Source organism: Methyloglobulus morosus KoM1, from assembly GCF_000496735.2.
In the GTDB taxonomy this organism is placed as follows: Bacteria; Pseudomonadota; Gammaproteobacteria; order Methylococcales; family Methylomonadaceae; genus Methyloglobulus; species Methyloglobulus morosus.
The window spans coordinates 1-57,671 of sequence record NZ_AYLO01000009.1 but is presented as its reverse complement, the minus strand read 5'-3'; the positions used below and the strand labels follow the sequence as shown (position 1 = coordinate 57,671).

Genomic DNA, 57,671 nt, shown 5'->3' with positions numbered 1-57,671 from the left:
TAGTCCAGGATTAACTGAAATCGGCCTAAATATGAACTACCAACCCTTAGACAGGCTACGTTTTGCCGCGCAAGGCCTGTATCGGCGGGCCGGTGATGTCGACACAGGCAGCGTAAGGTTGGATTATGGGTTGGCCGACCTGACACTATTTGACTATGACAGCGGCAAAATAGGGCTACGTGGTGGACGAATCAAAATCCCGTTCGGTCTTTACAACGAGACGCGGGATGTCGCTTTTACGCACCCTACCATATTGCTTCCCCAAGGCATTTATTTTGACCGGTCACGATCGCTGCTCCTGTCTGCCGATGGCGGTTCGTTTTATGCGGAGCAACGCACTGATTTTGGAGATTTTAATTTCAAATTCAATGTCGGGATGCCGCCGCACGATTTCGATGAAATCAAAACCGTCGTATTGGGTACGCGAGACGCGCATGGCCGATTCAAAACGACACCAGCCATTGCTACCCAGCTCAAATATGAGCTAAACGGCGGTGAAGTTGTGTTTGCCGTCAGTTACATGAATTTGGACTTTAGCTATGACCCCGCACGGGGGGAAAGGCTGCGGCAAAGCGAATCCAATATTCAACCGTTATTATTTTCTGCACAATACAACGGAGAAAAATTTACCCTGACAGGTGAATATGAGTACAGTTGGAACACGTTTGGGAACTTTGCGCCCCGAGGGAAATTCGTTACCGAAAGTTGGTATGTTGAGGGCAGTTACCGTATTTTACCCAAGCTGCAAGCGACAGTCCGTTATGACACCATTTCAATGGATAAAGACGACAAGAATGGCGATGGGGCGGTAGCCTTAGGTTTCCCAAGGCATGTAGCCTTTGCACAGGACTGGGTGTTTGGCTTGCGTTGGGATATCACGCCCGCCTGGATGGTCAGGGCAGATTATTCGCGTGTCCATGGCACGGCTTGGTTGCCGCAGGCCGATAATCCCGACCCCAACAAAACCAAACAGGATTGGGATCTGTATGGTTTGCAATTGTCCTTTAAGTTTTAGGCGAACATGGGAAGCAATAGCTTATTTTTCAGCTTAAGATGGAAACTAGCCATCCTGTTTGGCATTATTTTCCTGATATTGCAAAGTGTGTTTGCTTTTGTTGCGTATTTTAACGCCCAGGATAATTTTGAAAAAGACCGAAAAAATATCCAGGCAAACCATTACAACATTGCAAATACCTTAACAAAAGACTCATTTTTGGTGCTGGAACAATTCGCCGAACTGGTTTCGGTGGTCAATGATACGTCGCAGCAGTCCTCAAAAGTGCAGCAACACACGGTTTCATCGCTCAATGAAAACTGGTCACGCTGGCAGCTAATCTGGGATATTGAAAATATTGCTTTCTTTGATAAACAAAGTGTATTGGTCAAGTCATGGGGAACCCGATTGATTGATCCAGATGAAAAGGTACGCCAAGTCTTGCTCAAAGAATTACCGGAACATCAAGTATTTTGCCCGGACAACTGTTACCAGCAAGCGATTATCCCGGTGATGGGGAAGTCCGATATTACTGGCGTGTTCAGCGTGATCCGTTCCTTTTCTGATGTCATCATCAAGTATCGTGACGCGACAACTTCCGATATTGGCATTTTGATTGTCGATAATACGGCGATTGATAAGGCAGGGAAGCCATCCAATAGCCGTTGGAAATACAAGTTGTCGGGTATGACCAAGCCTGAGAAAAATTCACCTGTTTTCGAATTTATTTCCCAGCACTACACAATTGATGAGTTTTTCAATACCAGTAAAAGGATCGGGTTTAATAATGCGCTTTATGAAATACGGGTGCTGCCCATTCAAGAATCAAAGGGTAACGATAAGCCGCCGTTTTTCTTTTTCATCGATGATATTACCAAGGATATCGACCATCTTAACGATGACCTTAAGCATATTTGGATATACAGCTTTTTGGGCTTATTGGCTTCCTTATTGTTAATCCTACTGGCGCTGCATGTTTCCTTGCGGCCCATTACCCGGCTGTCAAAGGCGTTACCGTTGCTCTCCAAAAATGATTTTGGCCAGTTCAGGGAACAAATAACCGTAAAAGATAGCACTAGCCTGGGTTATGACGAGATGGACAAGTTGAGTTTTACCGCCTTAAATCTGGCTGACCAGCTTGAACACCTTGAACAGGAAATGCGTGGACAAACGTTCAGTTTGATGGAAAAAAGCCAGGAGTTGGCTAAGGAACGTGACTTTATCAAACAATTGGTCGAATTGGCCCCTATCATCGTTATTATCCAAAAGCTGAACGGAATTATTTTAACGATCAATCATGCGGGTGTTGAAGGTTTGGGGACAGACAGCGGTAGCATCATCGGTAAAGTCTTTGATGTGTTCCTGTCGGACGCCGATCAAGAGCACCTCAAAAAATTAAATCGCTTAAGGTCCGGCCAATTCGGCGATCAAATCCAACTCGATGGCGTACTGAAGACAGAGAGCGGTAAGCTTCACGACGTTTCCTGGCTGCATAAGCTATTGCCCTCCAAGCAACAGGGTGATGATCCGGTGATATTAACATTGGGACTGGACATTAGTGAACGTAAGATTGCGGAAGCCCGGAATATCCGAATGGCGTATTACGATTACCTGACCGGATTGGGTAACCGTCGGAAATTTCAAGAAGAATTCACCCAGAAATTGGCATCAGCCGAGCGTTATGGCTATCAGCTTGCGTTGTTTTATCTTGACCTGGATCGGTTTAAGGAAATTAATGACAGCAGTGGCCATGATGCGGGCGATAACTTCCTTAAGCTGGTTGCCAGCGCCTTGAAGGAAGCTATACGCTCAACGGATTTGTTATGCCGCTTAGGCGGGGATGAGTTTACCTTGTTGATGCCGCATGCCGACATGACGGGTGTAGACCATATCGCAAAAAAAATAAACAATGTGCTTAAAGAGTTGGTGTTTGTGTGTGATGACAGAAATTACACCGCCAGCACCAGCATAGGCGTTGCGATTTTTCCATTGCACGGATCTACAGTCAACGAATTGATGGCTCATGCCGACCTAGCAATGTATAAGGCTAAGGAACTGGGTCGTGGGCAGCACCATCTGTTCAATCCGGATTATGATTACCGTAGCAAGTTAAACCAAACGGTACAGTGGCGCAATATTCTTGAAGACGCGATTGCCAACGATAGGTTTGTCTTGTTTTATCAACCTATCCTTACCATCAAGTCGAACAATATCAGCCATTTTGAATGCTTAGTCCGTCTTCAACAGGAAGACGGCAAAATGTTGATGCCTAGCGATTTTGTGTTTCGGGCGGAAGAGCTAGGTTTGATCGGCAAAATTGACAGGATCGTTTTACAAAAAGCGGTGGAACAGCATCTTGAATTTAACCGCCAGGGCAAAATGCACAAGCTCAGTGTGAATGTTTCCAAGCGGTCGTTTGAAGATCCGGCCATTTTTGACTATTTCGCCCAGTTATTTAGCAACCCCGATGTTGACCAGAAACGGATCATTTTTGAAATAACAGATACCGCAGCCGTGTCCAATTACCAATCAACCAATGTGTTGATTAATAAAATCAGTAGTTTGGGTTGTGTGTTGGCACTGAACGATTTCGGGGTTGAATACCCATCGCTGCATTATTTAAAGAATGCACCGGTCGATTATGTGAAAATCGATGGTTCGCTTATCAGGCAACTTGACAAAAATGATGACGACAGGGTTTTTGTCAAGGCTTTAATCGATCTAGCGCAAGCTTTCGGCAAAAAGACGGTGGCTGAATTTGTTGAAAGTGAAGATACGCTGACGATCCTAAAAGGATTTGGTATCGACTACGTACAGGGGTATCACATTGGGAAACCTAAGGCAATGGAATAATAATCCCAGTCGTTTCCTTAAAATGCAAGCGTCACTAGTGGATTGATAGCCCCAACCTACTGTGCCAAGAAGTTATGGGCTGTATTTACTTGAATTTCAGGCCTGGACAAGCCATTTTTAGGATCAGATAGAGGTATGCCAGAAAGGGTTAATGCGGTTAGTATCTCGTCGACTGTCGCACTTGGTTTTTGCGCTTTTAGTGTTGCCCAGGCGCCGCTGACAAACGCCGCAGACAAGGAAGTGCCCGACGCCACAATTTGAAAGCCGGCAGGCACGACCCCGGGCATGATTATTCCAATATCTTTTCCCGGGGCAAGCAAAGAGAGCAGGGGGGAACTGTTGGAGAAGGGCAAGACTGCATCGTTTAGGTCTGAAGCGCCGACACTTATCACGCCAGGCACGCAGGCGGGTGAGTCCAATTCGTTATTGTGTCCCTCATTCCCGCTCGCCGCTACGGTCGCAATTTTTGCGGCCCTAAGTTTTGCGATGCTGGAACCCATCGGGCTGGTTACGCATTCATGGGTTGAGGCCTGTCCGCCTATGCTGACATTTATGGCGGCGATGCGGAAGGAACGGCGCTTCCGGTAGACAAAGTCCAGGCCTCGAAGCAGGTCGCTGTCGAAAAAAACGCTGCAACTTTTGGCAGGGGCGCAAATACGCCTGTTTCTGATAATTGAATCTGCCTTCACGGCAATAATAGAGGCATTGGGTGCAACACCGGAACTCGCAAAGCCAGGGGCTAAACTATTTCCCGCTGCAAGTGCGGCTATGAAAGTGCCGTGAGTACAAGAAAAATCTAGGAATTTGCACTTTACGTTGGCGGCTCCTGATCCAAAATCACTCGTTTGGCCGTTGCGGCAAGTGGGGGTTATTTTCCGCCGTGGATTACGTGTGGAGAAACACGATTCCGCCAATACTTTCCCTCGAAGGTAAGGGTGTCGCTTGTTCACGCCATTATCGAGGACGGCAATCGTTTGGCCAGCCCCCGTGAAGCCTAGTCCCCAAGCCACATCTGCACCAATCTTGTTGATGCTAAGTTCATGAGAAAGGGGAAGATTTATTTTATCCCGTAATATCTGTGCGACATGTGGGGAAGCATGCAAGCGCTGCAATTCGTTTTCATCGGCAGTCATGGCGAGAAACGGTAGGTGTTGATAGCGCTTGATTGATTTAGTTCGGTGGATTGGTATATCTTTCAACAATGCGTTTTGTTGATTTTCGATCAGTCTTTGTTGGCCGTCTTCTTGAGTTTCGCCTTGATGCAAAGCCTCGGTATCAGGGATTCCTTTTAGCACGACCAGGACTTGGGCACTGCCTTCCGCGATTGCCTTGTCGACCAGACGGTTATAGTCGTTATGGCTGTTTATCGTGAAAAATTGTGGGGCCATAGCTGTAATCTCTTCCCGGCTAGGCGGGGTTGCCCAAAGTACAGTCGGCCACAGCAAGAGGGCTACAACTAAGCTGCTATCGCAGGGGCGCAGTTTCATGGCAAATACAGTCGCATAACCACACGGTGTCACTTGACAAATGAACAGCAATAGTCCGTTGGTGCATTTATTTTCACCGTAAATTTGGCATTGGCCGGCACGTTAAACGTTTCACCGCCCTTGATAGCTTGCCATTGGTCGGAATCGGGCAGCAGGACTTCCAGGTCGCCATCGAGTATTTCCATGATTTCCTTATCGGCTGTGTTGAAGGTGTATTCGCCCGGCAGCATAAATCCCAGTGTTTTCATGGAGCCATCGGTAAACTTGAGGGTACGGCTGGTGACGTTGCCGCCAAAATAGACATTGGCTTTTTTGACGACGGATACATTAATGAATTCAGGCATGAGTTTCCTTGGTACGGTAACGGGGCAATAAACATCATACCAGATTCTTATTGCCCGTTCTTTGGCTTATTTTACGAATAACTAAGAGCTTGGGTGCTGATCGGATTAGGATTTATTATAAACAGCAAGTGCAAAGCACTGTCACTGCAACCCATAAAAACATGACCCATTAGCAAAAGGCAACACATTGACTGACCGTATCGATAAGGAAACCCGTTCACGGATTATGTCGGCTGTCCGTAGTTATGGGACACGCCCCGAAAAACTGGTGCGTTCTGCGTTGCATCGGCAAGGATTTCGTTTTAGGTTACACATCAAGCAACTGCCCGGCACACCCGATTTGGCGTTACGTAAGTACAAAGCGGTTGTTTTCATTAACGGTTGCTTCTGGCATCAACACCAAAACTGCAAGCATTCCCATATACCGCAAACCCGCAGCGAATTTTGGCAAAAAAAATTTACCCGTAATATGTTACGCGACCAGAAAGTCATCTATCAACTAAAAATGTTGGGTTGGCGCACTGCGATTATTTGGGAGTGCGGCCTCAATAAAATACAGTATGAAGATACGGTCAAACGATTGGTGCTGTGGCTTAGATGGCGAGGGGAATACTTAGAGATCCCGGTTTATGATGAATTTAACGAGCAGTGACCATCCGACATCTTGTGGAAATGACAGGCTGGCGTTTTGGGATATACTGTCAACTTCCTGAGTTATTTAACCGAGGTCGCAGGCGATGAATGCATTAAGCGCAAAAACCATTGAATTTATTGGCCACCCTAAAAAAATGTTGATAAATGGCCGATGGGAGCCTTCAGTGTCAGGTAAGACTTTTCCTGTGACAAATCCCGCAACGGGTGAAATCATAGCCCATGCCGCTGAAGGTGACAAAGCGGATATTGATAAGGCCGTGAAGGCTGCGCGAGCTGCGTTGGAGGGCAAGGGTTGGTCGACGATGACACCTTCGGAAAGGGGCAAGCTGGTGTGGCGAATCGGCGACCTGATCCTGAAGTATGCGGATGAATTGGCGGAACTGGAAGCCTTGGATAACGGTAAGCCCTTCACGGTTGCCCGTGCCGCCGATGTTGCGCTGGCGGCGGATATTTTTCATTACATGGCGGGCTGGGCGACTAAATTGCACGGCTTGACCATCCCTATCTCGGTGTCAGGCGGTGACTTTCACTCCTACACGCGACTTGAACCCGTTGGCGTAGTCGGGCAAATCATTCCATGGAATTTCCCCTTGTTAATGGCGGCCTGGAAACTGTCCCCCGCTTTGACGACGGGTTGTACGGTTGTGTTGAAAGTGGCCGAAGAAACACCCTTGTCTGCAATACGGTTGGGTGAGATTTTGCAGGAAGCGGGTTTGCCGGACGGCGTAGTCAATATTATCACCGGTTTTGGCGAAACCGCAGGTGCGGCTTTGGCGGCGCATCCGATGGTCGACAAGATCGCGTTTACGGGATCGACCGAGGTCGGCAGGTTGATTGTCAATGCGGCATCGGGCAACCTTAAGAAGGTGACGCTGGAATTGGGCGGCAAATCGCCCAATATTGTCCTAAAAGATGCGGATTTGGATGTTGCCATCCCTGGCGCAGCTAACGCTATCTTTTTTAATCACGGTCAATGTTGTGTGGCAGGTTCGCGGCTTTACGTAGAGCACGAAATTTTCGATGAAGTTGCGGAAGGCATTGCCGACTTGGCTAATCAAATAAAATTAGGCAATGGCTTAGATTCACAAACCGAAATGGGGCCTTTGGTTTCAAGTGCCCAACTTAATCGTGTGTGCGGCTATTTGGATTCGGGTTATCAGGAAGGCGCAAAAGCGTTATGCGGCGGCAAAAAACGGGAGGGGGCAGGTTATTTTGTTGAACCGACCGTGCTGGTCGATGCCTCGCAGCAGATGAAAATTGTGCGGGAGGAAATCTTCGGCCCCGTTGTCGTCGCCATGCCGTTTAAGGAAGTCGATGATCAGCTGATCCAACAAGCGAACGATTCAATTTACGGCTTAGCGGCAGGGGTGTGGACGCGCGACGTCAGCAAAGCCCATAAAATGGCCCATCAATTAAAAGCCGGGACGGTGTGGGTCAATTGTTATAATGTGTTTGACGCTGCGCTTCCTTTCGGCGGTTACAAACAATCAGGCTGGGGGCGCGAGATGGGTGCTGCGGTGCTGGCGCATTATACGGAAAGCAAGGCAATAACTATTAACATTGGTTAATACGGCCTATTTTCAACTCCACCCAACCAACGAGTTAAGGCTCAATATTGACTGAGTGCCAATCCGCAAATGAGTGACCCCATTATATACGTACTAGATTTTGACGGTGTTATCTGCGAAAGCGTGAAAGAAACGGCGATTACAGGATGGAACGCGGCAAGTAGTATCTGGGGTGATATGCCCCGTACCGTGCCTCAAGAAAAGATCGAGCAGTTTAGGTTGGTACGGCCAATTATAGAAACAGGTTATGAAGCCATATTGACCATGCGTTTGCTTTACCTGGAAGAAACCATCGAAGCCATTTACAACAACTATAGCGAAAAATTCAAGGTATTGATTGATGATGCCAATTTGACAGTTGGCGGGTTAAAACAATTGTTTGGCGACACCCGCGATGCTTGGATTAAAAACGATGCCAATGATTGGATAAACATGAATCCCTTATACGATGGCATTGTGGCAAAGTTGAAAGCGCTTGGTCAGCATTGTCCCTGGTATATCGTGACCACAAAACATGAGCGCTTCGTCAAATTAATCTTGCACGCCAATGGTATCGAATTGGCGGAAGATCAACTTTATGGGTTAGATCGAAACATGAGCAAGACGGAAGCGATTAAAGAGTTATTGAAATCCCATCCTGGCGAAACCCTCTATTTTGTTGAGGATCGCCTACCGACGTTGTTAAACATTATCAGGAATGGCGAAATCCCCGATGTTAAACTGATCTTTGCGTCATGGGGTTATAACAGGCCAGGAGATAAAGAATTGGCAAAACAATATGACGTAACTGTGCAAAATCTTGAAACATTCTTGGCTCCCTTTATGGCTTAATGAAAGTTGGCACCGCTAAAAACCAGTCACTGCCCGATTAGGTTTGGACCACACAGCCCCGACTGATCTGTGCAACTGGATAGTTTGGGTTAGGATTTTAAAATGCGGATTAGTTGGCGTTCTCACTTGGCATCAGATGATCGGCCTTCCTTAGCATATCGATCAATTCAATGGCAGGGATAGGTTTGCTTAACAGGTAGCCCTGAATTTCGTCACAGGCATATTGAGCCAGTAAATCGTACTGATTTTGTTCCTCAACGCCTTCCGCCACGACGATCATGCCCATTGAATGGGCCATACTGATCAATGCCTTGACAATCTGTTTGTCATTATTGTCATTACAAATATCCTTAATAAATATCCGATCGATCTTCAAGGTATTGATAGGGAGATTTTTCAAATAGCCCAACGATGAATAACCCGTACCAAAGTCATCAATCGTGATGGCAATCCCCCTGCTGTTCAATCGTTTCAATGAAGCCAGTGCAACATCAAAATTATTCATCAATGTCGATTCGGTAACTTCTAATTCAAGTAGGCGTGGCGGAATGCCTGTATCGGCCAACGTTTGAAAAATTTTGGTTACAAAATCATCTTGCCTTAGCTGTACCGCCGATAAATTCACCGCAACCCTGCAATCGGATAGCATTGATTTTTCCCATTCTTTGATCTGTAGGCAGGCTTTTTTAATGACCCAATCGCCTATTGCCACTATCATCCCACGTTGTTCGGCAAAATCTATAAATTCAAAAGGCGACAATAAACCTCTCGTTGGGTGTTGCCAGCGGATGAGGGCTTCAACGCCAATAATGGACCTTTTCTTAATATCCATTTTAGGTTGGTAGAGTAATACCCATTCCTCGTTTTGAATGGCGCGCCGTAATTCCTTATCCAAATTCACATGCTTAATCGACAGTTGTTGCATGTGTTCATCAAAAAATTGATAATTCGTTTCCGAATGCATTTGTTTACTGTATTTCTTTGCAATCATGGCATTGTTGATTAAGTTATCAACCGTATTTGCATCCGAAGGGTATAAACTGACACCAACATGGCTCATTGCGTAGACACTGTTGCCATCGATATCGATAGGTTCGGACAATGACTCCAACAAACGATTAACTATCCAGGTGACTGCCTCTTTTGTGCCTAACTCAGTCAGCAACACCGCAAATTCATCGCCCCCGAAGCGGGAGACTGTTAAGCGCGAAATACCGTCGTATTTTCTAAAAGTCGCTTTTAATCGCTCAGCCATTTCCACGAGTAATTTATCGCCTGCGCTACGCCCCAAAGTCGTATTGGTTTGGCTTAGCATGCCAATATCGATAACCAGTACGGCGGCTAATTGGTCATATCGATTTCCGCGTTCAATCACCTGATTGATTCGGTCATAAAACAATACTTGGTTGGGTAATCCGGTAACCGCATCATAGTGTCGCGTGTACTCAAGTTCAGCAGAAAATTTAGAGGCAATACTCTCGAGCTGTAAAACCCGTAGCTTCAAGTTCGACATACTGTCAGTTTCTATTTGATCGTCGACGGTTGTGGCGCTATCTTGTTTGTTTTCTTCAACAACATTATCTTGACCAACGACTTCGTTTACGGTTTCGTTTTTGGGTTGCCAGCAAATAACTCGATTTCTACCCGATTCCTTGGCGGTATAAAGCGCTTCATCGGCAAAGTTATTCAATTCGCTTGGACCTGCTGGATTATCTTTCAAGCTTGCAACACCAAAACTCGCAGTAACCCTTGGCCCTGATTCGAATCGATTAGTTGATTCATCCTTAAGGCGCAAACGGATCCGTTCTGCCACGGTTGCCGCTTCATCAACCGTAATGCCCGGAAGTACTACACAAAACTCCTCCCCACCGTAGCGGGCAACCAAATCTACTTTTCGGGTATTAGAATGCAGGAGCTCTGCAAGCAATTTAATGACTTCATCCCCCTTCGCATGGCCGTAATTGTCATTAACTGCTTTAAAATGGTCAATGTCCGCCATAAAGCAAGATAGTTCTGTCCTGTTTTGCTGAGCATCCTTGAAAGCTTTATCAAATTGTTCGTTAAAGGCGCGCCTATTTAAACAACCGGTTAATGAATCTCTAGTCGCTAAATAATTTAATTCTTTATTTTGTTGTTGAACTTGCGCTTGCGATTCTTCTAGGCGAAGTACCATTGTTTGGAGAGCCGTATTTCGTTCTTCCAACTCGGTGATATCATCCAAAGTAATCAAGACACCGTGGGTCTCGGCGTTTGCGCCTTGAATCGGGGATGCGTTGATGACGAATTTAAAAACCTTATTGTCAGAAGACGTTAATTTTAGTTGCGTACCGATATAACTCTTACCAGACGCTAGCACTTTTTGCCAAGGGAACGGATGCCCAGAAAAGTCCGCATTAGTCGTTTTCCACTGTAAGGTTGACAGTTTGACACCCATTAATGACGTCAATGGCAGCGATAATTTTTCGGTAACCGATTTGTTTGCCAGCACTATTTGTTCATGGTCGTCGAGGACAATAATCCCTTCGGTTAAGGTATCGAACGCGGTATTGACCCGTTCTGGAATTACGGCGGAAGGATCCAATAATTTTAGCGTCCTAAGCATAAAAACCAGATACACAAAGAATCCGATGAGCAAAATAAAACCGCTCATTTTGAAGGTCGAACTTTGATAGAAGTCAGAAACTGACTCACCTTGCAGCGGTAAGAACTTTAACTCAATGTCCCCCCAAGGTTCACCGTTTTGAAGTATGGGAACTATTAGGTGTGTCGATGAAGATTTGCCTCTATCATAATTGCCCCATCCATTTGAATGATCTCCTATTTGGAATATGAGCTGACCGTTTTTTAGGCGTATGCCTGCAGATTCAATTTCAGGCGTTCGTTTAACCACGTAACCAAGCATTTTTTGAATACTCTTGGTATCTTGATTGGGCGCGAATATTGAAAACTGGATAGCTAGCGCCTCACTCAATTGTTTGCGCGAGTTTAAAAGGAATTTAGATTCGTCCGGGGTAAACCCCAATAACTCGGCTATCAAAAACAAACAGGCAGTCAGCAAAACTAAGGCAAAGCTGATACGTATTGCAGGCAATAGAATTCCAGCGGGTTTTATTAGATTAGCCATAGCTTAAAATATACAGGATTGTAGTGAGGGCATCAAAAAGTCGTTTTATTAATCCTAAAATATAAATACTTTAGTACATTTTTCTATGATCATTAGCCTTCGTTATTTTAAGCATGAAGTAAGCAATAGTTATTTTTAAACGCAAACCAACAAGCAGCCTGCTGACTTTAGTTTTATCTTGGGTAAGGCACAGTAATGAAGGGAGTTGCGGCTTTTCAATGGGGCAGGTAAAAGCCGCCAAGGATGGAATGACAGCATGCCCCACGTCAGTCCATAATTTCAGCGGACAAGACTTAACGGAGGCTTGTTTCAACGAAACCGATCTGGGATCTTCAATGCTCTAGAAGGGCCTAACGAGATTTATAATTCTAGTTTATGAGACCAAAGCCCTTAAGACATCGGTGCGGCTAATAATGCCAACCATTTTGGCATGGTCAAAAACAGGAAAGCTTCTTACTGCAGAGTTCTGGAAGGTTTCCGCTAAATTGACAATGCTGGAGTTGGCATCGACACTGATAATCTCTTTTGACATAAAATCCCCTACTTTTCCAGACATGCCCTGGTCATAGACGCTGGCCAAAACGACACGCATGCCATCTTTTTCTGAAAACATTCCAATCAATTTCCCTTCTTCATCAATGACTGGGGCGCAGGTTATTTTATTTTCCAGCAATTTTTTGATGGCATCAAACACATTGGTTTGCTTAGAGAGCGAAACCAGCCGTTTGGTCATATAATCAGCAACAGTTATTTTCGACAACATCATCAACTCCTTCGGCTATTATTGTAATTGGGTTGACCGCGGATTTTTATAGGCTTAATCCACTTAGGTTTTCTATTGAATTAAGAATCTTTTTACTCTTATAAACGCTAGTTTGCAATAGTTACTAAACAGAATGTTTGGCACGGGTTTTAATTAAAAAAATGGCAGCTCCTTGAAACCAGCCACTTGAGAAAAATAAATTTTAGGCCGCAATTACCGCCCATTTTGACCTGTAAGGCAGGTTCGTTACCACACGACTGGCATTGCCTTAAAAAATGTTTGCCGTGTCTGTCAAAAAATGTCATAGATCCTATGAGTTTTGCTTAAAACCGAATTCAACATTTGCGGCATAGTCTTAGTTAATAGTAATTCACCGGTTTATTGCTGGTGATCCCCTCGATAAATTAGGTAGGGATTTTATCCGCAATAGATTTACAAAAACCAAGCTAGAATAACAATTAACTCGCATGTAATCCTTTTCCCTATGCCCGACTTTAACCCCTCTTACGGATTTGGCCTGGAGCAATTGCTGCAAATTGCCCCCCCACCACAGCCTGAGGGTTTCACGGCATTCTGGCAGTCACGCTATCTGAGTGCAATGAAATTAGATCCACGTCAATGCCTTAACCCATGCGGCAGCTTTCATCCTGACTACGACTGTTACGACTTGCGCTACCGCTCCACGGATGATTTCGAGATCGGCGGTTGGGTCTTGATTCCCAAACATTCGACAGTGAGGCGAGGGGTAATCGTAGGGCATGGTTACGGCGGACGGGAAGGCCCGGATTTCGACCTTCCAATTCCCGGTGCGGCTTTCTTATTCCCCTGTTTTCGCGGCTTATCGAGAAGTAAGTGCTGGCCGATTTCAGATAATCCCAATTATCATGTGTTGCACGATATCGACAAGCGAGACCATTATATCCTTGGTGGATGTGTTGAAGACTTGTGGCTGGCGGTATCCGCCCTGCTTCGGTTGTTCCCCGAAACAGCAGGCCATCTGGGCTATCTTGGCATCAGCTTCGGCGGCGGTATCGGCGCATTGGCGTTGCCTTGGGAACGACGCATTCAGCGTGCCCATTTTAACGTGCCCAGTTTTGGCAATCAGCCGCTACGCCTTCAACTGCCAACTTGGGGCAGCGCGAAGGCAGTCCAGGATTACCAGAGAGAGCATGGTAATATTCTCGCAACATTGCAATATTATGATGCCGCTGTTGCCGCCCAGCACATTCAAGTTCCAGTGCATGTGGCAGCGGCACTGGAAGATCCGATGGTAACCCCGCCAGGCCAGTTTAGTATTTTCAACGCACTGCCTCGGGAAAAGAAACTGTTTGTTCTTGATAAAGGACATTCGGATTATCCTAGGCAAGCTGCACAAAAAAAAGCGTTGTTGTCAGAATTGCAGGAATTTTTCAGCCATTTATGAACCGCGAGCATCATTGTTGGTACAGCCCTCGCTTAGGACGGGATATGGAGCTGCTGGTGTTTGGTCACGCCGGGGCTAAAGTACTGGCATTCCCTACCCGTGACGGACGCTTTTACGAGTATGAAAATCTCGGTATCGTCCACGCCTTATCTGACAAAATCGATAGTGGGCACATTCAATTATATTGTGTAGACAGCATTGTCAGTGACACTGTTTATTGCCCCTGGCGCCATCCTGCCGACCGAATCCAACGTCATATCCAATACGAGGAATATGTCCTCAACGAAGTTATGCCCCTTATGGCAAACAAGAATCCACATCCTTGCACTATCGTCCTGGGTTGTAGCTTAGGGGCATACCATGCCACCAATATCGCCTTTCGGCATCCACACCTTTTTCAAAAGCTCTGTGCTTTTTCAGGCCGCTATGATTTGACAATGGGTGTCGATCATTTCCAGAACTTGTTTGACAATTACTACGACGAAAACATCTACCACAACACCCCAACCCATTTCCTTCCTCAGCTCGACTGCCATTGGCGGTTGCAGCATTTACGTAAAATGGACATCGTGTTTGCCATCGGAAGAGAGGATCCATTCCTAGAAAATAATCGCTATCTGAGCCATTTATTGTGGTCGAAGGGTATCTGGCACGCCATGCATGAATGGAGCGGGCGAGCTCACCGCGCCAGTGCTTGGCGGCAGATGGTTCCGCTTTATGTATAGATATCTTTGAAGCTTGACCCCTTATCGGCAGGTTTTCTGCATTATGAAGGATTGAAATACAAGCCGCGACTGTCTGTAATTGTTAAGGAACTCATCGCATATCTCCGCTATTGGCTACTTATTTTTTGTCATTGAAATTATTCGTTATAGGATTGAAAAATAAAAATACACTTTTTTAACAGCAATTTGTCAAAACAGCGAAGTCTGTTGAAATTTAGGGTCAGTTTAAATGAGGGTCGATTCTACTGTCTAAGTTTTGTCCGCTAAAGCCATTAATTAATCCTATGCCCATGAGGAATAGGAAATATCCAATATAGACTGGCTACGAAGAACATGACAAATGAAACACAAACCGCATTGCGAGCCGCTATCAACCAAGCTTATTTGGCGGATGAGGATGAAATTATTGCTGGGCTATTAGGCCAACTGGGCGCGTATGATCCGGTGAGAGTTGGCGATTACGCCCAAACGCTGGTTAATGCGGTCAGGGCAAAGAGAGGCCGGCAATCCCCCATCGAGGCTTTCCTGCGCGAATATCAGCTCAACTCCCAAGAAGGCATTGTGTTGATGGGGATTGCCGAAGCCTTGCTGCGGATTCCTGACAGCACCACTCAAGATAGGTTTTTACAAGAAAAGCTGACCCATGCCGACTGGGAAAAGCACAAACAGCACAGCGAGTCTTTGCTGGTCAACCTGTCCAGTCACGCCCTGTCATTTACCCGTCAATTTGAAGAGCATGTGTTGCCATCCAAACAACAGGGGTATTCGGTTTTCGATCAAGTGTTGTCACGCTTAGGTGCGCCGATCATACGGTCTGCATTAAAGCAGGGCATGCATTATTTATCCGAGCAATTTGTATTCGCGGAGTCGATACAAGCAGCGGTTGAACGCAGCAAGCATGAGTCGGCCTACCGTTATTCTTTCGATATGCTGGGCGAAGCGGCGTTAACTGCAGCCGATGCAGAACAGTATTACCAATCTTATATTTCGGCAATTGAGGTATTGGCTGGACACGCCTCTTCTAGCGATATTTATACCAATCCCGGCATTTCGGTAAAATTATCAGCATTGTATCCGCGCTATGAGGCTTTCCAGCATATCCGTGCAGTTAAGGGGTTAAGCGATAAACTGCTGACTTTAGCCAGGAAAGCCCGTGCAGCCAATATTTCCCTCACCGTCGATGCGGAAGAAACGGAACGCCTGGACATGTCCCTGGACATTTTTGCCGCCGTTTTTACGCACCTTGATTTAGCGGGTTGGCATGGATTGGGTTTGGCGGTGCAGGCTTACCAAAAACGGGCCTTGCCGCTTATACGCTGGCTTGCCATTCTGGCGGAAAACCAGCACAAAAGGATTCCACTACGTCTTGTGAAAGGGGCTTATTGGGACAGTGAAATCAAACGCGCCCAGGTAAATGGCCTGGACAATTATCCCGTGTTTACCCATAAATCGGCGACTGATGTCTCATACTTGGCTTGTGCGCAATCCATTCTGTCCCGGCCTGATGTATTTTATCCGCAATTCGCCAGTCATAACGCCCACACCCTAGCTGCGATTTACCGCAGTGGCAACCAGCATCCCGGTTACGAATTCCAGCGGCTGCATGGGATGGGGGAATCGCTTTATCATGAGATCATCGAAAGCCAACACTGGCAAGTCCCTTGCCGGATCTATGCGCCGATTGGGCATTATCACGAATTGCTGCCATATCTGGTGAGGCGTTTGCTAGAAAACGGTGCCAATACTTCTTTTATCAATCAGATAGACAATGGCGACATTAGCGTAGAAGAATTGGTTGGCGATCCAGTGTCGATGGTAAAAAATTCGACGAAAAAAGTGCAGATAGTTTTGCCTGTCGGACTATACGGCGAGCATCGACTTAATTCCCAAGGTTTAAACCTGGCCGACCTAACGCTTTTACAACAGCTTCAACACGATCTGGGCACCTTGGCCGACCGACAGTGGCACGCCTCGCCCGTCATCAATGGCCGTCATTATTCAGGTGAGCGGCAAACGGTTATGAACCCGGCTGATAACCGATTGACCGTCGGTACAGTCGTTTATGCCGACCAAGAGGCTGTCGAACTCGCTTTAAACTGTGCTGCACAGGCTTTTACTGATTGGCGGCTTAGTCCTGGAAATACTCGTGCGGGTAAATTAAGGCAAGCCGCCGATCTTCTTGAGCAACATCGTTTGGAATTGGTGTCTTTGTGTGTCCGCGAAGGCGGGCGCACGATTAGAGATGCCTTGGCAGAAGTCAGGGAAGCCGTGGATTATTGCCGTTACTACGCGCAATCTGCAGTTGAACTGTTCAGTGCGCCAACAAAACTACCGGGGCCGACTGGCGAGGAAAACCTGCTTTATCATTACGGACGGGGTGTGTTTGTATGCATCAGCCCGTGGAATTTTCCGATTGCTATCTTTATCGGTCAGGTAACCGCAGCCCTTGCCGCAGGCAATACCGTTATCGCAAAACCCGCCAGCCAAACGGCTTTAACGGCAATGCGTTGTGTAGAGCTATTGCATCAGGCTGGTATTCCTGAAGCCGTCTTACAATTTTTGCCGGCTAGCGGCAGCTTGACCGGACAGTATTTATTGCCTGATCCTCGAGTGGCGGGGGTCGTTTTTACGGGTTCTACGGAAACCGCCCAGTTTATCAACCAGAAGTTAGCGCAACATCACCAGGCTATCGTTCCGTTGATCGCCGAAACGGGCGGCCAAAACGTCATGATTGCCGACAGTTCGGCATTTCTAGAACAACTGGTCCAGGATGCCATGACTTCGGCATTCAACAGTGCAGGCCAGCGCTGCTCAGCCTTGCGTGTCCTGTTTGTGCAAAGGGAAATTGCCGATAAAACCATCGCCCTATTGATTGGCAGTATGCAGGAGTTGTCACTAGGCAATCCCGGCCTTTATCAAACCGACATTGGCCCTGTCATCGGCCAAGCCGAACTGATTCCATTGAAGGCCCATCTGGAAACAATGCGGCTAGATACGAAACTGGTCTATCAAAACCCATTGGATGAAAGCTTGCGGCATGGGAGTTTTTTTCCACCTAGCCTGATTGAGATTCGCTCCTTATCACAACTGACTCAGGAAGTCTTTGGGCCGGTATTGCACCTTATCCGTTACAGCGTATCGGAGTTGGACCAGGTTATCCATGCCGTCAATGCAACAGGCTATGGCTTAACTTTGGGCATCCACAGCCGCATTGATGCCAACATCAAGGCTATCCAGCAGGGTGTCAAAGTCGGCAATATTTATGTCAACCGTAACATGATCGGCGCTGTGGTTGGTGTGCAGCCTTTCGGCGGCATGGGACTGTCCGGTACCGGCCCTAAAGCGGGTGGCCCGGATTATTTACGCCGTTTTACCGTTGAGCAAACTGTCACCACCAATACCGCCGCTATTGGCGGGAATGCGGGTTTATTGGCCAAGGATTTACGCTAAAATGTAGCCTATAATGACAAATCTGATTTAACTGTAACTGCTTAATATTAATGCAGTTTAATTCTGAACCAATGCATAAGCATTATTGTCACAAAACAAGGAATAAAGCACCATTAAAGGGCGAAATTTTTGAATTTTTCTGGTTGTAAAGTTTACAAAAAGGAATAGATTAAATTTGAATACGTAAGCATTAAGGTGGCAGGAGTTAGGCATTTAATTTGAGAGGAGAGAGTTTATGTACCCATTTGACATTTCTCATCCGATAAAAGGCAAAGCCAGTGTTGAAATCAATAAACCCGTCGATGAGGTATTTCGGTTTGTGGGAGAGCATTTTTTTGACAATTATCCGAAATGGGCGCTGGAAGTTTCAGAATTTAATTTGCTGACAGGAAAGCAGGTTTTTGTGGGGGCGAAAGCGAAGCAAATCCGGCAAGACCAAGATGAAAAAGTAGAATCTGTCTTCGAAGTATCGGAATTTGAGCCACCCCAAAAAGTGACTTTGAAGGCTGTGGACGCATCGTTTCGCAATACTTACCGATTTTCCGCCAAAGCAGGCCAGGATGTAACGGAGCTGGAGTATTCCTTTGAGATTTTGGAATTAGAACCGTTTATGTGGCCATTTGAGCATTCGATCCGCACGGCCATCGAAGAAGGCGCTGAACATACGGTGGAAAACATTAAAAATTTAATGGATGAAGAACTCGATTGCCAACGACTTACTGACAGGGCAATTTGACCGACTGCTTGTTTAGAACGGGGAAACGACCATGCAAAATGACGCGATCGACATGCTTCCCAGCCAAATCTTATTTGGATTAGCCATTCTTGCCTTCATCGCTTTGGTCGTCATGGAACATCTGAAGCCTTATCGACGTTTCACCGAAAAAATCGACAAGGAATCTTTTGTCACTAACACCACCACATTTCTGTTCAATAACATCATCCTGACTGTACTCAGGGCAACTTCCCTGTTTATTGTGGCGCAACAATTCTCTTCACATGGGCTCTTGAGCGAAATGGGGGGCAATAACCCCGTCAAGTGGATATTTGCCTTTTTGCTGTATGACTTGGCGATTTATGCTTGGCATGTAGCCAGCCACAAATATGAGTTCCTGTGGCGCTTCCATAAGGTACATCACAGCGACAAAAGTTTTAACACTTCCACCGGATTTCGTTTTCACGTGATAGATTTGTTCCTTGAAATCCTCTACAAATGTGCATTTGTCGTCCTTATCGGAGTTGATGCTTATTTGGTGCTGGTGATGGAATCTGTCCAATTGTTTTTTATTTTCTTTCACCATAGCAATATCACCTTCGAGAATGAAAAACAGCTGTCGAACTATATCATCACGCCTTACCTGCATCGCACCCACCACTCGACTTTGCGTAGCGAACATGACAGTAACTACGGCATCGTCCTGGCGTTTTGGGATAAATTATTTGACACCCGTAAGGAGTTGATCCCCGAAAAAATTGGTTTGGATATTCTTGAAGCAGAAAATTTCTTGCAACTTTTTTTTCTGGCGTTTATAACGGAACGCAATATTAGGAAGCTCTTTCAGATGATCCCCAAAGGCAGGAAGACATCAGGGTGAATGGCCTGAATTTTGCTTCATTATACGGGTATTTTAATAGGTTGAGTTCGACTCCTGGTCGCCCTGATATGATCTAAAACAGCAATAGCACCCAACCCCCAACATGCACCATATCATAGACAGTCTCAGTTTCAATATGGTCATCGTCAGGATCAACCATTCTGATAAGGTAGACAATATCCCACGTATTCATCAAGTCAACTGCTCGACTGAAAGCCTTCTGGGCTATAGTGAAAATGAACTTGTCGGCAAACCGCTAGCCCTGATCTTCGCAACTGACAAGGTAATGGACTTATGGCAGTCGGCTGTCGCAAAGATGGACGACTTAACCGCCGACAACTGTTTTGAAGGTGAAATCGTCTCGAAAGGCCGTCATAAAATCCATGTCTTATTGTCCATTTCCCCGCTACCCAATCAACATCCCAAACACACGGACATTTTTTTATTGATCCAAGCTATCGAGCCGGACAATGATTTATTCAGGATGCACAGGGTTGTCGAACAAAGTGCCAGTGCGATGCTGATTACTGACCGTGCCGGGAGGATAGAATATGCGAATCCGAAATTTGCCGAACTCACGGGCTACACTACCCAGGAATTACTCGGCCAAAATCCCAGGATGCTGCAAACCGGCAACACGCCTTCAGAATTCGACCAAAATATGTGGCAAATGCTACTTAGCACAGGGGAATGGCGGGGGGAGTTTCAAGGCCGAAAAAAAAATGGCGAACTGTACTGGGTCTATGAAAGCATTAGCGGCATAAAAAATAGTGCGGGCGACATCACCCATTTTGTTGCTGTTGAGGAAGACATCACGCGACGTAAAGAAGCAGAATCCGCGCTGGCCGAAAGTGAGGAACGGTTTCGGCAAATGGCGGAAATGACCGGCGAATGGTTATGGGAACAAGACCCCGAAGGCTATTACCTCTATTGCAGTAACGCCGTTGCACAAATTCTGGGATTCAGTCGGGATCAAATCATTGGCAGGCAGTACACGGAATTTTTGACCGCCCAAGACCAAAAAAGCCAACGAACGTACGCCACTAGCCATAAGCCATTTTATGGCTTAATTAACCACTATCAACATAGGGACGGGCAACAAATCCTGACCGAATCGACGGGTTTGCCGATTTTCAATGCCCAGGGTAAATTGTTGAAATGGCGGGGTGTTGACCATGACATTACTGCCAGGATGCACTTCCAGGAGGCTTTGATAGAGTCTGAAAAACGCACAAGGCTGATTATCGAAAGTTCGATGAATGCGATTATCCTCATGGACTCGTATGGCATCGTTACCGATTGGAATCATCGCGCCGAAAAGATGTTCGGATGGTCAAGCGAAGAAGCGATAGGCCGGCGCCTGGACGAATTGATTATCCCACCCCGTTTCCATAAAGCACACCGAGACGGCTTAAAGACGTTTTTACAAACCGGTGTTGGCCCAATGTTAAACAAACAGTCGGAACAAGTTGCCTTACGCCGCGACGGCACTGAATTTCCTGTAGAGCTGAGCGTTTCGCCCTTGAAGTTCGGCAATACCTATATCTTTAGCGGCTTCATGCACGACATTTCCAACCGTAAAGCGGCGGAGGAACAAATCCGGCAGGCCCAAGTTAACTTGGCGATCGCCCAGAATGAAATCAAGATTGCCCAACAGATTCAAGCAACATTATCTCCTTCTGCCCCCATTAAATCGGAAGATTTTGAATTAGCGGGTTTTTGCCTCCCTGCCGATAAAGTGGGGGGCGACTATTTTGATTATTTCTTTCGGAAAGAAGGCCAATTGGACATCGTTATAGCCGACGTTTCTGGCCATTCCATCGGCCCCGCCTTGTTTATGGTCGAAGCCCGCAGCGCGATACGGGCACAAACCAATCTTCTGGCGACCCCTTCAGAAACGCTAGTGGTCCTAAACAATTTCTTATTCGACGATTTAGATAAATCAGATTACTTCATCACCTTGTTTTACTTGCAATACAACATACACACGCAACAATTAAGGTTTGCCAATGCCGGACACCCGCCGCCTTTGTTGCTCAATCAGTATGAGGGGGAGTTTAAGAAACTAGATGCCGAAGGCTTACTGCTTGGGGTTAGAAAAAATGTTGTTTTTGAAGAGAAAACGACAATGCTTGAGAAAGGTGATGTGATCCTGTTTTATACCGATGGCTTAATCGAAGTCGAAAATACCAGTAAGGAATTTTTCGGCCTGGATCGAGTAAAAGCTATTGTATCCCAAAATGCACAGGAACAACCGCAAGCTATCATTGATGAAATCTTCGTTTCGTTAAGGCAGTTTAGCCAAAGCAACGCATTTGCCGATGATATTACGTTGATGGTTTTAAAATGCCATTGAATCCAATTCGTTTCAGCTTAAATCTTAGGCTGCAATCATTTTAGCCAATGCCCTGACCAGTAAAACGTAAGGCAATAGATTAGCGGGTTGGGTATTTTTAATTTCCAGGTGAATCCGTTCGTACTGCTTGATTTGTCGTGGGTCAATCTGACTTTCAAAAAAGGCAGTGCAGGTAATCCGGTTAGCTATGATTTTCTTTAGGAATTGACCTAAGATATGTTGCATGTCATCTTGCAAGTCTTCCGCCACTTTTCTTTCCCACTCATCGCGCAAGAGTATATCGCTTAGCTGCTTTTGGATTTCATCCAAGCCAAGCGAGCCCCTAATGTCGTTTAATAAGCCAAAGATTGATGTAAAATCTTGCTGGGTTTCGCAACACAGGGTCACGATAAAAGGAAAATCCTGAATAGTGGCAATAAAGGCCAGTTTTTGCAGTAAAGCAGCAGGAATTTTCTCTTTTTCATAGTGGCTAAGCTGTTTTAGCCAACTATCAGGCTTATTTTTGTTAAGATATTCTTCATAAGCACTTAAATAGCGGCTGTACAAGCTTATTGTGCTTGACTCCGGACGAATGGCCCTGCTGTGCGCTAACGTCCAGCGACAAAAATCCATCAAAGTTTGTTCAAGTTGTTGCAACAATTGATATTGTTTATCCGCCGTTACGGTATTGTCAAAAGCACCAATCGCTTTGCGTAATAAGTCCGCCTGTAAAATCCGGTCAAAGGCCAAGTAACAATTGACGGCATCGAGAATGCCGCCGTTTTCGTTTCCAACACTAAAGGTTAAAAAGTTGCAGCCTGCCTGATTGATTATCTTGTTGCTGATGACGGTCGCTTTAATTTCATTGGCTAAGGGATGTTCGCTTAAATGCTGTTTAAACGGCCCTCCAAGCTGACCAGGAAAATAGGATTCTAAATAAGGTCCGTAGATTTCATTATCAAGATTCCCTGTATGAACCTGTATGTGATGGGATAAATACATTTTACTGGCGGCCATTAAATCGGCCAGTTCCGGCCTGGAGATAACCTGTCCTGGACGGGATAGGATTTCTTTGGATTGCGGGAAGGCTACAACCGACCTGTCCAAATATCCGCTAGCTTCCAAGTGATCGGCAACCTGCAAAAACATTACCGGATTGTCAGCACTGCGGCGCTGATCCAAGGAGAGGCAAAGGCCCTGCGCAATGTTGTCTGCCAACACTAACCGACAAACAGCCCTTGTCATGTCGCCAAATAACGATTGCGAGTCGTCAATTAGATTTTTCTTGTGTAAGTTGTTCAGCAGTATTTTTAAATTAACTTCATGGTCGGATGTGTCGACTCCTGCGGAATTATCCACCGCATCGGTATTGATGCGACCGCCGCGCAAATTGAATTCGATGCGTGCTTTTTGGGTAAAGCCCAGGTTGGCGCCCTCACCTACGACTTTAGCGCCAAGTTCACAAGCATCCACGCGTACGTTATCGTTGCCTTTGTCACCGACTTCTTCTTGCTTTTCCGTACTAGCTTTTACATAAGTGCCTATGCCGCCCAGCCATAACAAGTCGACTGGGGTTTGCAGTAAATAGCGGATCAGGGATTCGCTGTCTATCGTGTTATAACGGATGCCTAGCCATTTCTTGAGTTCGGCGGAAACATGGATATCTTTGGCCGAACGGGAAAAAACGCCGCCGCCGCTGGATATGAGGCTGCGGTCATAATCATCCCAAGACGAGCCGGGCAATTCAAATAGACGCTTGCGCTCATTAAACGAGGCGTCATTGTCAGGCGGATTGGGATCTATAAAGATATGTTGGCCGCTGAATGCGGCCAACAAGCGAATATAGGGCGATTGCAGCATACCATTGCCAAACACATCGCCATCCATGCTACCGATGCCAATCACTGTGAACGCTTCTTGCTGAATGTCTTTCCCTAGCTCGCGGAAATGTTGTTTTACACATTCCCAAGCGCCGCGTGCCGTTATGCCTAACGCTTTATGGTCATATCCGTGCGAACCGCCGCTGGCAAAGGCATCGACCAGCCAGAAGCCATATTCCTTTGCAACTGCATTCGCAATATCCGAGAATTTTGCCGTGCCTTTATCCGCCGCCACTACCAGATAAGGGTCAGGATCGTCATGGCAAACGATGCCTTCGGGACTGACGATTGCACCGTCGCTATAATTGTCGGTCAAATCGAGCAATCCGTGTATTAAACGAATGTAAGCCTTTTCCCCTGCCTTTTTGAAATCTTGCATAGGGCCGTTTTCTTTCACGACAAAACCACCCTTAGCCCCCGTCGGAATAATCAAGGCGTTTTTGTTGATTTGGGTTTGCATCAAACCCAGTATTTCCGTCCTGAAATCATCGGTGCGGTCAGACCAGCGGATTCCCCCGCGCGAAATTTTGCCGCCCCGTAAATGGACTCCTTCCATATCGACAGAGTGGACGTAGATTTCGCAGTACGGTTTGTTGGAAGGCATGTCGATCACGCCTAGGCTATTAATTTTAAATGCGATAAAGTAATCTGGGTGATAACGGCGATTATGGTAATTACACCTGACCGTTGCGTCTATTAAATTAAAGACTGTACGCAAGACCCGGTCATCATTGAGGTCGGTGACCGAATTAATGCCGTCCAATAACTGAATCCGCAGCGGGAATAACGCCCGCTCTTCTCGGGACATAGGGTCATCCCAGTCGGGATTGGGCCTGAACCTGGCTTCAAAATAGCGGAACAAATCGAGCGCGACTTGTGGATTTTTTATGATGCTATGATGAAAACTAGCGGTTGTCGTCCGATAACTAATTTGTAGGTAGTAATTTCGGTAAGCGCGCAGCACATCTATTTCATGCCAGGCCATCCCTGTTAGCACGCACAGTTTGTTCAGGGCATCATTTTCGACCCTTCCCTCCGTGACAGCTTGAATGGTTTCCAACAAGCGTTTTTTTACCTGGTTAAGTGAAGTGCACTGGCTGCGCGCGGCCTTGACGGTGAAACTTTTGATAGTGGCAGTTACACCTTCAATTTTGAAAGTGAACTGGACTTGGTCCATGACCCGTAAATTCAAGTTCTCAAGGACAGGAATAAATTCATCCAGATAGCGTTCCTGGAGGCTATAAAAATGCAGGCGGTAGTCCGGTTGGCTTGCGTAAGGCCTCACTAGGCTGACGCTTTCGCTATTCGTGGCGACTAAATGCTCTAGCTGGAGAATATCGTTCAGGGCGTAACGGGGCGCAATCAGCGTTTGATAGTCCGTTGGGAATAATGCACGGTATTTTTGCCATAACCGACTACCCGCTTGTTTGCCCAAAGCCCTAAGGGCAAGCAATTTGAAGCGATTTTGCCAGGAGAGGGTTTTTTTATGCCATTGTTCATCCATGCTTGCGATTGTTGGTTGGCCTACTTCATTATCAATGAGAATACCTTATTTTAGGTATTTAATAATCTCCAGTACATTGTAATCTGCATGTTGGGTGTACGTGACTGAATCCATCAAACTGCGAATAAGAAAAAGTCCCATCCCACTTTCTCCTGGATGGTCTAAATCCGGCAACGGCACGGCTTCCAGGTCAAAACCTTGGCCATAATCATAGACCTTGATATTTAATGCATCCTCCTGGAGATTAATGGTCACTCTAACGCAGTTTTTTATGTCATCCTCGCACGCATGTTTAATGACGTTGACCGTCGCCTCGGTTAGTACTAGGTTCAACTGATACGACAATGCTTCCCGGTCTCCCGTAAAATTGTCCAATTCCTTGGCGATGCGTTCGCCAATACTGGCGATTAAAGCCAAATATTTGGTTTGAGTTGGGATTACAACGTCTACATGAATAAAAGTGTCACACATAGGGGCTCTAAGTTCCATTACCAAACGACTCCGTAAAATCGTCGTGAATGTCGAATACTCGGTTGAGTCGGGTCAGTTCAAACATCGAAAGCACTTGCTTCTGGATATTGGTCAACGCAAATTCCCCCGATCGGGCAAGAACCTGTTTATTACCGGACAATAAAGCGCCTAAGCCTGAGCTATCAATGAAGCGGACATGGCCTAAGTGCACAATAATGCGCTTCTCGCCGCCTTCTATCATCTGTAGAAGATATACTTTCAATTCGCCTGAATTATGGGCATCAATCCTTTCATCCAGGATAGTCAGGACGCTATAGTCATTTATTTTTTCTTGTTTCAAATTCATAGTGATTTTTTGGCAATTAACCTAAGCGTATTTTATCCGCACTTCCAACTTTCGATTAGACGCTATGGTGATGCATAAGTGCAAATTTATAAGAACATTTAAATGGTTATCGGGGAGAAAACTTAAAACGGCTTTAATTGAGTGGAGCCAGAGGTTCTGGCTAAGTATTCGTGGCGATCATGCCAACGGGCCAGCCATTTAAAGCCTATCCAGCCCAAGTATAGCCATTAAATGGATAGTAAAGGCTGATAACTTGTCAAAGCTTTTAACAAAAAATTGAATAAATTGCCCAACTCGTTAAATAAACGGGCAAAACTCACCGTTCGTTGTTCGTTGGCTTTTATGAAAGTGGGCATAAATCGTTTAGGTAATGCAGAATGCAACGCGCAATATGAAAATCCTTACCATTACAGATATCCAAAAAATGGTCCAGGCCATCGGCCTGGACCATTTTTTCAAACGCGTTATTGCTGCATTGGAGGAAGATTTTGGTCGATGGGACGAGTTTTTGTTGTCGCCACGTCATGCGACACATTATCCGCATGGCGTGATCGAATTAATGCCTTGTGCCGACCAACACCTGTATGCATTCAAATATGTTAACGGACATCCCGGCAATCCGCTTCTTGGCAAGCTCAACGTGGTCGCTGTAGGTCTTTTAAGCGATGTCGCTAGCGGCTATCCGCTGATGATCAGTGAGATGACTTTGTTGACAGCATTCAGGACGGCAGCAACGGGTGTCCTGGCGGCAAAACATCTTGCCCGTAAAGAAGCAAAATCAGTGGCGATTATCGGCACTGGGGCACAATCAGAGTTTCAAGTGATGGCGTTCGCCAGTTTTTTCCGCCTTGAAGAGGTGCGATTTTTCGATACTGACCCGCAAGCCATGAGCAAATTCTCAAGAAACCTGTCCAGACAAAAGTTCAGGCTAATTCCTTGCGACAGTATTACCCAAGCTGTGCATCATGCTGATATTGTCATTACGGCGACAGCCGCCAAAAAGCGGCAATCCTTGTTGGACATTGGCGATATTGCCCCAGGCACTTTCATACATGCGATGGGCGGCGATTGTCCGGGGAAAACCGAACTGTCTGAAGAATTCCTAAATCAAGTCAAACTGGTGGTCGAATATATGCCACAAACCCTGGTAGAAGGGGAAGTGCAGCAATGTACAGCCATGTGTATCTATGCCGAATTATGGGAACTGGTCTGCCAGCAAAAGTATGGGCGGCAAGATAATCGCGAGATTATATTATTTGATTGCGTCGGTTTTGCATTGGAAGATTTTTCTATACTCCGGGTTGTCTATGAGCTGGCAAAAGAACATCGCATAGGGTCAGAGTTACCCATGATACCGAAACCTAATGATCCCAAAAATTTATTTGGCTTATTGGAATCCAGTCGGCACTAGGGTTTTGCATAGAACGCCTCAATAAGTGCTTTCATCAAACGCAAGGTTTTGTTGTTGATGTCTTTTTCAGGGGTAAACTCGCTTAATTCCAGGCCGCACACTTTGGGATGCCGGTTAATCAATGAAAGCGCTGCAAGCAATTCGCTGGCTTTAATACCGTCTTGGGCTGGCGTTTCTACGCCGGGAGCATCTTCCGGATCGACAACATCCAAATCAATACTGATACCAATGGACTGGCAAGACTGGCTGAGCTTATCGATTGCCTTAATTAACACGGGTGCAAGCCCATGAATTTGGTCGGCAAAAACAATTTCTACACCTGCTTGCCGTAATAACTCATATTCTTCTTTTTCATAATTTCGCACACCGATGAGGATAAGATTTTCCGGCTTGACAATGCGGGGACTGGGATACATCGCCGCCAGCTTTTCGTCCGCCCTGCCGAGCAAAGCAGCCACTGGCATACCATGAATATTGCCAGATGGGGACGTAGCGAACGTGTTTGCATCCATGTGCGCATCTAGCCATATAAGGCCGAATTGACCCGGCTGGGACAAACCATTTAGCACGCCGCCCCAAGTTCCCATCGCACAGGAATGGTCGCCGCCAACGATCAAGAAAGGCCGGTTTTCTTTTGTCCAGTATTCCGTAAATTGGCTTATGGCTTTATTGAGTTGGGTTAATTTTTCCTCCTTTAAGCCCTGGCTTTCAGGATGGAGCAACTGCCACTGGATCTGTAGCCGTTTTTGGTTAGGAAGTTGCCGGGAAAATTCGTCACGCAGCATTTCTGCTGCATAGCCACATAAATGCAATGGCCCACCCAAGCACGAGACGATGCCTAAAGCGTGTAATATAGCCATATAGGTTAGTTTTTAGCCCATAGGTTTCCGATAATATCGAAAACCTAGTTGTCCAATTCGGTATTGCTTTGACCGAAAAAACATGCAATAAATCAAGACAAACCCAAAATTATCGTTTATTACGAGGATGCCTGTATCCTCTGATGGGCAAAGGATCCTTATTGAAACCATTGTCCTGGTTGATCGATTGCCGATGATCCGTCCGTTACCCGCTAAAATCTATAATGCCCACCACCAATGATTTTCATGAATATTTGGGGCAAGGCAACAAATACTTCATTTTTTGGTCATAAGACGGAAGGATTCAGTCATCCAAGTTTCGGCTCTGTGATAAGTTGAGCGAACTTAATGCCTTAGCCTTGGTTCAGGTTTTCCGAAGACAACAAACAAGAATGGAAAATAGGAAAGGATGAGCGCCTAGATGAAGAAAATTCTAGTCACCGGTGCTACCGGACAAATCGGTGTAGAACTGACGCAAGCATTGCGGGACAAATATGGCGCGGCTTACGTTGTCGCCACCGGATATAACCATCGGCCAGCTAGCGAATTGCCGCAGGACTTTATTTTTTACCGCCTGGATGTCCGTGATGCGCCTGCGCTTAAGAAGATGGTCAAAGATACTCAATGTGATACGATTTTTCACCTAGCCTCCCTGCTTTCCGCCGTGGCCGAAGCAAAACCGATGGAAGCCTGGGACATCAACATGAACGGCCTGATCAATGTGCTGGAAGTCGCCAGAACACACGGTTGCGCCGTGTTTTTTCCAAGCTCCATCGGTGCTTTCGGCCCCGGCACACCCAGTTTTAACACGCCGCAGGAGACTATCCAGCGGCCTCAGTCGCTGTATGGCATTACCAAGGTATCTGGCGAGCTCCTTTGCGACTACTATTTTCATCGTTATGGTGTCGATACGCGCGGCTTGCGGTATCCTGGGCTGATTTCCTATAAAGCCATGCCGGGCGGCGGCACGACGGATTACGCGGTCGATATTTTTTATGCGGCGGTAAAAAATAGGCATTATGACTGTTTTCTCAGGACGGATACTCAACTGGATATGATGTATATGCCGGATGCGGTTGCCGCCGCTATCAAGCTGATGGAAGCGGATAGTGCAAAACTGAAGCATCGCAATGCATTTAATGTTGCCGCCATGAGTTTTACGCCTGAACAGCTTGCAGCGGAAATACAAAAACACCTACCCGACTTTACGGTCAGTTACAGGATAGATCCAGTCCGTCAGGCTATTGCCGATTCCTGGCCCCGGCACATGGACGATAGCGCCGCCCACGCCGAGTGGGGTTGGCAGGCCCAGTATGATTTGGCGGCGACAGTCAAGGATATGCTGGAACAAATAACGGTCAGTGAGCAAAAGATAAAAGGGGGCGCTTATGCCGCTAGATAAGGTAGAACAATTGTTTGCCACAAAATTGATCAGCCTGCAAGGACAAGGCGCACGCAAGGGCAAAGAAAAGGTTATCACCGGTATCAAGCCAGCGGAAAATGGCTTTGGCCCACGCTATTTTCTTGAAGGATGCGGCGACAGGGCATTCCTGCGTATGAATTCAAATTCTTATCTGGGCTTGGCGCAGCACACCCAGGTGATAAAGGCCGAAGCCGAAGCGGTTGAAAAATATGGCACAGGCCCTGGGGCCGTCCGCTTCATCAGCGGGACCTACCAGCCACATAAGGAACTGGAAAAACGACTGGCCGAATTTCACGGACGGGAATCCGCCATGATATTCAGTGCCGCCTATGCCGCGATGATGGGCATCCTGCCGCAGTTTATATCGGAAGATACCCTGGTCGTCAGTGACGGACTCAACCACAGTTGTATCATCAATGCGATTCGTCTGTCCCATCCGGCCAAGAAAGAAGTGTACGCTCATGCCGATATTGATGCGCTGGATAAAATTCTTGCCGCGAATAGCGGGCAATTTAAACGGGTTTGTGTCGTGACTGACGGCATTTTTAGCATGCGTGGCGATCATGCACAGATCGACCGGATTAACGGTTGCTGTAAGCAACATGAAGCAGGCTATGAAGAAGGGGTCATTAGCATTGTTGACGATTCCCATGGCGTAGGAGCCATTGGCCAAAGTGGGCGCGGTACCGAAGAAGTGACTGGCGGCAAGGCGGATATCCTGATTGCGACGCTGGGCAAGTCTCTAGGCGTTAATGGTGGCTATGTGGTCGCCAGTTCGGGGGTGATAGATTATTTACGCGAAACCTCGCCGTTTTATATTTATTCAAACCCTATCACGCCTGCCGAAGCGGCAGCGTCTTTGACGGCGCTGAATGTCCTGGATAGCCATGAAGGGCTGCGGCTGCTCGAAAAACTGCGGGGATTTAGTGCTTTTTTGAGGGTAGGGCTGGAACGCTTAGGCTATGAAACCTTAGTAGGCGAACATCCCATCGTGCCGGTCTTTGTCAGGGACACCAACAAAACAGCCGCCCTGGTAGCCCATTTATTTACCCATAATATTCTGGTGACCGGGCTGAATTATCCGGTTGTTCCCAAGGGCGAACAGGAAATAAGATTGCAGGTAGGCGCCGACCACACGGAAAAGGACTTGAATTTTTTGCTGGACAAACTGGCTGAGTTTAAGGGATAGGATGCATGTCCAGCAGCAGTTGGTTATACGGATTTTTTTGTATTTTCATTATCGAAGTTGGGAACATTTCAATGTTATGCTAAAAGAAACTCCCCTCTATCAGTTTCATCTTGACCTGGGCGGCAAAATGACGGTTTTTGCCGGTTACCGACTGCCTGTCCAGTATCGACACGGCATTATTCACGAGCACCTGCATTGCCGAACCCATGCCGGATTTTTCGATATATCGCACATGGGGCAATGCCTGATTTCAGGCGATGAGGCCGCTGGCGAGCTTGAACGGCTGACCCCCAGCGATATTGCCGGACTAAAATCCGGTCAACAGAAATATACCGTCTTGACGAATGACGAAGGCGGTATCATTGACGACATCATCATTACCCGCATTGCGTCCGGTTTCATAGTCATTGTCAATGCGGCTTGTAAAGAGAAGGATTTTCATTATTTAGCGAGCCGGTTATCCGCCCACTGTCATTTTGTTGAACTCACGGATCAGGCACTCTTCGCCTTACAGGGGCCGGCATCGGCAGCCATCATCAGGAAATTTTCTGCACACACCGCCGATTTGCCGTTTATGACGGCCCATGAAACGGAACTGGGCGGCATCAAGTGCACAATCAGCCGTAGCGGTTATACCGGCGAGGACGGCTTTGAAATATCTGTCCCCAATAAAAATGCGGTAGCGCTAGCTGACTTGCTGCTTGCCGAGCCGGGGGTCACAGCGATCGGTCTGGGCGCACGCGATACCTTGCGCCTGGAAGCCGGCTTGTGCCTTTACGGGCATGAGCTTAATGAAACCGTAACGCCGGTAGAAGCAGGATTACATTGGTTGATTAAAAAAGGCTGCAGCGATTTCCCAGGTGCTGACAAAATTAACCGGCAGTCACAACAAGGCCCTGAAAGAATCCGGGTCGGGCTGAGTGTGGACGGTAAGCAACCCGTACGGGAAGGCAGCGCCATTGTTAACAGTGATAATGACGCGATAGGCCATGTCACCAGCGGCGGCTTTGCCCCCAGTCTCGGTAAGCCTGTTGCAATGGCCATGCTGGATCGGAATTATTCCACCTTAGATACCCGTTTATACGCAAAGGTGCGCGAGCGACAGGTCGCCGTCACTGTCACCCGGCTGCCCTTCATTCCCCATCACTATCATAGATAACTCATGCCTACCTCACGTACCAGCTTGAATCAATTGGAAATGCGCGGTTATTTTATCCATCGCCATATCGGCCCGAATCCTAAGCAAATCCGTGAAATGCTTGCCGAACTTGGCTTGAGTGAACTGGATGAAATCATCGGACAGGCGTTGCCTGCCGACATTGTCAACCATGAACCCCTGAAACTGACCGAAACGATAAGCGAAAGCGCCGTCACCAAACACATGCGCAAAATGCGCGAACGCAATAAAGTGTTCACTTCGATGATCGGTATGGGTTATTACGACACCGTTATGCCCGCCGTGATCAAGCGCAATGTCCTGGAAAACCCAGGCTGGTACACCGCTTACACGCCTTATCAAGCGGAAGTCAGCCAGGGGCGGTTGGAAGCCTTGCTAAACTTCCAGCAAATGATTATCGACCTGACTGGCATGGAACTCGCCAACGCTTCCTTGCTCGATGAAGCCACGGCTGCTGCGGAAGCCATAACCATGTCCAGGCGTTTATCCCATAGCACTGCCAATGCGATAGTGGTCGATCAGGATTGTCACCCGCAAACCATTGCTGTTGTTCTTACCCGCGCTCATTCGCTGGGTTATGATGTCATCATCGCCGATCCGTATAGCGGCTTGCAACAATATGATTTTTTTGCTGTGCTGGTGCAATATCCCGGTTCAAAAGGCGAAATTAAGGATTTAAGCGAAATCGCGGCGATTGCTCATGAAAAATCCGCGCTATTGACCGTTGCTGCAGATTTGCTAAGCCTGGTCTTGTTGAAACCGCCGGGAGCCTTCGATGCCGATATTGCCGTTGGCAGCGCCCAACGCTTTGGTGTACCAATGGGGTACGGGGGGCCGCATGCGGCATTTTTTGCCACTCGAGACAAATACAAACGCTCCGTTCCCGGTCGCATCATCGGCGTTTCAAAAGACATTCACGGTCAGATTGCCTTTCGTATGGCCCTGCAAACCCGCGAACAACATATTCGCCGTGATAAGGCCACCAGCAATATTTGCACCGCGCAGGTTCTCCTGGCTGTCATTGCCGGTTTCTACGCGATTTACCACGGCGCTGAAGGCCTTCGTTTGATAGCGGGCAGGGTGCATCGTTATGCCCAGATTTTGGCGACAGGCATTTCCCAACTAGGCCTTGAGGTTATCAGCCACTGTTATTTTGATACCATTGTCGTCCGAGTCCCGAACCGTGCAAAACGTTATGTGGCACAAGCCGCAGATGCGAATATCAATCTGCGTTTTATTGACACCGACCATATCGGAATATCCCTGGACGAAACGACAACGCGGCTTAACCTGCGGGAACTGTGGCAAGTGTTCTCCACGCCCGCAATAGAATTTCCCGACATTAACCGGATAAACGCCGCACTGGAGGGATGCATACCCGAATCGCTATTGCGTAGCGATAATATCCTGCAGCATCCCGTTTTTGAACGCTACCATTCCGAGACTGAAATGATGCGTTATATGCGACGGTTAGCCCGGCGCGATATTGCGCTGGACCGCTCGATGATACCGTTAGGTTCGTGTACGATGAAGCTCAACGCAGCGACGGAAATGCAATCGATTTCCTATCATGAATTTAACGGCTTGCACCCATTCGCCCCGCTTTACCAGACACTGGGCTATCAGCAATTATTTACTGAGCTGGAAGATATGCTATGTGATTTGACCGGCTTCGATGCCTTCTCGCTACAACCCAATGCCGGCTCGCAGGGCGAATACACGGGCCTGTTGGTCATCCGCAAATATCATGAAGTTACAGGTCAGGGGCAGCGAAATATCTGCCTGATCCCGGCTTCCGCGCACGGCACTAACCCTGCTAGTGCGGTGATGGCGGGACTGAAGGTCGTGGTCGTCGCCTGCGATGCTTGCGGTAACGTCAGCCTGGACGATTTGCAGGCAAAGGTCGCCGAACACAGCAATACCTTAGCTGCATTAATGATTACCTACCCATCCACACACGGTGTGTTTGAACAAGCGTTCAGGGAAATCTGCAACCTGATTCATCAACATGGAGGGCAGGTTTATCTGGATGGCGCCAATTTTAATGCGTTGGTTGGCTTGTGCCGTCCCGGCAAAATCGGTGCCGATGTTGCCCACCTTAATCTGCATAAGACTTTTTGTATCCCGCATGGAGGGGGCGGCCCCGGTGTTGGCCCGATTGGCGTAGGGGCGCATTTGGCCCCGTTCCTGCCGGATCACCCTGTGGTAAAAGGCATCAATCCGGCTAAAGGCAAACACGACACTGTTGGCACCGTATCCGCCGCGCCCTGGGGTTCTGCCAGTATCTATGCCATATCCTGGGCTTATATTGCGATGATGGGCGCAGCCGGATTAAAACAGGCAACACTGACCGCAATATTGAACGCCAACTATATCGCCAAACGCTTGGCTCCTTATTACCCTATCTTATACAGGGGGAAAAACGGCTGGGTCGCCCATGAATGTATTATCGATTGCAGTGAATTCAAAAAAGCCTGCAACATCACCGTGGATGACATCGCCAAACGCCTGATCGATTACGGTTTTCATGCGCCGACCGTGGCCTTTCCCGTCGCCGATACCCTGATGATCGAACCGACCGAAAGTGAGGATAAGGCCGAAATAGACCGATTTTGCGCTGCGCTAATCGCTATTCGCCAGGAGATCAAAGCCATAGAAAACGGGAATGCCGATGCCGAAAATAACGTGCTGCACAATGCGCCGCATACCCACCGCTTATTGCTGGAAGAATGGACATTGCCGTACTCCAGGCAGCAAGCCTTTTTCCCTGACAACGACCAGCATGACGATAAATACTGGCCGCCGGTTGGACGTATTGATAATGTTTATGGCGATAGGCATGTGGTTTGTACTTGTCCGCCTTTATCGGATTATGAGTAAACTTATTACAAAATGGCAAGCCTGACATTAAGGATTCTATAAGGTTGCAAATCCCGACCCGCTTCGCTAAAGTCTGGAATGATTTTAAAAGATCCGTAGGGCGGATTAGACGCGCAACCAAAAGGTCTTTCCATTTTGACTGGACTATGGGCGCGTCGTAATCCGCCGTATGAATGGACACCCCATGCGGCGGATTACGCGCGCGGAAAAACTTTACTTACCCAAAGCTTGAAAGATTTGCGCGTCTAATCCGTCCTACGTCCCTATCTAAATAAAGCACAATACTGAGGAAACTATGATATACAAAGTCGAAGGTGACATCCTGTTGAGCAAGGCGCAAGCGATTGTCCACGGAGTTGGGGTAAACGACCCTATGGATAAAGGTTTGGCTTTGAAACTACGTAACAAATATCCCTCCCTACAAAAAGACCTTGACCGCTGGTGTCATCAGCATAATACAAAGCCAGGTGAGGCCTGGATGTGGGTTGGGCAAAATAACATGCGTATCGTGAACCTAATTACCCATGAAAATATGGAAAGCAACGACCATCACTACGACAAGGCAACCCTAAGCAATATCAGGCACGCGTTAACGGTATTAGTGAAAATGATAGCCTTTGAAAAACTGACCTCGATTGCTTTGCCGAGGTTGGGTACCGGTTTGGGTGATTTGGACTGGGATGATGTGTGGCCGTTAATTGAAAATAATTTAGGCGGGCTTGATATTCCAGTCTACGTATACGTTGTTTATCATCCTGGGCTACCCGCTGATGAACCAGCCGTTTAAACAACCTGTCCATTTAACCGTCCTGTTCCCAAACGCCACAGCAGACAATCAAGGTAAGAAATATATGCTGGGCTTGAAGGAGCGGTAGGCCGTTTTCAAGCCGCCCAACTGAACTTACCCGAACCGTTTCCGCTCTTATGGAGTGTGTCCAGGTGGTGAGCAACGTGAATCCAGTTCTTTGGTGGCCTTCGGAGGAACGGCGGGAAAACGCTAATATTACCCGCTTCATGGGATTGGCGGGGGAACGCTATGGTGTTGCTATTACCGGCTATGCCGCCCTTTACCGATGGTCTATTGAAAATCCCGCCGCTTTTTGGGATTTGATGTGGCAGTTTGCGGATATAAAGGCAGGCCGGAAAGGGGAGGTGGTTTTATCGCATCAAGACAGGATGCCAGGAGCCCGTTGGTTTCCGGATGCCCGGCTCAATTATGCGGAAAACTTATTGCGCCACCGTAATAAGGACAACATTGCCATTAGTTTTCACGGAGAAAGTGGCGAAACCCGACAGCTAACTTATCAAGGCCTACATCGCCAGGTTTCCCAGCTTGCCCAAGCGTTGCGGAATGACGGCATCAAGCCCGGCGACCGCGTGGCCGGCGTTTTGCCTAACCTTCCTGAAGCCATCATCGCAATGCTGGCAACCGCCAGCCTCGGTGCAATATGGAGTAGCTGTTCACCGGATTTCGGGATTCCCGGTATCGTAGACCGTTTCAGCCAAATAGCTCCCAAGGTATTGTTTGTCAGCGACGGTTACACTTTCGGCGGCAAGGTATTTGATCGATTGGATCAGGTTGAACCTTTGCTTAAGGCACTCCCATCGGTTCAAAAGGCCGTGTTAATCCCTTACCTAAAAAAGAAACCGTTCAAGGCCACCAATCAGGTAATGCTCTGGCAAGACTATCTGGTCGAATTTTCGGAAGACCAACCACCGATAGGGTTTGTGCCGATGGCATTCGACGATCCGTTATTTATCCTTTATTCTTCCGGCACCACGGGGCCGCCGAAATGTATCGTGCATAGTGTAGGCGGGACTTTGCTCCAGCACCTGAAAGAACACAAACTGCATGTGGATATCCATCCCGGCGACCGCCTATTTTATTACACCACTTGTGGCTGGATGATGTGGAACTGGCTGGCTTCCGGCTTGGCGTCCGGTGCGGAGCTGGTGCTTTATGACGGTTCGCCGCTTTATCCCAGGGCCGATTCGTTATTTGACCTGATTGATGAATTCCGTATCAATATCTTTGGGGTTTCCGCCAAGTATATCGACACCATCAAAAAAGCCGCCATTAACCCTAAAAACACCCACAACCTGTCATCGCTCAATACGATTTTGTCTACCGGATCGCCCCTGTTGCCGGAAGGGTTTGATTACGTGTACGAGTCGATCAAATCCGATGTCTGCCTGTCGTCCATTTCCGGCGGAACAGACATCATTTCCTGCTTTGTCTTAGGTTGCCCGATCCTTCCGGTGCGCCGGGGAGAAATCCAGTGCCCTGGACTGGCGATGGACATCGATGTTTATGACGACAACAGCCAATCATTGCAAGAGGAAAAAGGTGAGCTGGTCTGTAAGGCACCGTTTCCTTCCATGCCGATTGGTTTCTGGAATGACCCCGACCAGAGTCAGTATCATGCCGCCTATTTTGAAAAATATCCGGGCGTGTGGTGGCACGGCGATTATGTGGCGTTGACGGAAAGCGGTGGAATGATTATTTATGGCCGTTCGGATGCGGTGCTCAACCCTGGCGGCATCCGAATTGGTACGGCTGAAATTTACCGGCAAGTGGAGCAGGTGGATGAGGTGCTGGAAAGCCTGGTGGTTGGGCAGGACATTGACGGCGATTGCCGAATTATTTTGTTTGTCATCCTGCGTAATGGGGTAATGCTATCAGATCAATTGAAAGTGAAGATCAAACAACAGATCAGGCAAAATGCCTCTCCCCATCATGTTCCAGCAGAAATCCTTCAAGTGACCGACATTCCGCGTACCAAAAGCGGTAAAACTGCCGAGCTGGCGGTACGCAATATCATTCACGGGCTTCCGGTAAAAAATCGGGATGCCCTAGCCAATCCCGAAGCGCTGGAACAGTATAAGCGTATTACGCCGTACCCAAAGGACAAATGATCTGGAAAATTCTTATGCTTGCACATCTGACCAGCCTAGATTGAATCTGCCTACAGCCTTATTTTTATTAATAACCCTATTTGACGGCTCAATGAACCGCCGCTAACTTTCGCCTCTGCTCATCCAAACCATCCCAAAATGCAGCAACGCCGTCCAGCATTTCGTTTCCGTAACGGATAAAACTGTCTTCATCGAGTTCCAGGGTGAAATACAGTTCCTCCAATTCTTCCTGGGTATGGGCGGCATGTTGGCATTCCAGTCGGTCGTGCCAGATGAAAAATCCCAAAGGCAGGTCAGTCCCATTCCGTTCATTAAACAGATGAAAGCCCTTGATTAATTGCCCCCAAAATCCGGCGGCTGCCCAGTTTTCAACGGCATAACTGGCGGCTTGGGATGCTTGATAGTTATCTCCGCCATAAAGCCGGATGAGTTCATCACAGAAAAATAAGGTAGGTTTAGTGCCGTGTTTGGGTTGGCCTATTTCAGTAAATGAAATACCGAGCTTAAGGGCAAGGTTATACAACCACTCAAAATGGCCGGCACCAAAATGAAAAGTGCCTCCCTCTACGCTCCCTTCTGTTGAGCCAAGATTTTTTCCACCGCCTGAATGGCGGGTCGATTTGAACCGCACTCCAATTTCATTTGCCAAAATTTCTTTTGATGCCCGCATACTTTCCAGCGTATCGGCATGGATCATCTTGTGCAGTTGGGCAATCAGGAATTGATTGGAAAACACCGAAAATTGGATGATAAAAGCCTTGATTTGCGCCAAGTTTTGTTCGCCATGTTCAAACCATTCCGTATAGTGATTGTCGGTAATGACACGGTGCTTTAGGAGTTCGCTATTAATACGGCGCTGAAATTTGAGGAACCGTTTAGCTTTATTGAAGGAATACTCATTTCGCCCTTCACTGAGCGCAATCAGCGATGGTGCTGTCAAACCTTCGATATGGTGTTTTTGTGCAAAACTGGCTAACAGGTCGTCTAGCATGATGCACCTCCGGTAAAAATTGCTGTTTGATCTATTGGACATAACCCCGATTCGATAAGTTTCTGGGAGTATCGGAATGTATGGGCTTCCAAAAAAATAGCAGTGAAACTTAATAGGCACGTTTGGGTCTTATTGTCGTATTGAAGACGGAGGCAGTGTAATGGACAGTGCATCAAATCCGGTCGGGACAGATGGTTTCGAATTCGTCGAATATACCGCACCGGATACCCGTGAGTTAGAACGATTATTTACTAAAATGGGTTTTGTCGCTATCGCAAAACACCGTTCCAAGGATGTGGTGCTTTATCGGCAGGGGCAAATCAATTTTATCATCAACCATGAGCCGGACAGTTTCGCCCAGGCTTTTGCAAAAGTGCATGGCCCGTCTATATGTGCGTTTGCAATCAGGGTTAAAGATGCCGCCCAATGTTTCAACCGTGCCATCAATTTAGGAGCCCAACCCTATCAAGGCCATATCGGGCCGATGGAACTCAACATTCCGGCAATCCGGGGCATAGGCCGCAGCCTTATTTATCTGGTGGATCGCTATGGTGAAGAGCATTCCATTTATGATGTCGATTTCATACCGCTGGACGGTGTGAATCCACGACCTGTCGGCGTTGGGCTGACCGCCATCGACCACTTGACCCATAATGTTTACCATGGTGGCATGGACAAATGGGCAGAATTTTACCAATGGCTGTTCAATTTTCGTGAAATCCGTTATTTTGATATCCAAGGTAAGGTTACTGGATTGAAATCCCGCGCCATGACCAGCCCTTGCGGCAAAATCCGCATCCCGATCAATGAGCCGACCGATTCCAAATCGCAAATCCAGGAATATCTGGACGTGTACCACGGCGAAGGTATCCAGCACATTGCCCTGGCTACCGAGGACATCTACGCCTCCGTAGAACAATTGCGGGCTAACGGTGTCCAGTTTATGGACGTTCCCGATACTTACTATGACACAATCAACGAAAGGATACCCGGTCATCACGAAGCACTGGAGCGCTTGCGTAACGACAGGATATTGATCGACGGCGACCCCGCCGTCAGTACTGGACTGTTACTGCAAATATTTACCAATACCGTGATCGGCCCCATATTTTTTGAGATTATCCAACGCAAAGGCAATGAAGGCTTCGGCGAAGGGAATTTTCAAGCACTTTTTGAGGCTATCGAGCGCGACCAGATCAAACGGGGAGTGATTTGATGCCCTGGATCAATATACCCAAGGTGGAAGGTAACGCATCACGGCAGGCGCATACCGATCTCCCTGCGGGTACTTATGAACGGGAATTAGGCAAAGAAGGCTTTTATGGGCCTTCTACCCAGATGTATCACCGTCACCCGCCAACATCTTGGTTAACAGTTGAGGGCTTGTTGAAACCCCGCGCTTTTGACACAAAAAAATTGGTATATTCAGGAAACTGTCCTTGGGATGCGCCCTTGCTGTTCAGCAACGCCAACACACAAATTCGCTTTATGAAGTTGGAAAACGACATGGATCATCTGGTGAGGAATGCCGACGGCGATGAATTGGTTTTCGTGCATCAAGGCTCTGGCGAACTGTACTGCGATTACGGTCATTTAGTGTTTAGCGAGGGCGATTATGTCATGTTGCCTCGCGGGACGATGTGGCGTATCTGTGTGCAGGAATCCGTTAGTGCTTTGTTGGTTGAGTCGACTAACGACAGCTACCGCTTACCGGAAAAAGGGCTGGTTGGCAATCAGGCGATTTTCGATCCGGCTATTTTGGACGTACCGAAGATTGATGACGCATTCATCGCCCAGCAAAATGAAGCACAATGGCAGGTGGTAGTCAAAAAAGGAAACCAATTGAGCACGATCGCCTATCCATTCAATCCACTGGATGCCGTGGGCTGGCATGGCACGTTGATGCCGGTACGCCTTAACTGGCGCGATATCAGGCCGTTGATGAGCCACCGCTACCATGTGCCGCCTTCAGCCCATACCACTTTTACTTCCAGCCGTTTTGTCGTATGCACTTTCGTGCCACGGCCTTATGAAACCGATCCTAAGGCCTTGAACGTGCCTTTTTTCCATAGCAATGACGATTATGACGAACTGATTTTTTACCATGCCGGCCAGTTTTTTTCCCGTGACCATATCGAACCGGGGATGATGACCTTGCATCCCAGTGGAATTTCTCACGGCCCGCATCCGAAAGCGCTAAAAAATGCCGAGAAAAAGCGCGGGATAATGACGGACGAGGTGGCGGTGATGATTGATGCGCGGGATACGCTGGAAATTTCCGAACAGGCCAAAACCATTGAGTGGACGGGTTATGTGGATTCTTGGAAATGAAACTGGCCACCCTTAAGACAGGTGACCGAGATGGAATTCTCGTGGTCGTCAACCGCGAACTAACCAAAGCGAAACTTGTTCCCACTATCGCATTGACGCTGCAAGCGGCACTGGACAACTGGAGCGAAGTTGAACACGAATTGCGAGAAGCTTATAGGCAAATTAACGAAAGCAAAGGCGAATTTATCCCTTTCGATTCATATAAGGTGACTGCGCCATTACCTAGGGCTTACCAATGGCTGGACGGTAGTGCTTATTTAAGCCATGTTGAAAGGGTGCGGAAAGCGCGCGGCGCAGAAATGCCGGAAAACTTATACAGCGACCCATTAATGTATCAGGGTGCATCGGATAACATGCTCGGCGCTTGTGATCCTATAGAAGTCGCCAGTGAAGCGTGGGGCATCGATTTTGAAGCCGAAGTCGGCGTGATTACCGATGATGTGGAATATGGGGTTTCCATTAACGATGCCGGTTCCCATATCAAGCTGATTGTCTTGATTAACGACGTTTCACTGAGAAACCTGATTCCTGATGAACTGGCTAAAGGCTTTGGTTTCCTGCACGGCAAACCCGCTAGCGCATTTTCACCCGTTGCAGTCACTCCCGATGAATTGGGTGCGGCTTGGGAAAATACGAAATTACACTTACCCTTAACTGTCGCTTGGAACGGCCAGTTATTTGGCGAAGCAAATGCTGGCGAGGATATGCAATTCAGTTTTGCCAAGTTGATCCATCATGCCGCTAAGTCCCGAAAATTGGCTGCCGGGACGATTATCGGTTCTGGTACAGTCAGTAATGTTGATTCAACTACGGGTTATTCCTGCATCGTCGAAAAACGGGTCGTTGAAATCATCGAAACCGGTGTGGCCATCACCGAATTTATGCGTTTCGGCGATAAAATCCGGATAGAAATGCTGGACGGGCAGGGGGATTCAATCTTCGGCGCGATTGAACAGGAGGTCAAGCCATGCCGATAATCCTGTACAGTTATTTCAGGAGTTCCGCCGCGTATCGGGTACGCATTGCGTTGAACCTGAAAAATATTGGCTATGAAATTCGCCCCGTACACTTGCTCAAGAACGGCGGCGAACAATTCAAGGCCGATTACTTGGCGCTTAATCCACAGGGACGAGTGCCCGTCCTGGTGGTGGAAAATACGGTATTGTCCCAGTCGTCCGCGATTATCGAGTATCTGGAAGAAGTCTACCCGACTCCGCCGTTGCTGCCCGCCAATGCCATAGAGCGCGCTTATGTCCGCTCATTGGCTCAAATCATTGCCTGTGACATTCATCCGCTCAATAATTTGCGGGTGCTGAATTATTTAAATGACTTAGTACAAACTGACTTTCAACTGTCTTGGTATAGCCATTGGATACACGAAGGATTTTCCGCTATTGAGCAACTGCTGCTAAAAAATAATTCCTGGGGACGATTTTGCCATGGCGATGCGCCCGGTATGGCCGATGCCTTTTTGATACCACAAGTCTATAATGCCTTCCGTTTTGGGTGCGAAATGAACAATTTTCCACTGATTAGTGCTATTTATGAAAATTGTATGCAAGAAGCTGCTTTTTCCAATGCCGCACCCGACAACCAACCTGATGCCGAAACATAATTTTATCGGCTAAGGTGATGTTATACAGGGCCTTTAAAGTGCCAGTCCTATGTGGCTACTATTCTGCTTGTGTTCTCCTAAATTATCGATCAGCACCATAATATTGGCGTAGTATTAGGCAAATCCGGCTGGATTCCATTCATCCATCATCTTCTGGCGCGCCGCATCCAGGCGAACCGACATCAATGCGGCAAATTTCTTTAGCAGTTCATAGCCGAATTTCGGCTCCTTCTCGCATCGCGCCAGTATGGTAGTGCCGTCGAACATAAGCAATTCGGAGTCCTCTTCTGGCATGGCTTGAAAGTTCCATTTATAAGGCGATATCAGCCAAGACCAGCCCAAAACCTGGTCTTTACCCAACGTCTGGATCTCCAAACTAGGCCCGATTATCGCCGGCATTTGTATGGCAATGCGACCGTTACGGACAACATAAAACTTATCAGCGTTTTCGCCTTGCTGAAACAGGATTTGTCCTTTTTTTATGGCAAATTCACTCGAATACTCACATAGATATTTGAGTGTTTCCTCACTAAGCCCAGAAAAAAACTCGTGAGCCGACAGGTACTCCACAATAAGTTGATTGCCCATTTTAAACCTCCCCTAAGCAATGTTTACGAAGGCTTTAATATTATTTTCATCATACTCTCCTCATTAATAATTAAAATGTCTATAACATTCGGATGAAAAACCACGTCCTTCCAGATTTAAAACCAAAGGATGACATACCGGATGTATTAAATATAATTAGTAACAATAAATAATTTGGCACGCTAATAAATCAATGCCGGTTATATGACCTATAAGATGTCGTAAAATTCCTTGGTGCTTGTTTGAATTTTTTCCAGTCAGCATCGTGCCGTTTTTAAAGATCATATCGCTCATTGAAATTTAAGTCGGACTTCGTAGAAACTTATGCCCTTTCGGTCAATTGTGTCAATTGATACAGGTGGAAAACTTTATATTGGTCAGCGTTGTCTTAGGGACGTTTATCCAGTAAATCAAGCTTCTTCTACCTTACTACGCGCTGTTTTGTTAAACAGAACTTTTGGGTGGTTCGTTACAGTAGATATGAGAACACTTTTTACCTTGCTGATTAGCCTGTTGATAGTCGGTTGTAAACCGGGGTCTTACCCGTCCGAAGCGGATAGGAATCCCGCAGAATTACACGATCAATATTTTCTCACTGAAGATGGCTCATATCTCCCATTACGTCGCTGGTTACCCACTGTTGGAACAGTCAAGGCAGTCATTATCGGTTTACATGGCTTTAATGATTACAGCCATTTCTTTCATCAGCCCGCTGAATATTTCAGCAAACGGGGTATCGCTTGCTTTGCTTATGACCAGCGTGGATTCGGCGCATCGCTGCGTAGGGGGTATTGGGCAGGTACGGAAACTTATACCAAGGATTTACAGAGTTTTGTCCGGTTGATAAAACAAAAATACCCGGGAGTGCCCATATACTTATTGGGTGAAAGTATGGGTGGCGCCTTAGTCATTGCAGCAGCCAGAGATGCCCGGATGCCGAAGGTTGATGGGTTTATATTGGTCGCCCCTGCCGTTTGGTCTCGAGAAACCATGCCTTGGTACCAAACGGGGTTGTTATGGCTCCTAGCCCACACGGTGCCTTGGGTTGCCTTAAGTGGCGAGAGCGTTGCAGTGAAACTGTCCGATAACCGGGACATGGTGCATGCCTTGGATGATGATCCGCTAGTGCTCAGGAAGACCCGGGTTGAAGCGTTGTACGGCTTGGTCGACTTGATGGATAAAGCTTTTTATAACGCAAGCTTTATTAGCGGCAACGTCTTCTTGCTCTACGGGGAGAAAGACTACATTTTGCCGAAAGAGGCGGTATATAGCTTTATACAGCGGCTGTTTACCGGCGGCACAAAGGGAAAAACCGTTGGGTTTTACCCTGATGGTTACCATATGCTGTTACGTGACTTGCATGCACCGATGCTTTGGCGAGACATCACGGCTTGGATTGATTCTCGAGGATCAGGTCAACTGCTTTCCGGCGCTGATAAAATTGCCAAAAATAGGCTTCGCATACTGCGACCTACCGAAGAGGGTGGTTTTAACAAATCTGGCATATCAAAAGGATAGTGTTTGCCTATAATCGTTGCTTACAGCAACGTAACCACGAGACAGGGCATACCGAGGGTGGAAGCAAACACCCCGACAACAGCCAACATGACGATAAGGACTGGCCACAAGTGGATGCACCGATCATGTTTATTGTGATCGCCCTATCGTTTGCATTTGCCGGCCTGCGGCACTATCGATCATAGCCGTGTTCGATTGACAAGCAAGATCCTATGTTCTATCGTTTGAACGGATATGCCATTCCGAAACAAGACGGTTCCCCATTCCACTAAAGGAGAAAATCAATGCCTATCAATATTAATGGCAACATCAGCGATGCGTTGAGCCAAGATCCTTATTACGTCGTTATTTCCAGCAAGGATGTAGAACTCGACGAGCAGGCAAAAATAAGTTTCGATGTTCTCAAAGGAAGTTTTCGAAAACTGGAACGACAACCCGGAGATGGGGTTAAACGAGGGTTCGGCTTTTGTGAATTCAGCTATGATGATGGGACATTCCAACTCAAGGAAAAAACCGGTTTATACAAACAGATGCCCTCTTTGCCTATAGAGGTGTTGAGTCAGGACTTCCTCGATGGGAATTCTACGAAGAGCCTGGGAAATAGCTTTCTCGATGACATCATTCAAAGCACCGCTAAGCACTTACCGACAGGTATCGATACCGCCTATGTCATCAAACTCATGATGGCTGGCTATGACGTGTACATGGAAGAATTTCCTGTGCACCGGGATATGGTTGATTATACCGTTACTTATCTCATCGACAAGGTCGATGTTGCAGGAGGAGTTTTAAGGTTGCACAAAGAAAAGAAAGAGGGAACGGTTTTTAAGGAGATCGATATGACAAACCCAATGGATGGCTTGTTCTTCCGGGATGATAAAATGTTTCACAGTGTCACGGAGTTGAACATCACCCAGGAAGGCGGCCATCGCGACATCATCATATTGGGGTTCAAGGGGTGAGCCAAAGAGGGCCATTACCCCCTGTCAATCGGCCCGACCCCGTAAACATCGCGGTGACCGTCAATGAACGCCGTCATCGCTTGGGCGGATGGTCGAACTCCGCCTAGCCGAAAACAGCGCAAACAGGAAAATATCGTACATTGGCATTGAGCTTTCCCGTCGGTGTCTAAAATACCTGTACGGAGTGAAAATATCATAAAAATAAACCATTTATATATGCTTATCGTGCGATTAGTTTGCCAAATCATATTCTTTTTTTGCTTGTTCTTTATGGTTGTCTAGCCATTTAGCTAGGTTTTCTATGACCACGACGCGTATTGAAACATTAAAGTCACCCCGCTTATTTTAACTTAACAATGGCAGTCCTTGGGACTGCTAACAGCGGTCAAGCCCACCGCTTTGCGGGGGCGATATGACTTATTAGAATCATGAAGTTAATGCCATTTTATGGGTTTTTTACATGATTCCTGGCCTACCCTCATCAGCAGCCGCTAGGACAGCCGCAAGACCGATGATCGGTATATAGGCGAGTACTTCGCGGTCATCGCCAGGGCGTTTGAGCAATAGGCGCTGCAAGAAAAGCAAGGGTTTGGGCATGTCGGTAAACGATGCCCCGTTCTGCATCCTGTAAAAGGGATATAATGCGGTCAGTCATAATTATGGTCTTGAAAAGGATAAGATGTTTTTTGAAATCTTAGTAAGTTTCTTATAAGCTATCCTCTTTATTGTTTATGTGAGTTAACAATGCCTTACCTTAAGCTAAATACGAACGTGACTATCACTGACCAGCAATCACCCAAATTGTTAAGCGACCTGTCTAAATTGATGGCACAGGAAACGGGAAAGCCGGAACGCTATGTCTTAGTCGAACTGGTGGAAAACAAGGCAATGCTGTTCGCTGGTACGGGCGGATCGATAGCCTACTTGGAATGCAAAAGCATAGGGTTGAGTGCAAGCCAGGCAAAATCAATCTCTGCGGCAGTAAGCAAGCTATTGAAAGAAAGCCTGCAAGTGGATGGTGACCGCATTTATATCGAGTTTAGCAACTGCCCAGGAGAGTTCTGGGGTTGGAATGGCTCGACATTCGGATAGTGTCGATATGACAGTTGCTTGAATGGCAATCGATTTGATAGAAAGACTTATCTGCTTCAAGCCTAGTTATGCCGAATCAAAACGGGAAATCGGCTTTGCGTAAACTGTCATATAATCTTCAAAAATCGGTCACGTTCTTGTCATAAAAAAGCATTAACCTGCATCTTTGAATTCTAAATCGTTGGTGGACTCTTGGGGAGTGGTTACGTCAAAATTGTAGCCGGTCAAACCAAGACAAACCCTTGGGAGGACGAGATGAAACTGCTTTATGCGATTCACAAATACGATGTTTTTATGTTCTCCTGGCTGATTAACGCCAGTATCCATAATACGTTGGCCAAGGTTTCCCGCTATGTTTCGCGGACGGGCGACGGTGGGCTATATGTTTTGGTTATGGCTTTGCAATATTGGGAATATGGTTCACAAAATCTGTTGCTGCAATCTGTTTTATTGGCTTTCGCTATTGAAAGGCCAGTCTATTTTGTCTTAAAAAATGGCTTCAAGCGTAACCGTCCCGAAGCCGCCTTAAAAAATTTCCATAGTTTTATCAGGCCTTCAGATAAGTTCTCTTTCCCATCTGGGCACACTTCCGCTGCCTTTGTGATGGCGGTTTTGCTGGGTCATTTTTTCCCCCTTCTATTGATACCGCTTTGCTGCTGGGCAGGCTTGGTCGGTTTTTCCCGTGTGGCATTAGGCGTGCATTTCCCCACCGATATTTTGGTGGGCTGTGCTATGGGTGTTACAATCGCGCTCTTTAGTATCGGTCAAATAACTTAATTAATGCGACTATTTTATGGCGTTCAAGGTACCGGCAACGGTCACATAACCCGTGCCAGGGTCATGGCAAAAGAACTGTTCAAGGCAGGCATTGAAGTTGATTTCCAGTTTACGGGCCGTGCCTTTGACAAATATTTTGACATGGATATTTTTAATGGCTATCAATTGCGTCACGGACTGACGTTTTCCTTTAATAAAGGGCAAGTCAGCTATATAAAATCACTGTTGACTTCCAAGCCAATTACTTTCATCAAGGAAGTCAAAGAACTTGATTTAAAAGGTTATGACTTGGTTATCAGCGATTTTGAACCGGTTACCGCCTGGGCCGCCAAATCCCAAGGCATACGTGTGTTGGGAATCGGGCATCAATACGCATTCAACCATAAAATTCCTCGGGAAGGTTCTGACCCAATAGCCGATTTAGTGATGAAATACTACGCGCCTGTGGACATCGGTGTGGGTTTGCATTGGCATCATTTCGGGCAACCCGTGCTCCCGCCCGTGATCGAAACAAAAGAACTGTCGAAAAAAATCAACAAAAAAAAAATCATTGTGTATCTTCCCTTTGAAGATACTAAGATAGTCATTGACCATTTGATACCTTTTAAGAACTTTGAGTTCCACATCTACACGGCGGATATTGTGCCGTCCCCGTCTGATTTTGTTGTTTGCAAGCCGTTGTCGCGGGAAGGTTTTCAACAAGACCTCGTTGATTGCGCTGGCATCATCAGTAATGCCGGATTTGAGCTTGCCAGTGAGGCCTTGCAGATGGGGATAAAAATTCTCGCAAAGCCGTTACATGCCCAAATGGAACAAATCTCGAATGCTGCGGCATTGCACCAGCTAGGCTATGGGCAAGTCATGCATGACTTGGATGTTGCGGCAATTGACCACTGGCTACACAATGCCAATGCCATCCAGGTCAGCTATCCCAATACCGCAAGGAATTTGGTCGAGTGGATACAAAATGGCATGCCTGAGATGACTGCCGATTATGTCGAGGGTATTTGGAATACGGTAGATATTAAGCATATCCACAATTAGAGGTATTCAAGCCAACCGTGTAACTGAGGCCCTGCCCAAACCCTCGTGATTCTTTTAAACTCTTTTTAATCATTGGGTTGTATAAATATCTACCTATATAATCCAACCATATCCCACAGTAGTTGTGGGCATCCGCTTTAAAAAATAATTCGAATTGTTCCTCTTGTCCCCGCAGTACAAAGCTCCGGCATCGACCAAGTGAACTAGGTCGAGACCTTAGCGCAAACAGTCTCATTGTTCCGCCTCGATTCTCGATTCCGGTATCCGTTTACCTGTGCAACGTCGTCCCCTCCGGCCTTTCTGTGCTCAAGCCCAAACCTGCGCCTCAACTGAAAGCAAGCGTCGCAAGCTCACCGCGCAAATAGGAAGATGACGCGTGGGTTGAATTTTAGGTTGCAGGTGGCTCTTTACAGACCGTAGTAATATACGGCATGATGAAGTAGCTCGCCGAAACTGCCTCTCTTTAGGTAACCGAACCTATCAACCTCTGTGACTGCCCGAAGGCGGTTTCCACGCTACAAGCTTTATGCCCATACTGGATGTTTGCAAGGCGCTTCATCTGACCGGGTCTATCCTCGTGATGGCAAGTATGCACTATATTATATAAATTGGGCTGCTCGCTAAACGTAACATGATTAACGGAGGGACGAATGTCAACCTGGCTTAATGAATTATTAGCCAACACTAACAGCTTTATGCCGCACGGGGCTTGTTATCTCTGGCTACCTTCAATGTTGTGGTTGCATATCCTTAGCGATGCAAGCATTGCGACCGCTTATTTTTCCATCACATTTGCGTTGTTGTATTTCGTCCATAAACGAACTGACCTGGCTTACCGTTGGGTGTTTGCGTTGTTTGGTATGTTCATCCTTTTATGCGGCGCCACCCATTTAATGAGCATCTGGACAATTTGGCATCCGGATTATTGGCTGGATGGGCTAGTCAAATTTGCCGCAGCGCTCGTATCGCTTGTGACCGCCGCACTAATTTGGCCGTTGATCCCAAAACTATTGCAACTGCCTAGCCCTAACGAATTGAAAACAAACGAAACCTATCTTCGTGCCATCTTCAATGCTACGCCGGACGCTATGTTAATCAGCAACGACCAGGGCATCATTACCATGGTCAACCGGCAGGCTGAGACATTGTTGGGCTATAAGGGTGATGAATTGATGGGGGAATCGATAGAGGTTTTACTGCCTGAATATTTTCGTGGTGACCAAGCTGCCCTAAGGCAACAAATGCCCAAAGCACCTTTTAACAGGACAATGGGGACAGGGCGGGTGGTGCTGTGGCAAAAAAAAGACAACAATGAAATTGATGTCGACATCAGTTTTAGTCCCATCCAAACTGAACAAGGCCTTTTTATGGCCAGCGCCTTGCGCGATGTCACCCTTCAAAAGCAAGCAGAGGCTGCGTTACACGCAAGTGAGGAGCGTTTTCGCAGGGTAGCCAACAACGCATCCATTTTAATTTGGATTACCGATGAAAATGGGGATTCCACTTTCGTCAATCAATCCTGGCGGGATTTAACGGGGCTAGAAGTCACACACATGGTTTATGGAGAGTGGATTAAGTTGGTACACCCAGATGACAGGGGTTCGGCTTTCGTGCGGTTTTATCAAGACACCCAATGCAAGGAACCCATTAAAACTGAATACCGTATCTATGGTGCGGACGGGTCATGGCACTGGATTTTGGACAAAGCGATACCCACCTTTAATGATGGCGGTAAATTTACCGGTTACATCGGCTCGGCGATAGACATCACTGAGCGCAAACAAGCAGAGATCCAGCTTCGTATCGCCGCCACCGCTTTCGAGACCCAGGAGGCAATGGTTATCACCGATGCCGACCGTATCATAATGCAGGTCAACAAGGCTTTCACTGAATCTACCGACTACACGGCAGATGAAACGGTGGGCCAACACATGGACATGCTCAAATCAGGGCAACATGATGAGGCCTTTTATACCGTAATGTGGGAGAGTGTCGAGCACACCGGCTCATGGCAAGGCGAAATTTGGGAGCGGCGCAAAAATGGTGAAATTTATCCCAATTGGTTAGTTATCACGTCGGCGAAAGGGCACAATGGCGTCGTTTCCCATTATGTTTGCACCCATATCGATATCACTGAGCGTAAGTTAGCCGAAGAAAAGATAAAAAAACTGGCCTTCTTTGATCCGCTTACCCAGCTTCCCAACCGTCGGCTGTTGATGGAGCGGCTAAAATATGGCATCGAGCTAGCCCGGCGAGAAGGCAGGCAACTGGCCATGCTGATGCTCGACCTTGATCGTTTTAAAGCCGTCAACGATAGTTATGGCCATCAGGCGGGTGACCAGTTACTGCAACTGGTTGCAGTAAGGCTTAAAACTCGGCTGCGTGCTGTCGACACGATTGCCCGTTGGGGTGGCGATGAATTTATCGTGTTGCTGGAAAACATTACCCATCCGGACGATGCTGGGCGGATCGCTGAAGAAATCCACGCCGAACTAACCAAACCTTTCCAGCTCCTCCAAAGTGACGATGTGCGGATTGGCGCCAGCATTGGTATCTGCCTGTACCCACAACACGCAGACAACGCTGAACTATTGCTGGATTACGTTGACGCTGCATTGTATCTTTCCAAAGATCAGGGGCGTGGTGGCATTGCCTATTTTTCGGAGGAGATCACCCGTGCCATCCGCGAGCGGATTGCGCTGGAGGCCCGCTTGCGTAGGGCGATTGGGCACCAGGAACTGCGCGTGTACTACCAACCACAAATTGATATTGCCAGTGGCCGTATGGTAGGGGCCGAGGCCTTGGTGCGCTGGCAAGACCCTGATGAGGGGCTAATCCCACCCTCCCTTTTTATTCCGATTGCCGAAGAATCCAGTTTGATTGTAAAGATTGGCGAGTGGGTGCTACGGGAAACCTGTCGCCAAGGTCGGCTGTGGCTAGATATGGGGTTGCCACCGATGACCTTGGCGGTCAATGTTTCCCCACACCAATTCCGGCGCAGCGACATTAATGCTTTAGTCGCTACGGTACTGGCTGAAACCGGTTTTCCAGCCGGACAACTGGAATTGGAAATAACCGAAAGCGGGTTGATGGCGAACCAGGACAATGCCACTAACATCCTCAACAACCTCCATGCCCAAGGCGTCCGCCTTGCCATTGACGACTTCGGCACCGGTTATTCATCGCTGGCTTACCTGAAGCATTTCCCCCTGGATGTGCTGAAAATTGACAAAAGTTTTATCGACGAAATTCCCCATAACAAAGATGACATGGAAATTGCAGCCACCATTGTGGCGATGGGGCATACCTTAGGGTTTAAAGTGTTGGCGGAAGGCGTGGAAACACCGGAGCAATTGGCGTTCTTACAGAAAGCCGGTTGCGATGTGTATCAGGGCTATATCAAAAGTCGCCCCATACCAGCAGAAGAATTTGCCGAGTTATTGCTTGAGCAACAGGGAGATGGGTAACGGAATGGGAATACCCGCTAAGACTAGATATTGAGTCGATGAAATAGGGTATGCAACGTAGAAGAACAGTTCGTACAATTGGCCGAAATGGATGACGTTGGTGGGATTGGTCGTGTGCAAAGATTGTGAAAGTCTAGCTATATGCAAAAAACGATAGACTTGGTCGTTATCTAGTTTAAACCTTCAAAGTAGCCCCCTTGCTTGACAGTATTTCACCTGCGATGCATAGAATGTCGGCTTCAAGCTCAAAATCCCGTCCCACTTGGGGATTTGATCACGATCAGTATCTTCGAGTACTTGCTCCATTGCGTTACTGGTTTCTTTTTGGGTCACTCGGGCTCAAAGGTTACGTCCTTAACAGAGTGTCAGCTAGCCCGAGGCAAGCTCAAAAGAAAAATATTTGTCATATTTTGGACTAGAATAGAATGCTGACTTTTTCAATTCTTGTTTCTTTCAATGGCCCAGTCATTTAAACCTCTTCTTAATTAGGTCACTCATCTAAATATGGGTAACATGCTCCGCTTTCTGCCAACGCCACCAGAAGCCGACGTTTACATCGGCTCTTACAGCCCAATATTGGTTATCGTCTCCGTGCTTCTCGCTATTCTCGCATCCTTTGCGGCATTAAATGCCTGCACACGCATCAAGCATTTTGATGAAGCAGCGCCCAAACTGATCTGGTCAATGATTAGCGCTGCCACTTTGGGTCTAGGCATTTGGTCGATGCATTTCATCGGTATGATGGCATTGAGGTTGCCCTGCGTTATCCACTACGATTTGGCCATAACCTTAATCTCGATGTTGCCCTCCATCTTGGCCAGTGGCGTTGCATTGGGTATTTGGCATTATAGGGTCAAAAATCTTCCACACGTCGCCAGCAGCCTCTTGCTTGGCGCAGGCATCGGAATGATGCACTATACGGGGATGACAGCCGTACGAATAGAAGGTTTCGTGGGCTATAACCCCTATCTGTTCGCATTATCGATCCTCGTGGCCGTTATACTATCCTACATCGCATTACGTGTGAGGGGCGATGAGATCCTTCTAAATAAAAAGGGCAATGCGGTCGTCGCTATCATTATGGGCGGAGCGATATCCGGCATGCATTATACCGCTATGTCTGCTGCCTACTTTGTGCGCGACCCTACTGATACATTGCCTCCTGCAGGCCTCGATAACAAAACCCTTGCTATCTGCATTATCCTCGCTACGGTGTTTATGGCCTTGGCCACATTATTTCTTGCTTCACTATCACGTAACCGGCAGGTGACAAGACAGCTACGTGATAGTGAAGAGCGCTTTAAAATTGCCATTGCTACAGGCCAGATTGGGATATGGGATTATGATCCACAAAACAATACGCTGGTCTGGGACGATACCATGTTTGCTTTGTATAGGGTTCGGAAGGACGATTTTTCGGGGGCTTATGATGCTTGGTCGACACGCTTGCATCCCGAGGACAAGGCGGCAACCGAGGCGGCGTTGCAAGATGCCATTGCCGGTATTAAAGAATACAATACCGAGTTTCGTATAATCTTGCCAGACGGGGATATAGGCTACATCAAAGGGAATGCCCAGGTCATCAAGGATCAGGCCGGTAAGGTGATACGGTTGATTGGCACTAATTGGGACAACAGCGACTATGCCCTGACCCAACAAAAACTAAATTTTGCCTTTGCCGGTATCAATAAAAGCAGGAATGCTTTCTTCTGGATTAATAGCCATGGACAGGTGGTCGATATCAATGATTGTGCCTGCGAAAGCCTTGGCTATAGCCGTGAGGAACTTATTGACCAGAATATCTGGTTTTTTGACTCCAATTTTTCTGCCGAATCTTGGCCCGAACAATGGGAAGATAAAAAGAAGAAGCTATCCCACACGTTTGAATCGTGCCATCGGCGTAAGGATGGGTCGATTATTCCGGTAGAGATTACCGCCAACTACATCATTGTCGACAAAAAAGAATACTGTTTTTTCTATAGCCACAATATCAGCAAGCGGAAATCAAACGAAGAACAAATTAAACAACTGGCCTTCTATGACCCACTGACCCAACTCCCCAACCGTCGGTTGCTGCTGGAGCGGCTAATCCACGCTATCGAAAAGGCGGAGCGTGACCACACACATCTGGCACTGCTAATGTTCGACCTGGATCGTTTCAAGGCCGTCAACGACAGCCTGGGACACCGGATGGGAGATGAGTTGCTGCAACAAGTTGCGGCACGCATGAAATCAATATTACGCAAAGTCGATACCGTAGCCCGTGTGAATAGTATGGTGGCTCGTTGGGGCGGGGATGAGTTTGTCATACTGCTTGAAGACATTACCCTAACTGACAATGCCGCATTGGTGAGCAATAAGGTTATCGCGGCTTTATCTAAACCTTTCCAACTCACCCAATGTGACGAAGTGCGAATTGGCGTCAGCATTGGTATCGCCCTGTATCCAGAGCATGGGGACAACGCTGAAATATTATTGGATCGTGCAGATGCCGCATTGTATCGCGCCAAAGATCTGGGACGCGGCTGTTTTGCTTATTTTTCCGAAGACCTCMCGGTTGCTGTCCGTGAGCGTATCGCATTGGAAGCACGGCTACGCAAAGCCATTGAGCAACAGGAATTACGTGTATTCTACCAACCGCAAATAGACATTGCCAGTGAACGTATTGTTGGGGCAGAGGCGCTCGTGCGATGGCAAGATCCTATTGAAGGATTAATCCCTCCTTTCCGATTTATCCCTATTGCCGAAGAAACCAACCTGATTGTAGACATAGGCGAATGGGTGCTGCGCGAAACCTGTAACCAAGGCCGTAAATGGCTTGATATGGGATTGCCATCGTTGACACTGGCGGTTAATGTTTCCCCGCAGCAATTCCGCCGCAGCGATATTACCGCCTTAGTTGCGCTGGTGCTGGCCGAAACCGGCTTTCCGGCAGGACAATTGGAGCTGGAAATAACGGAAAGCGGATTGATGGAGAATAAGGATAACGCAACGGCTATTCTCAATAAACTTCATGCCCAGGGCGTTCGGCTCGCTATTGATGACTTCGGTACAGGTTATTCGTCACTGGCTCATCTAAAGCATTTCCCATTGGATGTACTTAAAATCGACAAGAGTTTTATCGACGAGATCCCTCATAATAAAGACGATATGGAAATTGCCTCTACCATTGTAGCGATGGGGCATATCTTAGGTTTCAAAGTGTTGGCAGAAGGTGTGGAAACTCAGGAGCAGCTGGTGTTTTTGCAGAAAACCGGCTGCGATACTTACCAGGGCTATTTAAAAAGCCGCCCCATACCAGCGGACGAGTTTGTTAATTTACTGCGTGATCAACAGCGGGTTACGTAATAAAGCTACTCGGCGGCATCCATTTTATTGATGGAGATTTGGATTGCCGTCTTTGAGGACCTCGACCTCGAACTGGATGGAGTTGGATTCATCGTCAATCTCCGCTTCCATGGCCTTACCGCCAGTTTTATGTTCAGCAGCTTTGATCGCTTCGGATAACGTAATTTTGGCTTGACTAAAAAGCTGTAGCTCCTTGGCTTCCTTTTCTTTCGATTCACCTGCTTGTGCCAGATTAACGGTAGTTCCAGCCATGATAACCGTGACAAATAGGGTTTTTAAAGGAATATCCTCTAAGTTAAAGTAAAGTCCAAACTTTATTTTCTATTCCTTGATAAAAACCACAAGCCCGGTTGCCACAAAGGCGAATAGGCCGGATGCCATAAAGGCCAGGGTGTAATTTCCCGCTAGGTTATGGAGGTAGCCTGCGCCGTAAGACGCTATCGCTGCGCCGACCTGGTGGGTGAAACAAATCCATCCGAATACGACCCCGACATTTTGCTTGCCGAACAAATCGGCGGTGAGTGCGGATGTGGCCGGGATGGTCGATAACCAATTAAGCCCGTAAACGACAGAAAACGCCATCAGTTGCCCGGTCGATTCGACATAGGGCAAAAGCAGCAAGGTTGCGCCCCGAAGCAGGTAATAAACCGCCAGCGGCCAGCGTTTGCCGAAGCGGTCACAGAGCCAGCCGGACAGTATCGTGCCAAAGATATCCGTAGCCCCCATCAAACCCAATGAGACCGCCATCGTCATTTCGGGGAAGCCATGTTCGATGCCGTGGGTGATTAAATGGGTCTGGAACAGCCCCGAGGTGGTCAGGCCGCAGATGCCGAAGCTGGAGGCCAGTAACCAGAATTGCGGGTTAGCTATTGCTTTACGCATCGGGTTTGGGTCAGGGCTAAGGGTTGTATCCGTATGCCCGTTTGCGCCGTAAGGTCTTATCCCCTTTAAACCGGGGCTATCGGCCATTAGCCATATCACCAAAGGTAATACAACCAATGCTAGCAGTGCCACAATAAATAAGGTCGTCGTCCGCCATCCTTCGAGGATATTCAGCTTCATGAGGACTGGCGTAAATATCAATTGCCCGGACGAAAACGCCGCGCCCAATATCCCCAAAGCCAACCCACGGCGTTCATGAAACCAGCGGTTAACCACCGCAGAACCCATGATCATCGAAGTCCCGCCCGAACCTGCGCCGATGACGACCCCCCAAAGCAGGTACAATTGCCAAGGTTGTTGCATCAGGACACTGCCGCCTGCCCCCAATGTCACCATGACAATCATCAGGATAGTGATGGCTTTTACACCATACACATCCATCAACCGACCCAAGAACGGCCCTGCAAGCCCGAACAAAAACAGGTTGACCGAAACCGCACCGCTGATGGTTTCCCTGTCCCAGTGAAATTCATGCTCCAGGGACAACATGATGATGCCGGGGATAGAGCGAAGGGCAGAAGCGACGAACAGGCAAGCGAAGGTTACAGCGAGAATAACCCAGGCAAAGTGGATACCTGATCGGTTAATAGTCGTCATCTCTATTATGCTCCTTGCAACGGCTAATAAACCTGGGTTATGGAATTGCCCTAATTAAGGCGTAAGGATGACGCTTTCGGCGGTGTTTTCTATCGTTCCCACGCTCTGCGTCACTGCCATTAAGTTAAGCCCTATTTGTCTCAAAAGCACAGTTTTTTCTGCCGTTTATGGAAACTCAGCAACGAGCGGGCCGAAC

The 57,671-nt window shown here is 47.4% G+C and carries 44 protein-coding genes and 1 other annotated feature (1 of these 45 running past the window's edge); of the genes, 30 read left to right on the top strand and 14 right to left on the bottom strand.

What is annotated here, in order from left to right; translation table 11 throughout:
• Positions 1-1,015 carry the 3' portion of a TonB-dependent receptor domain-containing protein gene (locus MGMO_RS01580; RefSeq protein WP_023493259.1) on the top strand. The gene continues 272 nt to the left of window position 1, outside the view, so only the last 1,015 of its 1,287 coding nucleotides appear in the window; its start codon lies beyond the left edge, outside the window; the stop codon is at positions 1,013-1,015.
• Between the two features lie 6 nt (positions 1,016-1,021).
• Positions 1,022-3,847, top strand: coding sequence for a bifunctional diguanylate cyclase/phosphodiesterase (locus MGMO_RS01575; RefSeq protein WP_023493258.1), 2,826 nt, complete (start codon positions 1,022-1,024; stop codon positions 3,845-3,847).
• Between the two features lie 56 nt (positions 3,848-3,903).
• Here MGMO_RS01575 and MGMO_RS01570 read toward each other — a convergent pair whose 3' ends face one another.
• Positions 3,904-5,334 (bottom strand): S8 family peptidase, encoded by a 1,431-nt coding sequence (locus MGMO_RS01570; protein ID WP_023493257.1) that lies wholly within the window; start codon positions 5,332-5,334, stop codon positions 3,904-3,906.
• A gap of 29 nt (positions 5,335-5,363) precedes the next feature.
• Positions 5,364-5,678 carry a pyrimidine/purine nucleoside phosphorylase gene (ppnP, locus tag MGMO_RS01565; RefSeq protein WP_023493256.1) on the bottom strand — a complete coding sequence of 105 codons (315 nt, stop codon included), beginning with the start codon at positions 5,676-5,678 and terminating at the stop codon, positions 5,364-5,366.
• 187 nt (positions 5,679-5,865) lie between these two features.
• Here ppnP and MGMO_RS01560 point away from each other — a divergent pair, with 187 nt between their 5' ends.
• From MGMO_RS01560 to MGMO_RS01550, 3 genes are all read left to right on the top strand, one after another.
• Positions 5,866-6,330 carry a very short patch repair endonuclease gene (locus MGMO_RS01560; protein WP_023493255.1) on the top strand — a complete coding sequence of 155 codons (465 nt, stop codon included), beginning with the start codon at positions 5,866-5,868 and terminating at the stop codon, positions 6,328-6,330.
• Positions 6,331-6,496: 166 nt separating this feature from the next.
• Positions 6,497-7,900, top strand: coding sequence for an aldehyde dehydrogenase family protein (locus MGMO_RS01555; protein ID WP_321163106.1), 1,404 nt, complete (start codon positions 6,497-6,499; stop codon positions 7,898-7,900).
• Positions 7,901-7,969: 69 nt separating this feature from the next.
• Complete coding sequence (locus tag MGMO_RS01550; RefSeq protein WP_023493253.1) at positions 7,970-8,731, top strand: HAD family hydrolase; 762 nt, start codon at positions 7,970-7,972, stop codon at positions 8,729-8,731.
• A gap of 109 nt (positions 8,732-8,840) precedes the next feature.
• On the opposite strand, the gene MGMO_RS01545 is transcribed toward MGMO_RS01550, so the two are convergent.
• Positions 8,841-11,381, bottom strand: coding sequence for a bifunctional diguanylate cyclase/phosphodiesterase (locus MGMO_RS01545; RefSeq protein ID WP_161808449.1), 2,541 nt, complete (start codon positions 11,379-11,381; stop codon positions 8,841-8,843).
• 847 nt (positions 11,382-12,228) lie between these two features.
• On the bottom strand, positions 12,229-12,621 hold the full coding sequence (locus MGMO_RS01540; RefSeq protein WP_321163105.1) for a CBS domain-containing protein: 393 nt from the start codon (positions 12,619-12,621) through the stop codon (positions 12,229-12,231).
• 481 nt (positions 12,622-13,102) lie between these two features.
• Here MGMO_RS01540 and MGMO_RS01535 point away from each other — a divergent pair, with 481 nt between their 5' ends.
• From MGMO_RS01535 to MGMO_RS01510, 6 genes are all read left to right on the top strand, one after another.
• Positions 13,103-14,041 (top strand): acetylxylan esterase, encoded by a 939-nt coding sequence (locus tag MGMO_RS01535; protein ID WP_023493250.1) that lies wholly within the window; start codon positions 13,103-13,105, stop codon positions 14,039-14,041.
• Positions 14,038-14,766 (top strand): esterase family protein, encoded by a 729-nt coding sequence (locus MGMO_RS01530; protein ID WP_036306472.1) that lies wholly within the window; start codon positions 14,038-14,040, stop codon positions 14,764-14,766. Before MGMO_RS01535 ends, MGMO_RS01530 begins: the two co-directional genes overlap by 4 nt.
• A gap of 333 nt (positions 14,767-15,099) precedes the next feature.
• Complete coding sequence (putA, locus tag MGMO_RS01525) at positions 15,100-18,216, top strand: bifunctional proline dehydrogenase/L-glutamate gamma-semialdehyde dehydrogenase PutA (protein ID WP_023493248.1); 3,117 nt, start codon at positions 15,100-15,102, stop codon at positions 18,214-18,216.
• A gap of 235 nt (positions 18,217-18,451) precedes the next feature.
• Positions 18,452-18,952, top strand: coding sequence for an SRPBCC family protein (locus MGMO_RS01520; protein WP_023493247.1), 501 nt, complete (start codon positions 18,452-18,454; stop codon positions 18,950-18,952).
• Between the two features lie 31 nt (positions 18,953-18,983).
• A complete protein-coding gene (locus MGMO_RS01515) occupies positions 18,984-19,811 on the top strand; it encodes a sterol desaturase family protein (protein WP_023493246.1) in 828 nt (275 codons plus the stop codon).
• A 103-nt stretch (positions 19,812-19,914) separates the two neighbouring features.
• A complete protein-coding gene (locus MGMO_RS01510) occupies positions 19,915-22,167 on the top strand; it encodes a PAS domain S-box protein (RefSeq protein ID WP_023493245.1) in 2,253 nt (750 codons plus the stop codon).
• A 24-nt stretch (positions 22,168-22,191) separates the two neighbouring features.
• Here MGMO_RS01510 and MGMO_RS01505 read toward each other — a convergent pair whose 3' ends face one another.
• The 3 genes from MGMO_RS01505 to MGMO_RS01495 are packed head-to-tail and all read right to left on the bottom strand — an operon-like array spanning position 22,192 to position 26,347.
• Positions 22,192-25,530, bottom strand: a complete 3,339-nt coding sequence (locus MGMO_RS01505) for an NAD-glutamate dehydrogenase domain-containing protein (protein WP_023493244.1) — start codon at positions 25,528-25,530, stop codon at positions 22,192-22,194.
• Positions 25,531-25,575: 45 nt separating this feature from the next.
• Positions 25,576-26,001, bottom strand: a complete 426-nt coding sequence (locus MGMO_RS01500) for an ATP-binding protein (RefSeq protein WP_036306470.1) — start codon at positions 25,999-26,001, stop codon at positions 25,576-25,578.
• 7 nt (positions 26,002-26,008) lie between these two features.
• Entirely contained in the window at positions 26,009-26,347 is a 339-nt protein-coding gene (locus MGMO_RS01495; protein WP_023493242.1) for an STAS domain-containing protein, read from the bottom strand.
• Positions 26,348-26,738: 391 nt separating this feature from the next.
• Here MGMO_RS01495 and MGMO_RS01490 point away from each other — a divergent pair, with 391 nt between their 5' ends.
• Positions 26,739-27,758 (top strand): ornithine cyclodeaminase, encoded by a 1,020-nt coding sequence (locus tag MGMO_RS01490; protein WP_036306482.1) that lies wholly within the window; start codon positions 26,739-26,741, stop codon positions 27,756-27,758.
• On the opposite strand, the gene MGMO_RS01485 is transcribed toward MGMO_RS01490, so the two are convergent.
• Positions 27,755-28,618: an arginase gene (locus tag MGMO_RS01485; protein ID WP_023493240.1), complete on the bottom strand. Its 864-nt coding sequence runs from the start codon at positions 28,616-28,618 to the stop codon at positions 27,755-27,757. The genes MGMO_RS01490 and MGMO_RS01485 overlap by 4 nt on opposite strands.
• 421 nt (positions 28,619-29,039) lie before the next feature.
• On the opposite strand from MGMO_RS01485, the gene MGMO_RS01480 reads away from it, so the two are divergent.
• From MGMO_RS01480 to MGMO_RS01455, 6 genes are all read left to right on the top strand, one after another.
• Positions 29,040-30,020 carry an NAD-dependent epimerase/dehydratase family protein gene (locus tag MGMO_RS01480; RefSeq protein WP_023493239.1) on the top strand — a complete coding sequence of 327 codons (981 nt, stop codon included), beginning with the start codon at positions 29,040-29,042 and terminating at the stop codon, positions 30,018-30,020.
• Positions 30,007-31,230, top strand: coding sequence for an aminotransferase class I/II-fold pyridoxal phosphate-dependent enzyme (locus MGMO_RS01475; protein ID WP_023493238.1), 1,224 nt, complete (start codon positions 30,007-30,009; stop codon positions 31,228-31,230). The genes MGMO_RS01480 and MGMO_RS01475 overlap by 14 nt, the downstream gene beginning before the upstream one ends.
• A gap of 76 nt (positions 31,231-31,306) precedes the next feature.
• Positions 31,307-32,389, top strand: a complete 1,083-nt coding sequence (gene gcvT / locus MGMO_RS01470; RefSeq protein ID WP_036306481.1) for a glycine cleavage system aminomethyltransferase GcvT — start codon at positions 31,307-31,309, stop codon at positions 32,387-32,389.
• Between the two features lie 3 nt (positions 32,390-32,392).
• Positions 32,393-35,287 carry an aminomethyl-transferring glycine dehydrogenase gene (gene gcvP / locus MGMO_RS01465; RefSeq protein WP_023493236.1) on the top strand — a complete coding sequence of 965 codons (2,895 nt, stop codon included), beginning with the start codon at positions 32,393-32,395 and terminating at the stop codon, positions 35,285-35,287.
• Between the two features lie 295 nt (positions 35,288-35,582).
• Entirely contained in the window at positions 35,583-36,074 is a 492-nt protein-coding gene (locus MGMO_RS01460; RefSeq protein ID WP_023493235.1) for a macro domain-containing protein, read from the top strand.
• A 164-nt stretch (positions 36,075-36,238) separates the two neighbouring features.
• Complete coding sequence (locus MGMO_RS01455) at positions 36,239-38,203, top strand: acetoacetate--CoA ligase (RefSeq protein WP_036306468.1); 1,965 nt, start codon at positions 36,239-36,241, stop codon at positions 38,201-38,203.
• Positions 38,204-38,291: 88 nt separating this feature from the next.
• On the opposite strand, the gene MGMO_RS01450 is transcribed toward MGMO_RS01455, so the two are convergent.
• The gene (locus MGMO_RS01450) at positions 38,292-39,236 is read right to left on the bottom strand and encodes a hypothetical protein (RefSeq protein ID WP_235557205.1); all 945 of its coding nucleotides are present in this window, start codon (positions 39,234-39,236) and stop codon (positions 38,292-38,294) included.
• Between the two features lie 118 nt (positions 39,237-39,354).
• Between MGMO_RS01450 and hppD the strand changes: the two genes are divergently transcribed.
• From hppD to maiA, 4 genes are read left to right on the top strand one after another with little or no spacing between them, the layout of a single operon-like run.
• A complete protein-coding gene (gene hppD / locus MGMO_RS01445) occupies positions 39,355-40,410 on the top strand; it encodes a 4-hydroxyphenylpyruvate dioxygenase (RefSeq protein ID WP_023493232.1) in 1,056 nt (351 codons plus the stop codon).
• Positions 40,410-41,525, top strand: coding sequence for a homogentisate 1,2-dioxygenase (locus MGMO_RS01440; protein ID WP_023493231.1), 1,116 nt, complete (start codon positions 40,410-40,412; stop codon positions 41,523-41,525). The genes hppD and MGMO_RS01440 overlap by 1 nt, the downstream gene beginning before the upstream one ends.
• Positions 41,522-42,502, top strand: coding sequence for a fumarylacetoacetate hydrolase family protein (locus tag MGMO_RS01435; RefSeq protein WP_023493230.1), 981 nt, complete (start codon positions 41,522-41,524; stop codon positions 42,500-42,502). Before MGMO_RS01440 ends, MGMO_RS01435 begins: the two co-directional genes overlap by 4 nt.
• Positions 42,493-43,140, top strand: coding sequence for a maleylacetoacetate isomerase (gene maiA, locus MGMO_RS01430; RefSeq protein ID WP_023493229.1), 648 nt, complete (start codon positions 42,493-42,495; stop codon positions 43,138-43,140). The genes MGMO_RS01435 and maiA overlap by 10 nt, the downstream gene beginning before the upstream one ends.
• A 114-nt stretch (positions 43,141-43,254) precedes the next feature.
• Here maiA and MGMO_RS01425 read toward each other — a convergent pair whose 3' ends face one another.
• The gene (locus tag MGMO_RS01425) at positions 43,255-43,728 is read right to left on the bottom strand and encodes a Crp/Fnr family transcriptional regulator (protein WP_023493228.1); all 474 of its coding nucleotides are present in this window, start codon (positions 43,726-43,728) and stop codon (positions 43,255-43,257) included.
• Positions 43,729-44,208: 480 nt separating this feature from the next.
• Between MGMO_RS01425 and MGMO_RS01420 the strand changes: the two genes are divergently transcribed.
• The 3 genes from MGMO_RS01420 to MGMO_RS01410 all read left to right on the top strand — a co-directional run bounded on the left by MGMO_RS01420 (position 44,209) and on the right by MGMO_RS01410 (position 46,208).
• Positions 44,209-45,246, top strand: a complete 1,038-nt coding sequence (locus MGMO_RS01420) for an alpha/beta hydrolase (RefSeq protein WP_051383944.1) — start codon at positions 44,209-44,211, stop codon at positions 45,244-45,246.
• Entirely contained in the window at positions 45,246-45,431 is a 186-nt protein-coding gene (locus MGMO_RS01415) for a hypothetical protein (protein WP_036306466.1), read from the top strand. Before MGMO_RS01420 ends, MGMO_RS01415 begins: the two co-directional genes overlap by 1 nt.
• Positions 45,432-45,530: 99 nt before the next feature.
• Positions 45,531-46,208 carry a 2OG-Fe dioxygenase family protein gene (locus tag MGMO_RS01410; protein WP_023493226.1) on the top strand — a complete coding sequence of 226 codons (678 nt, stop codon included), beginning with the start codon at positions 45,531-45,533 and terminating at the stop codon, positions 46,206-46,208.
• 6 nt (positions 46,209-46,214) lie between these two features.
• Positions 46,215-46,327: a sequence feature (AL1L pseudoknot), on the bottom strand.
• On the opposite strand, the gene MGMO_RS19830 is transcribed toward MGMO_RS01410, so the two are convergent.
• Together MGMO_RS19830 and MGMO_RS19825 are read right to left on the bottom strand one after the other, a co-directional pair.
• A complete protein-coding gene (locus tag MGMO_RS19830) occupies positions 46,223-46,405 on the bottom strand; it encodes a hypothetical protein (RefSeq protein ID WP_161808448.1) in 183 nt (60 codons plus the stop codon). (Overlaps the previous feature by 105 nt.)
• A gap of 259 nt (positions 46,406-46,664) precedes the next feature.
• A complete protein-coding gene (locus MGMO_RS19825) occupies positions 46,665-46,832 on the bottom strand; it encodes a hypothetical protein (protein ID WP_023493225.1) in 168 nt (55 codons plus the stop codon).
• A 120-nt stretch (positions 46,833-46,952) separates the two neighbouring features.
• On the opposite strand from MGMO_RS19825, the gene MGMO_RS01405 reads away from it, so the two are divergent.
• The 5 genes from MGMO_RS01405 to MGMO_RS01385 all read left to right on the top strand — a co-directional run bounded on the left by MGMO_RS01405 (position 46,953) and on the right by MGMO_RS01385 (position 55,936).
• Positions 46,953-47,300 carry a phenylpyruvate tautomerase MIF-related protein gene (locus MGMO_RS01405; protein WP_023493224.1) on the top strand — a complete coding sequence of 116 codons (348 nt, stop codon included), beginning with the start codon at positions 46,953-46,955 and terminating at the stop codon, positions 47,298-47,300.
• Positions 47,301-47,555: 255 nt separating this feature from the next.
• Positions 47,556-48,077, top strand: a complete 522-nt coding sequence (locus MGMO_RS01400) for a phosphatase PAP2 family protein (protein ID WP_023493223.1) — start codon at positions 47,556-47,558, stop codon at positions 48,075-48,077.
• Positions 48,078-48,080: 3 nt separating this feature from the next.
• Positions 48,081-49,121, top strand: coding sequence for an MJ1255/VC2487 family glycosyltransferase (locus MGMO_RS01395; RefSeq protein ID WP_023493222.1), 1,041 nt, complete (start codon positions 48,081-48,083; stop codon positions 49,119-49,121).
• Positions 49,122-49,771: 650 nt separating this feature from the next.
• Positions 49,772-52,588: a bifunctional diguanylate cyclase/phosphodiesterase gene (locus MGMO_RS01390; protein ID WP_023493220.1), complete on the top strand. Its 2,817-nt coding sequence runs from the start codon at positions 49,772-49,774 to the stop codon at positions 52,586-52,588.
• A 504-nt stretch (positions 52,589-53,092) separates the two neighbouring features.
• Positions 53,093-55,936 carry a bifunctional diguanylate cyclase/phosphodiesterase gene (locus MGMO_RS01385; protein ID WP_023493219.1) on the top strand — a complete coding sequence of 948 codons (2,844 nt, stop codon included), beginning with the start codon at positions 53,093-53,095 and terminating at the stop codon, positions 55,934-55,936.
• A gap of 24 nt (positions 55,937-55,960) precedes the next feature.
• Here MGMO_RS01385 and MGMO_RS01380 read toward each other — a convergent pair whose 3' ends face one another.
• Both MGMO_RS01380 and MGMO_RS01375 read right to left on the bottom strand, forming a co-directional pair.
• On the bottom strand, positions 55,961-56,188 hold the full coding sequence (locus tag MGMO_RS01380) for a PepSY domain-containing protein (RefSeq protein WP_023493218.1): 228 nt from the start codon (positions 56,186-56,188) through the stop codon (positions 55,961-55,963).
• A gap of 69 nt (positions 56,189-56,257) precedes the next feature.
• Complete coding sequence (locus tag MGMO_RS01375; protein ID WP_023493217.1) at positions 56,258-57,475, bottom strand: MFS transporter; 1,218 nt, start codon at positions 57,473-57,475, stop codon at positions 56,258-56,260.
• Between the last annotated feature and the right edge of the window lie 196 nt (positions 57,476-57,671).

Bases quoted from the DNA above. Each gene is read 5' to 3' on its own strand.
- MGMO_RS01380 (WP_023493218.1), bottom strand. From the start codon at position 56,188: ATGGCTGGAACTACCGTTAATCTGGCACAAGCAGGTGAATCGAAAGAA.
- MGMO_RS01540 (WP_321163105.1), bottom strand. From the start codon at position 12,621: ATGATGTTGTCGAAAATAACTGTTGCTGATTATATGACCAAACGGCTG.
- MGMO_RS01490 (WP_036306482.1), top strand. From the start codon at position 26,739: ATGAAAATCCTTACCATTACAGATATCCAAAAAATGGTCCAGGCCATC.
- MGMO_RS01395 (WP_023493222.1), top strand. From the start codon at position 48,081: ATGCGACTATTTTATGGCGTTCAAGGTACCGGCAACGGTCACATAACC.
- MGMO_RS01515 (WP_023493246.1), top strand. From the start codon at position 18,984: ATGCAAAATGACGCGATCGACATGCTTCCCAGCCAAATCTTATTTGGA.
- MGMO_RS01475 (WP_023493238.1), top strand. From the start codon at position 30,007: ATGCCGCTAGATAAGGTAGAACAATTGTTTGCCACAAAATTGATCAGC.
- MGMO_RS01570 (WP_023493257.1), bottom strand. From the start codon at position 5,334: ATGAAACTGCGCCCCTGCGATAGCAGCTTAGTTGTAGCCCTCTTGCTG.
- MGMO_RS01520 (WP_023493247.1), top strand. From the start codon at position 18,452: ATGTACCCATTTGACATTTCTCATCCGATAAAAGGCAAAGCCAGTGTT.
- MGMO_RS01535 (WP_023493250.1), top strand. From the start codon at position 13,103: ATGCCCGACTTTAACCCCTCTTACGGATTTGGCCTGGAGCAATTGCTG.
- MGMO_RS01375 (WP_023493217.1), bottom strand. From the start codon at position 57,475: ATGACGACTATTAACCGATCAGGTATCCACTTTGCCTGGGTTATTCTC.
- MGMO_RS01410 (WP_023493226.1), top strand. From the start codon at position 45,531: ATGCCTATCAATATTAATGGCAACATCAGCGATGCGTTGAGCCAAGAT.
- MGMO_RS01390 (WP_023493220.1), top strand. From the start codon at position 49,772: ATGTCAACCTGGCTTAATGAATTATTAGCCAACACTAACAGCTTTATG.
- MGMO_RS01510 (WP_023493245.1), top strand. From the start codon at position 19,915: ATGCACCATATCATAGACAGTCTCAGTTTCAATATGGTCATCGTCAGG.
- ppnP (WP_023493256.1), bottom strand. From the start codon at position 5,678: ATGCCTGAATTCATTAATGTATCCGTCGTCAAAAAAGCCAATGTCTAT.
- MGMO_RS19830 (WP_161808448.1), bottom strand. From the start codon at position 46,405: ATGATATTTTCACTCCGTACAGGTATTTTAGACACCGACGGGAAAGCT.
- MGMO_RS01440 (WP_023493231.1), top strand. From the start codon at position 40,410: ATGCCCTGGATCAATATACCCAAGGTGGAAGGTAACGCATCACGGCAG.
- MGMO_RS01420 (WP_051383944.1), top strand. From the start codon at position 44,209: ATGAGAACACTTTTTACCTTGCTGATTAGCCTGTTGATAGTCGGTTGT.
- MGMO_RS01450 (WP_235557205.1), bottom strand. From the start codon at position 39,236: ATGTCCAATAGATCAAACAGCAATTTTTACCGGAGGTGCATCATGCTA.
- MGMO_RS01500 (WP_036306470.1), bottom strand. From the start codon at position 26,001: ATGTGTGACACTTTTATTCATGTAGACGTTGTAATCCCAACTCAAACC.
- MGMO_RS01545 (WP_161808449.1), bottom strand. From the start codon at position 11,381: ATGAGCGGTTTTATTTTGCTCATCGGATTCTTTGTGTATCTGGTTTTT.
- MGMO_RS01530 (WP_036306472.1), top strand. From the start codon at position 14,038: ATGAACCGCGAGCATCATTGTTGGTACAGCCCTCGCTTAGGACGGGAT.
- MGMO_RS01405 (WP_023493224.1), top strand. From the start codon at position 46,953: ATGCCTTACCTTAAGCTAAATACGAACGTGACTATCACTGACCAGCAA.
- MGMO_RS01485 (WP_023493240.1), bottom strand. From the start codon at position 28,618: ATGGCTATATTACACGCTTTAGGCATCGTCTCGTGCTTGGGTGGGCCA.
- MGMO_RS01495 (WP_023493242.1), bottom strand. From the start codon at position 26,347: ATGAATTTGAAACAAGAAAAAATAAATGACTATAGCGTCCTGACTATC.
- MGMO_RS01550 (WP_023493253.1), top strand. From the start codon at position 7,970: ATGAGTGACCCCATTATATACGTACTAGATTTTGACGGTGTTATCTGC.
- MGMO_RS01435 (WP_023493230.1), top strand. From the start codon at position 41,522: ATGAAACTGGCCACCCTTAAGACAGGTGACCGAGATGGAATTCTCGTG.
- hppD (WP_023493232.1), top strand. From the start codon at position 39,355: ATGGACAGTGCATCAAATCCGGTCGGGACAGATGGTTTCGAATTCGTC.
- MGMO_RS01505 (WP_023493244.1), bottom strand. From the start codon at position 25,530: ATGGATGAACAATGGCATAAAAAAACCCTCTCCTGGCAAAATCGCTTC.
- MGMO_RS19825 (WP_023493225.1), bottom strand. From the start codon at position 46,832: ATGCAGAACGGGGCATCGTTTACCGACATGCCCAAACCCTTGCTTTTC.
- MGMO_RS01460 (WP_023493235.1), top strand. From the start codon at position 35,583: ATGATATACAAAGTCGAAGGTGACATCCTGTTGAGCAAGGCGCAAGCG.
- maiA (WP_023493229.1), top strand. From the start codon at position 42,493: ATGCCGATAATCCTGTACAGTTATTTCAGGAGTTCCGCCGCGTATCGG.
- MGMO_RS01480 (WP_023493239.1), top strand. From the start codon at position 29,040: ATGAAGAAAATTCTAGTCACCGGTGCTACCGGACAAATCGGTGTAGAA.
- putA (WP_023493248.1), top strand. From the start codon at position 15,100: ATGACAAATGAAACACAAACCGCATTGCGAGCCGCTATCAACCAAGCT.
- gcvP (WP_023493236.1), top strand. From the start codon at position 32,393: ATGCCTACCTCACGTACCAGCTTGAATCAATTGGAAATGCGCGGTTAT.
- MGMO_RS01425 (WP_023493228.1), bottom strand. From the start codon at position 43,728: ATGGGCAATCAACTTATTGTGGAGTACCTGTCGGCTCACGAGTTTTTT.
- MGMO_RS01400 (WP_023493223.1), top strand. From the start codon at position 47,556: ATGAAACTGCTTTATGCGATTCACAAATACGATGTTTTTATGTTCTCC.
- MGMO_RS01575 (WP_023493258.1), top strand. From the start codon at position 1,022: ATGGGAAGCAATAGCTTATTTTTCAGCTTAAGATGGAAACTAGCCATC.
- gcvT (WP_036306481.1), top strand. From the start codon at position 31,307: ATGCTAAAAGAAACTCCCCTCTATCAGTTTCATCTTGACCTGGGCGGC.